Annotated in this window: 54 protein-coding genes (1 of these 54 cut by a window edge); 30 read left to right on the top strand and 24 right to left on the bottom strand. The window is 71.7% G+C overall.

Features of this window, described 5'->3' with window-relative positions; all coding sequences use genetic code 11:
* Nucleotides 1–583 precede the first annotated feature (583 nt).
* Both moaB and ppk2 read left to right on the top strand, forming a co-directional pair.
* Entirely contained in the window at nucleotides 584–1102 is a 519-nt protein-coding gene (gene moaB / locus ABKA19_RS13800) for a molybdenum cofactor biosynthesis protein B (protein WP_162376504.1), read from the top strand.
* 25 nt (nucleotides 1103–1127) lie between these two features.
* Entirely contained in the window at nucleotides 1128–1967 is an 840-nt protein-coding gene (ppk2, locus tag ABKA19_RS13805; protein ID WP_353689395.1) for a polyphosphate kinase 2, read from the top strand.
* A gap of 27 nt (nucleotides 1968–1994) precedes the next feature.
* Here ppk2 and ABKA19_RS13810 read toward each other — a convergent pair whose 3' ends face one another.
* The 3 genes from ABKA19_RS13810 to ABKA19_RS13820 are packed head-to-tail and all read right to left on the bottom strand — an operon-like array spanning nucleotide 1995 to nucleotide 4132.
* Entirely contained in the window at nucleotides 1995–2273 is a 279-nt protein-coding gene (locus ABKA19_RS13810; RefSeq protein WP_353689396.1) for an acylphosphatase, read from the bottom strand.
* Complete coding sequence (locus tag ABKA19_RS13815) at nucleotides 2270–2848, bottom strand: TlpA family protein disulfide reductase (RefSeq protein ID WP_502945802.1); 579 nt, start codon at nucleotides 2846–2848, stop codon at nucleotides 2270–2272. Before ABKA19_RS13815 ends, ABKA19_RS13810 begins: the two co-directional genes overlap by 4 nt.
* 3 nt (nucleotides 2849–2851) lie before the next feature.
* Nucleotides 2852–4132 carry a YihY family inner membrane protein gene (locus tag ABKA19_RS13820; protein ID WP_353689397.1) on the bottom strand — a complete coding sequence of 427 codons (1281 nt, stop codon included), beginning with the start codon at nucleotides 4130–4132 and terminating at the stop codon, nucleotides 2852–2854.
* 76 nt (nucleotides 4133–4208) lie between these two features.
* Between ABKA19_RS13820 and wrbA the strand changes: the two genes are divergently transcribed.
* The 4 genes from wrbA (at nucleotide 4209) to ybaK (ending at nucleotide 6247) form a co-directional block, all read left to right on the top strand.
* Nucleotides 4209–4802, top strand: a complete 594-nt coding sequence (gene wrbA / locus ABKA19_RS13825) for an NAD(P)H:quinone oxidoreductase (RefSeq protein WP_353689398.1) — start codon at nucleotides 4209–4211, stop codon at nucleotides 4800–4802.
* Entirely contained in the window at nucleotides 4802–5140 is a 339-nt protein-coding gene (locus ABKA19_RS13830) for a DUF2069 domain-containing protein (protein ID WP_162376498.1), read from the top strand. The genes wrbA and ABKA19_RS13830 overlap by 1 nt, the downstream gene beginning before the upstream one ends.
* Nucleotides 5141–5273: 133 nt before the next feature.
* The gene (locus ABKA19_RS13835) at nucleotides 5274–5759 is read left to right on the top strand and encodes an asparaginase domain-containing protein (protein ID WP_353689399.1); all 486 of its coding nucleotides are present in this window, start codon (nucleotides 5274–5276) and stop codon (nucleotides 5757–5759) included.
* 11 nt (nucleotides 5760–5770) lie between these two features.
* Complete coding sequence (ybaK, locus tag ABKA19_RS13840) at nucleotides 5771–6247, top strand: Cys-tRNA(Pro) deacylase (protein ID WP_353689400.1); 477 nt, start codon at nucleotides 5771–5773, stop codon at nucleotides 6245–6247.
* 236 nt (nucleotides 6248–6483) lie between these two features.
* Here the strand turns inward: ybaK and sufT are convergent, their stop codons facing one another.
* Nucleotides 6484–7035, bottom strand: coding sequence for a putative Fe-S cluster assembly protein SufT (sufT, locus tag ABKA19_RS13845; RefSeq protein WP_162376495.1), 552 nt, complete (start codon nucleotides 7033–7035; stop codon nucleotides 6484–6486).
* A gap of 131 nt (nucleotides 7036–7166) precedes the next feature.
* Between sufT and ABKA19_RS13850 the strand changes: the two genes are divergently transcribed.
* Nucleotides 7167–7601 carry a hypothetical protein gene (locus ABKA19_RS13850; protein WP_353689401.1) on the top strand — a complete coding sequence of 145 codons (435 nt, stop codon included), beginning with the start codon at nucleotides 7167–7169 and terminating at the stop codon, nucleotides 7599–7601.
* A 198-nt stretch (nucleotides 7602–7799) separates the two neighbouring features.
* Here the strand turns inward: ABKA19_RS13850 and ABKA19_RS13855 are convergent, their stop codons facing one another.
* The 3 genes from ABKA19_RS13855 to ABKA19_RS13865 are packed head-to-tail and all read right to left on the bottom strand — an operon-like array spanning nucleotide 7800 to nucleotide 10068.
* Nucleotides 7800–9239: an NAD(P)(+) transhydrogenase (Re/Si-specific) subunit beta gene (locus ABKA19_RS13855; protein ID WP_162376493.1), complete on the bottom strand. Its 1440-nt coding sequence runs from the start codon at nucleotides 9237–9239 to the stop codon at nucleotides 7800–7802.
* Nucleotides 9236–9763 carry a hypothetical protein gene (locus ABKA19_RS13860; protein ID WP_353689402.1) on the bottom strand — a complete coding sequence of 176 codons (528 nt, stop codon included), beginning with the start codon at nucleotides 9761–9763 and terminating at the stop codon, nucleotides 9236–9238. Before ABKA19_RS13860 ends, ABKA19_RS13855 begins: the two co-directional genes overlap by 4 nt.
* On the bottom strand, nucleotides 9760–10068 hold the full coding sequence (locus tag ABKA19_RS13865) for an NAD(P) transhydrogenase subunit alpha part 2 (protein ID WP_162376492.1): 309 nt from the start codon (nucleotides 10066–10068) through the stop codon (nucleotides 9760–9762). The genes ABKA19_RS13860 and ABKA19_RS13865 overlap by 4 nt, the downstream gene beginning before the upstream one ends.
* A gap of 132 nt (nucleotides 10069–10200) precedes the next feature.
* On the opposite strand from ABKA19_RS13865, the gene ABKA19_RS13870 reads away from it, so the two are divergent.
* From ABKA19_RS13870 to ABKA19_RS13885, 4 genes are read left to right on the top strand one after another with little or no spacing between them, the layout of a single operon-like run.
* Nucleotides 10201–10539 (top strand): hypothetical protein, encoded by a 339-nt coding sequence (locus ABKA19_RS13870; RefSeq protein WP_353689403.1) that lies wholly within the window; start codon nucleotides 10201–10203, stop codon nucleotides 10537–10539.
* A gap of 6 nt (nucleotides 10540–10545) precedes the next feature.
* A complete protein-coding gene (locus tag ABKA19_RS13875; RefSeq protein ID WP_353689672.1) occupies nucleotides 10546–11112 on the top strand; it encodes an RNA polymerase sigma factor in 567 nt (188 codons plus the stop codon).
* Complete coding sequence (locus ABKA19_RS13880; protein ID WP_353689404.1) at nucleotides 11109–11498, top strand: hypothetical protein; 390 nt, start codon at nucleotides 11109–11111, stop codon at nucleotides 11496–11498. Before ABKA19_RS13875 ends, ABKA19_RS13880 begins: the two co-directional genes overlap by 4 nt.
* 3 nt (nucleotides 11499–11501) lie before the next feature.
* Complete coding sequence (locus ABKA19_RS13885) at nucleotides 11502–11990, top strand: DUF3106 domain-containing protein (RefSeq protein WP_353689405.1); 489 nt, start codon at nucleotides 11502–11504, stop codon at nucleotides 11988–11990.
* 51 nt (nucleotides 11991–12041) lie between these two features.
* On the opposite strand, the gene ABKA19_RS13890 is transcribed toward ABKA19_RS13885, so the two are convergent.
* From ABKA19_RS13890 to ABKA19_RS13900, 3 genes are all read right to left on the bottom strand, one after another.
* Nucleotides 12042–13151: an NAD(P) transhydrogenase subunit alpha gene (locus ABKA19_RS13890; protein ID WP_353689406.1), complete on the bottom strand. Its 1110-nt coding sequence runs from the start codon at nucleotides 13149–13151 to the stop codon at nucleotides 12042–12044.
* A gap of 341 nt (nucleotides 13152–13492) precedes the next feature.
* Complete coding sequence (gene pacR / locus ABKA19_RS13895; RefSeq protein WP_353689407.1) at nucleotides 13493–15814, bottom strand: PacR family protein; 2322 nt, start codon at nucleotides 15812–15814, stop codon at nucleotides 13493–13495.
* Nucleotides 15815–15959: 145 nt separating this feature from the next.
* On the bottom strand, nucleotides 15960–18158 hold the full coding sequence (locus tag ABKA19_RS13900) for a DUF1631 family protein (protein ID WP_353689408.1): 2199 nt from the start codon (nucleotides 18156–18158) through the stop codon (nucleotides 15960–15962).
* Nucleotides 18159–18292: 134 nt separating this feature from the next.
* On the opposite strand from ABKA19_RS13900, the gene ABKA19_RS13905 reads away from it, so the two are divergent.
* From ABKA19_RS13905 to ABKA19_RS13925, 5 genes are all read left to right on the top strand, one after another.
* Nucleotides 18293–18868, top strand: a complete 576-nt coding sequence (locus tag ABKA19_RS13905; protein WP_353689409.1) for a nitroreductase family protein — start codon at nucleotides 18293–18295, stop codon at nucleotides 18866–18868.
* On the top strand, nucleotides 18865–19842 hold the full coding sequence (locus ABKA19_RS13910; protein ID WP_353689410.1) for a 5'-3' exonuclease: 978 nt from the start codon (nucleotides 18865–18867) through the stop codon (nucleotides 19840–19842). Before ABKA19_RS13905 ends, ABKA19_RS13910 begins: the two co-directional genes overlap by 4 nt.
* 9 nt (nucleotides 19843–19851) lie before the next feature.
* Nucleotides 19852–20442 (top strand): NUDIX hydrolase, encoded by a 591-nt coding sequence (locus ABKA19_RS13915; RefSeq protein WP_162376484.1) that lies wholly within the window; start codon nucleotides 19852–19854, stop codon nucleotides 20440–20442.
* Nucleotides 20432–21223 (top strand): N-formylglutamate amidohydrolase, encoded by a 792-nt coding sequence (locus ABKA19_RS13920; protein ID WP_353689411.1) that lies wholly within the window; start codon nucleotides 20432–20434, stop codon nucleotides 21221–21223. The genes ABKA19_RS13915 and ABKA19_RS13920 overlap by 11 nt, the downstream gene beginning before the upstream one ends.
* Nucleotides 21224–21333: 110 nt before the next feature.
* A complete protein-coding gene (locus ABKA19_RS13925) occupies nucleotides 21334–22017 on the top strand; it encodes a DUF2242 domain-containing protein (protein ID WP_353689412.1) in 684 nt (227 codons plus the stop codon).
* 84 nt (nucleotides 22018–22101) lie between these two features.
* On the opposite strand, the gene pip is transcribed toward ABKA19_RS13925, so the two are convergent.
* Nucleotides 22102–23046: a prolyl aminopeptidase gene (gene pip / locus ABKA19_RS13930; RefSeq protein WP_353689413.1), complete on the bottom strand. Its 945-nt coding sequence runs from the start codon at nucleotides 23044–23046 to the stop codon at nucleotides 22102–22104.
* 241 nt (nucleotides 23047–23287) lie between these two features.
* On the bottom strand, nucleotides 23288–24163 hold the full coding sequence (gene prmC / locus ABKA19_RS13935) for a peptide chain release factor N(5)-glutamine methyltransferase (protein WP_353689414.1): 876 nt from the start codon (nucleotides 24161–24163) through the stop codon (nucleotides 23288–23290).
* A 181-nt stretch (nucleotides 24164–24344) separates the two neighbouring features.
* On the opposite strand from prmC, the gene ahpC reads away from it, so the two are divergent.
* The 4 genes from ahpC to rnk all read left to right on the top strand — a co-directional run bounded on the left by ahpC (nucleotide 24345) and on the right by rnk (nucleotide 28421).
* Nucleotides 24345–24908 carry an alkyl hydroperoxide reductase subunit C gene (gene ahpC / locus ABKA19_RS13940; RefSeq protein WP_162376479.1) on the top strand — a complete coding sequence of 188 codons (564 nt, stop codon included), beginning with the start codon at nucleotides 24345–24347 and terminating at the stop codon, nucleotides 24906–24908.
* A gap of 252 nt (nucleotides 24909–25160) precedes the next feature.
* Nucleotides 25161–26750 (top strand): alkyl hydroperoxide reductase subunit F, encoded by a 1590-nt coding sequence (ahpF, locus tag ABKA19_RS13945; protein ID WP_353689415.1) that lies wholly within the window; start codon nucleotides 25161–25163, stop codon nucleotides 26748–26750.
* 121 nt (nucleotides 26751–26871) lie between these two features.
* Nucleotides 26872–27843 (top strand): DNA-binding transcriptional regulator OxyR, encoded by a 972-nt coding sequence (oxyR, locus tag ABKA19_RS13950; RefSeq protein ID WP_353689416.1) that lies wholly within the window; start codon nucleotides 26872–26874, stop codon nucleotides 27841–27843.
* Nucleotides 27844–27989: 146 nt separating this feature from the next.
* Nucleotides 27990–28421 carry a nucleoside diphosphate kinase regulator gene (gene rnk, locus ABKA19_RS13955; protein ID WP_162376476.1) on the top strand — a complete coding sequence of 144 codons (432 nt, stop codon included), beginning with the start codon at nucleotides 27990–27992 and terminating at the stop codon, nucleotides 28419–28421.
* A gap of 102 nt (nucleotides 28422–28523) precedes the next feature.
* Here the strand turns inward: rnk and ABKA19_RS13960 are convergent, their stop codons facing one another.
* The 4 genes from ABKA19_RS13960 to gap all read right to left on the bottom strand — a co-directional run bounded on the left by ABKA19_RS13960 (nucleotide 28524) and on the right by gap (nucleotide 35286).
* Nucleotides 28524–29699, bottom strand: a complete 1176-nt coding sequence (locus ABKA19_RS13960) for a phosphoglycerate kinase (protein WP_353689417.1) — start codon at nucleotides 29697–29699, stop codon at nucleotides 28524–28526.
* A 145-nt stretch (nucleotides 29700–29844) separates the two neighbouring features.
* Nucleotides 29845–31254: a DUF3999 domain-containing protein gene (locus tag ABKA19_RS13965; RefSeq protein WP_502945803.1), complete on the bottom strand. Its 1410-nt coding sequence runs from the start codon at nucleotides 31252–31254 to the stop codon at nucleotides 29845–29847.
* On the bottom strand, nucleotides 31251–34079 hold the full coding sequence (locus tag ABKA19_RS13970; protein WP_353689418.1) for a DUF2339 domain-containing protein: 2829 nt from the start codon (nucleotides 34077–34079) through the stop codon (nucleotides 31251–31253). The genes ABKA19_RS13965 and ABKA19_RS13970 overlap by 4 nt, the downstream gene beginning before the upstream one ends.
* A 202-nt stretch (nucleotides 34080–34281) precedes the next feature.
* Complete coding sequence (gene gap / locus ABKA19_RS13975; RefSeq protein WP_353689419.1) at nucleotides 34282–35286, bottom strand: type I glyceraldehyde-3-phosphate dehydrogenase; 1005 nt, start codon at nucleotides 35284–35286, stop codon at nucleotides 34282–34284.
* Between the two features lie 189 nt (nucleotides 35287–35475).
* Between gap and ABKA19_RS13980 the strand changes: the two genes are divergently transcribed.
* From ABKA19_RS13980 to ABKA19_RS14005, 6 genes are all read left to right on the top strand, one after another.
* Nucleotides 35476–36099 (top strand): OmpW/AlkL family protein, encoded by a 624-nt coding sequence (locus ABKA19_RS13980; protein ID WP_162376471.1) that lies wholly within the window; start codon nucleotides 35476–35478, stop codon nucleotides 36097–36099.
* Nucleotides 36100–36176: 77 nt separating this feature from the next.
* Nucleotides 36177–37016, top strand: coding sequence for a S1/P1 nuclease (locus tag ABKA19_RS13985; protein WP_353689420.1), 840 nt, complete (start codon nucleotides 36177–36179; stop codon nucleotides 37014–37016).
* Between the two features lie 65 nt (nucleotides 37017–37081).
* Nucleotides 37082–37873 carry a molybdate ABC transporter substrate-binding protein gene (modA, locus tag ABKA19_RS13990; RefSeq protein WP_502945804.1) on the top strand — a complete coding sequence of 264 codons (792 nt, stop codon included), beginning with the start codon at nucleotides 37082–37084 and terminating at the stop codon, nucleotides 37871–37873.
* 9 nt (nucleotides 37874–37882) lie between these two features.
* Entirely contained in the window at nucleotides 37883–38578 is a 696-nt protein-coding gene (gene modB, locus ABKA19_RS13995) for a molybdate ABC transporter permease subunit (RefSeq protein ID WP_353689421.1), read from the top strand.
* Between the two features lie 61 nt (nucleotides 38579–38639).
* On the top strand, nucleotides 38640–39260 hold the full coding sequence (locus ABKA19_RS14000) for a molybdenum ABC transporter ATP-binding protein (protein WP_353689422.1): 621 nt from the start codon (nucleotides 38640–38642) through the stop codon (nucleotides 39258–39260).
* A 111-nt stretch (nucleotides 39261–39371) separates the two neighbouring features.
* Nucleotides 39372–39929 (top strand): flavin reductase family protein, encoded by a 558-nt coding sequence (locus ABKA19_RS14005; RefSeq protein ID WP_353689423.1) that lies wholly within the window; start codon nucleotides 39372–39374, stop codon nucleotides 39927–39929.
* Nucleotides 39930–39938: 9 nt separating this feature from the next.
* Here ABKA19_RS14005 and ABKA19_RS14010 read toward each other — a convergent pair whose 3' ends face one another.
* Genes ABKA19_RS14010 through ABKA19_RS14020 form a run of 3 tightly spaced genes read right to left on the bottom strand, consistent with a single transcriptional unit; the run spans nucleotide 39939 to nucleotide 42122 of the window.
* A complete protein-coding gene (locus ABKA19_RS14010) occupies nucleotides 39939–40466 on the bottom strand; it encodes an energy transducer TonB (protein ID WP_353689424.1) in 528 nt (175 codons plus the stop codon).
* Nucleotides 40467–40522: 56 nt separating this feature from the next.
* The gene (locus ABKA19_RS14015) at nucleotides 40523–41737 is read right to left on the bottom strand and encodes a TonB family protein (protein WP_353689425.1); all 1215 of its coding nucleotides are present in this window, start codon (nucleotides 41735–41737) and stop codon (nucleotides 40523–40525) included.
* Complete coding sequence (locus ABKA19_RS14020) at nucleotides 41727–42122, bottom strand: BlaI/MecI/CopY family transcriptional regulator (protein ID WP_353689426.1); 396 nt, start codon at nucleotides 42120–42122, stop codon at nucleotides 41727–41729. Before ABKA19_RS14020 ends, ABKA19_RS14015 begins: the two co-directional genes overlap by 11 nt.
* Nucleotides 42123–42293: 171 nt before the next feature.
* Between ABKA19_RS14020 and ABKA19_RS14025 the strand changes: the two genes are divergently transcribed.
* The 4 genes from ABKA19_RS14025 to ABKA19_RS14040 all read left to right on the top strand — a co-directional run bounded on the left by ABKA19_RS14025 (nucleotide 42294) and on the right by ABKA19_RS14040 (nucleotide 46472).
* Nucleotides 42294–44246: an acetyl-CoA hydrolase/transferase C-terminal domain-containing protein gene (locus ABKA19_RS14025; RefSeq protein WP_353689427.1), complete on the top strand. Its 1953-nt coding sequence runs from the start codon at nucleotides 42294–42296 to the stop codon at nucleotides 44244–44246.
* Nucleotides 44247–44299: 53 nt separating this feature from the next.
* A complete protein-coding gene (locus tag ABKA19_RS14030) occupies nucleotides 44300–44611 on the top strand; it encodes a BolA family protein (protein ID WP_162376462.1) in 312 nt (103 codons plus the stop codon).
* Nucleotides 44612–44746: 135 nt separating this feature from the next.
* Nucleotides 44747–45715: a L,D-transpeptidase family protein gene (locus ABKA19_RS14035; RefSeq protein WP_353689428.1), complete on the top strand. Its 969-nt coding sequence runs from the start codon at nucleotides 44747–44749 to the stop codon at nucleotides 45713–45715.
* 37 nt (nucleotides 45716–45752) lie between these two features.
* Nucleotides 45753–46472: a M23 family metallopeptidase gene (locus tag ABKA19_RS14040; RefSeq protein ID WP_353689429.1), complete on the top strand. Its 720-nt coding sequence runs from the start codon at nucleotides 45753–45755 to the stop codon at nucleotides 46470–46472.
* Nucleotides 46473–46545: 73 nt separating this feature from the next.
* Here the strand turns inward: ABKA19_RS14040 and tkt are convergent, their stop codons facing one another.
* From tkt to ABKA19_RS14065, 5 genes are all read right to left on the bottom strand, one after another.
* The gene (gene tkt, locus ABKA19_RS14045) at nucleotides 46546–48543 is read right to left on the bottom strand and encodes a transketolase (RefSeq protein WP_353689430.1); all 1998 of its coding nucleotides are present in this window, start codon (nucleotides 48541–48543) and stop codon (nucleotides 46546–46548) included.
* Between the two features lie 199 nt (nucleotides 48544–48742).
* On the bottom strand, nucleotides 48743–50062 hold the full coding sequence (locus ABKA19_RS14050) for a dicarboxylate/amino acid:cation symporter (protein WP_353689431.1): 1320 nt from the start codon (nucleotides 50060–50062) through the stop codon (nucleotides 48743–48745).
* Between the two features lie 58 nt (nucleotides 50063–50120).
* Complete coding sequence (locus ABKA19_RS14055) at nucleotides 50121–51707, bottom strand: BatD family protein (protein ID WP_502945810.1); 1587 nt, start codon at nucleotides 51705–51707, stop codon at nucleotides 50121–50123.
* Between the two features lie 107 nt (nucleotides 51708–51814).
* Entirely contained in the window at nucleotides 51815–53608 is a 1794-nt protein-coding gene (locus ABKA19_RS14060; RefSeq protein WP_353689433.1) for a VWA domain-containing protein, read from the bottom strand.
* A protein-coding gene (locus tag ABKA19_RS14065; protein WP_353689434.1) for a vWA domain-containing protein crosses the window boundary here: on the bottom strand, nucleotides 53605–54565 show its 3' portion. Its footprint extends 68 nt past the window's final position; only the last 961 of its 1029 coding nucleotides appear in the window; its start codon lies off the right edge, out of view; its stop codon occupies nucleotides 53605–53607. Before ABKA19_RS14065 ends, ABKA19_RS14060 begins: the two co-directional genes overlap by 4 nt.

A 54565-nucleotide genomic window follows, 5' to 3' on the forward strand; every position in this document is an offset into this window, starting at 1 on the left:
TCCGGTCCACCACGGCTCCCGCCGAGCCGACCACGACCGGCGCTTCCCCACTTGCTGCCGCTGTCGTCTCTGTCGTTTCGGCCCTGGCGGAGCAACAACCCCAACGCACCCCGAAGACGTGGTGGGCCGGAGGCGTCGCAGCAGCGGCCATGGATGGCCGCGGTAGCGAGTGCGTACAGGGATGTACGCCCGAGCGGCTGCGATGCCTCCGGTCCACCACGGCTCCCGCCGAGCCGACCACGACCGGCGCTTCCCCACTTGCTGCCGCTGTCGTCTCTGTCGTTTCGGCCCTGGCGGAGCAACAACCCCAACGCACCCCGAAGACGTGGTCGGCCGGAGGCGTCGCAGCAGCGGCCATGGATGGCCGCGGTAGCGAGTGCGTACAGGGATGTACGCCCGAGCGGCTGCGATGCCTCCGGTCCACCACGGCTCCCGCCGGAGCCGACCACGACCGGCGCTTCCGCACTTGCTTCGTTATCGCTCCAGTCGCACCGGGTTGCTGTGGTCGCCGAGTTCGCCGCCCGCGCTGCCGCCTTTCCCACCGCCGCCACGCCGCCACGCCCGCAGGGTATAGGCTATGCCCATGACCGCCGAACGCGACTTCATCCCCCTGCAGGTGTGCGTGCTGACCGTGTCCGACACGCGCACCGCGGCCAACGACACCTCGGGCGACTACCTCGTCCAGTCCCTTGAAGCAGCTGGCCACCGGGTGCCGATGCGCGCGCTGATGCCCGACGACCGCTACCGCCTGCGCGCGATCGTCGCGCAGTGGATCGCCGATCCCGAGGTGGACGGCATCCTGGTCACCGGCGGCACCGGCTTCACCGGGCGCGACTCCACGCCCGAAGCGCTGTTGCCCCTGCTGGACAAGGAAATGCCCGGCTTCGGCGAACTGTTCCGCGCGGTCAGCGTCGAGGAGATCGGCACGTCCTCGCTGCAGTCGCGCGCATTCGCCGGCCTGGCGAACGCGACCTTCCTGTTCGCGCTGCCCGGCTCGACCTCGGCCTGCCGCACCGCGTGGGAAAAGATCATCCGCCACCAGCTCGATGCGCGGACCAAGCCGTGCAACCTGGCCACCCTGCGGCCACGGTTGCGCGAGTAGACCTGCTCCACGCGGAGGCACCGGCATGGCTGGCAAGAAGGGCAAGCATCCGAAGGGAGCGAAGGCGCTCGGCAAGGGCGACTACAAGGACCTACTCGAACCGCTGCAGCTGGAACTGGTGCGCATGGCCGAGTGGCTGCAGGCGACCGGCCTGCGCCTGGTGGTGCTGTTCGAGGGCCGCGACACCGCCGGCAAGGGCGGCGCGATCAAGGCCCTGTCCGAACACCTCAACCCGCGCCAGTGCCGTACCGTCGCGCTGCCCCGGCCGACCGAGCGCGAATCCACCCAGTGGTACTTCCAGCGCTATGTCGCGCACCTGCCCGCGGCCGGCGAGATGGCCCTGTTCGATCGCAGCTGGTACAACCGCGCCGGCGTGGAACGGGTGATGGGCTACTGCACCCAGGCCGACTACACCGCCTTCCTGCAACAGGCGCCGCAGTTCGAGCGCATGCTCGTGGACGACGGCATCCTGCTGTTCAAGTACTGGCTGTGCGTGGACCAGGCCGAGCAGGAGCAACGCTTCGCCGAGCGCCACCAGAACCGGCTCAAGGGCTGGAAGCTATCGCCGGTGGACCTGGAGGCGCGGCAACGCTACGACGCCTACACCCGTGCGCGCGAGGACATGCTCGCCGCCACCCACACGCCCCACGCGCCCTGGACGCTGGTCGACTTCAACGACCAGCGCTGCGGCCGGCTGACCCTGATCGCCGACCTGCTCGACCGGCTGCCCGACGTGGACGTGCCCAACGACATCCCGCCGCTGGTGCCGCTCAAGGGCAGGCTGCACCGCGAACGCTACCGCGTGCTCGAACCGATCGCGCCCTATGCACCGGACAAGCGCGGCGACGGCGACGAGGACCGCTGACCCGGCGGGCCCGGGTCCAGCCTGGCCTCACCCGATCGCGAAACCCCCGGCCACCGACGCCGGCGGCGCCAGCCGTTCCAGCGCGTCCACGCGCGCCCGTGGCGGCCCCTGCCGCAACGCGGCTTCCAGTTGCGCCAACGCCTGCGGCGCGCCGCGGGCAACCACTTCGACGGAACCGTCGTCCAGGTTGGTCGCACTGCCATCCAGCGCCAGCTGCAAGGCCTGCTCGCGGGTCCAGGCGCGGAAGAACACGCCCTGCACGCGACCGGACACGCGCCAGCGCATCGTGGCCGCGGCCCCGCTCATTCCAGCGTGCCGCCGCCGGCCTTGATCGCGTTCTCGATGTCGTAGGCGGTGACCGGGCCGAGGAAATGCCGCGCCACCTTGCCGTCGGGCGCCAGCAGGTAGGTGGTGGGCAGGCCGCGCGGCGTGGCGAAATCGGCCGGCGGGCTCATCGGGTCCAGGATCACGATCGGATAGGAGACCGGCCGTTTTTCCAGGAACGCGCGCATGTCCTCGATGGTGATGTCCTCGTAGGCCAACCCGACCACCTCCACCTGCTCGCGCATGGTGTGCAGCGCCGACAACTCCGGCATCTCCTTCAGGCAGGGGCCGCACCAGGTCGCCCAGAAGTTGACCACCACCCACTTGCCGCGATGGGCGGCCAGGTCGTACAGGGCGCCGTCCACCGCCGGGGCGGAGAAGCGCGGCACCTCGGCGGTTTCATCGACCACGGTGGCTTGCGCCGGGGCCGGCTCGGCCGGCGGCGCGGCCGGCGTGGCGGCGGGCGCGGGCGTGGCGGTAGTGGCCGGCGCCTGCTCCTGGCCGCAGGCCGCCAGGGCCAGGATCAGGACGGGCAGGCACAGGGTGGGAAGGCGCATGGGTCAGGCTCCGGTTCGTTCGTCGGTCTGCGGGAAGATGTCGCCGACGCGGCGCTTGAGCGCGTCGCGCAGCGGCAGGCGCAGGTCGTCCAGCACGGCCTGCACCGCCGCGCCGAGCGTGTCGTCATGGCACGGCAGCCACGCTTCCTCGATCGGCACCCGCAGCTGGCAGGCCTCGTACAGCTCGGCTAGGGTCAGGGTGCCGAGGTCGCGCGCGAGCAGCCATTCGCCGCGCTCGTCACGACGCACCAGCCGGATCTCGTCCAGCCGGCAGAGGAATTCCTGCAGCAGCGAATCGGTGAGCATCGGCTCCAGCGCCAGCATCTGCTCGGTGTGCAGGCCCCGGCCCTCGCGACGCGCCTGCTGGAAGCGGCCGATCAGGCGCAGCAACGCATAGCCTTCGTAGCCCTGCGGCAGGCGCATCGCCGCGGGCTGGTAGCGGAAGGCAGCCATCGACGAGGCCAGCGAGGCGCCGAGGAGGATCGCGACCCAGCCCAGGAAGATCCACAACATCAGGACCGGCACGAACGCCAGCGCGCCATAGAGCTTCTGGTAGCCCTCGAAACTGCCCAGATACAGACCAAGCGCCGCCTTCACTCCCTCCAGCAGCACCACGGCCAGGACCGCGCCGGCCAACGCGTGCCGCCACTTCACGGTGTGGTGCGGCACGACCCGGTACGCCAGCACCACCACCGCCAGTTCGATCAGCACCGGGGTCATGCCCAGGCTCAGGTTGGCCAGCCACCGGCCTTGTGGCGTCTCGAACAGCGGGAGTGCGAAGAAGCGTGTCGATACGGAGAGCGACGCGGCCGCCAGCAGCGCGCCCAGTGTCAGTACGGTCCAGTACACCAGGTAGCGCGACAGCCGCGGCCGTGCGCTGGCCACGCGCCAGATCCGGTTGAACGTGGACTCCACGCTGTGTAGCGTCACCAGCAGGGACACCACCAGCGCCACGGTACCGGCGGCGGTGAGCTGCTTGGTGTTCTCCGACAGGCGATCGATCCGCTCCTCGATCGCCTCCGCCGCGCTGGGTACGAAATTGGAAAGCACGTAGTCGACCAGCTGCCCGCTGATGTCCTGGAACACCGGGAAGGCCGACAGCACCCCCAGCACCACCACCGCCAGCGGCACCAGCGCGAAGGCGGTGGTATAGGCCAGCGAGCCGGCGGCCTGGAACAGGTTGTCGTCGAGGAAGCGGCGCCACAGGAAGCGGGCAAACGTCGCCGCGCGGGCGCGGTCGCGCACCCGTTCCCTCAGCCTGTCCGCGACATCCGCCATGCCCATCGGGGAAGCCTACCCGATGCGCGGTCGCGGCCGCATCGTCGATACTGGGCGCCCTCGCCACCGACGTGGAAGCCCGATGCCGGAGATCCTGGTCCTGTACTACAGCCGTGGCGGCTCCGTCGCCCGCCTGGCGCGGCAGATCGCGCGCGGCATCGAGGAGGTGCCCGGCATGCAGGCGCGCCTGCGCACCGTGCCGCCGGTGGCCGCGGTGACCCAGCAGGCCGCCCCGCCGGTGCCCGACGACGGCGCGCCGTACGTGCAGGTCAGCGACCTGGCCGATTGCGTCGGCCTGGCCCTGGGCAGCCCCACCCGCTTCGGCAACATGGCCGCGCCGGTCAAGCACTTCCTCGACGGCCTGGGCGCGGAATGGGCCAGCGGCACCCTGGCCGGCAAGCCGGCGGCGGCGTTCACTTCCACCGCGACCCAGCACGGCGGCCAGGAATCGACCCTGCTGACCATGCACGTGCCGCTGCTGCACCACGGCTGCGTGATCGTCGGCATTCCCTTCACCGAGCCCCTGCTCAGTTCGACGCGCAGCGGCGGCACGCCGTACGGCGCCAGCCACGTGGCCGGGGCGCAGGACGATCCGCAGCCCAGCGACGAGGAAGCGGCGCTGGCACGTGCCCTGGGCCGGCGCCTGGCCGACATCGCCGCGCGGCTGGCACGCTGATGGCGGCGACGACTTCGCATCGCGTGGCCGGTGTCGCGCTGCTGGCGCTGGCGGGCCTGTTCGTGGGCTGGTTCCATGACGACCGTCATGCGGCCGCAGCGCTGCTGGTATTCGCGCTGCCGCCGCTGCTGCTGGCCGTGCCGGCCTGGCGCGGCGGCCGGCGCGCGGGCTTCTGGGCGGGGGTGTTGGCGCTGTTCTGGTTCAGCCACGGGGTCATGGTCGCCTGGACCCGCCCGGGCGAGGCGCTGTTCGCGTGGCTGGAGATCGTGCTGTCGCTGCTGATCGTGGGCGCGGTCAGCTGGGCCGGCCTCCAGGCCCGTTTCGGTCGCCGCGGCTGAACCGCGTGCGGGCGGCCGGGCGGCCGCCATCGCCAATGGTCGATAATGCCGGCACTTCGCGTCGCGACGGCCCCGGCCCGCGCGCTCCCACTCTCCGTACCGGACGCCGCGCGCGCCGGACCAGGGCACCGACATGGAAGAACTGCTGATCGTCACCACCGGTGGCACCATCGACAAGATCTACTTCGACGACAAGTCCGACTACCAGATCGGCGAGCCGCAGATCGGCACGATCCTGCGCGAGCTGGGGGTGAGCTTCCGCTTCAGCGTGATCCCGATCCTGCGCAAGGATTCGCTGCACATCACCGACGAGGACCGCGAGCTGGTCCGCGCCACCATCGCCGCCCAGTCGACCGAACACGTGCTGGTCACCCATGGCACCGACAGCATGGTCCAGACCGGCCAGGTGCTGAAGTCCATCGCCGGCAAGACCATCGTCATGACCGGCGCGCTGAGCCCGGCGCGCTTCCGCGGCTCGGATGCCGAGTTCAACATCGGCTGCGCGATCGGCGCGGTGCAGTCGCTGCCGCACGGCGTCTACATCGCCATGAACGGACTGATCTGGGATCCGGCGAACGTGCGCAAGAACGTGGCCGCCAACCGCTTCGAGGCGACCTGAGGCCAACCGCCGTGTCGATGGCTACCCGCGCCACCCGCGCGCTGGACGCCGCAGGCGTGGCCTATCGCCTGCACCCGTACGACTACGAGGCCGGCGCGGCCGTGGGCAAGGGCCTGCAGGCCGCCGCGGCGCTGGGCCTGGCCCCGGAACGGGTGCTCAAGACGCTGATGGCCTGGGTCGATGCGCGCGCGGTCTGCGCGGTCATTCCCTCCGACCGCCAGCTGCAGCCCAAGGCACTGGCCGCGGCCTGCGGCGGCAAGGCGGCACGGATGATGGAGGCTGCCGAAGCCGAGCGCCGCAGCGGCTACAAGGTCGGCGGGGTCAGTCCGTTCGGCCAGCAGCGGCCGGTGCCGGTGTGGTTCGAACACGATGCGCTGGCAGCGCCCAGCGTGTGGATCAACGCCGGCCAGCGCGGGTTGCTGCTGGAGATCGCCCCGGCCGACGCGCTGCGCCTGCTGCAGGCCTCGAGCGCGGCGATCAGCCGCTGACACCGGCCATCAGGCTGGCCTCGCGCACGACCGCGTAGAGCGGGGCTTGCCCCGCTGCTCCTCGCCGGAAGACAAGGGCAGCGGGGCAGGCCCCGCTCTACGGATGCCCAACGCTGCGCGGGGCCGAGAGATGAAACGTGACGATGCTCGCTGGCGGCGCCACTTCAAACATCTGGCCGTAGAGCGGGGCTTGCCCCGCTGCCGCGCCCATTGCAAGCGGCTGTCGGCAACGCCGCTCAGAACATCCCGGTTTCCAGCCGCGCGGCTTCGGACATCATGTGCCGGCCCCACGGCGGGTCGAACACCAGCTCCACGTCGGCCTCGGCGATGGTCGGGATCTGTTCCAGCTTGCTGCGCACGTCGTCGACCAGGATCTCGCCCATGCCGCAGCCGGGCGCGGTCAGGGTCATCCTGACCTCGACCATGCGCTGGCCGTCGTCGCGCGGCTTCAGGCTGGCCTCGTACACCAGGCCCAGGTCGACGATGTTGAACGGGATCTCGGGGTCGAAGCAGGTGCGCAGCTGGCGCCAGACCATCGCCTCGACCTCCTCGTCGCCGGCGTCGGCGGGCAGGTCCAGCTCGGCCGGCGGCTCCTTGCCGATGGCGTCGGCATCCTTGCCCGCGATGCGGAACAGGTTGCCCTCCACGAACACGGTATAGCTGCCGCCCAGGCCCTGCGTGATGTAGCCGACGCTGCCGGCCGGCAGGGTCACGGCTTCGCCCTGCGGCACCATGACGGCGGCGCAATCGCGCTCGAAACGGACGGGTTCGCTGCTGCGGGAATACATGGAGCCGATATGGGGCGCGCAGGTCCGGCGCACAAGGCGGGACGGATACGCGGCCGCGGAAGGGGGGCGAGAGGCGGCATTCTAGCCGATGCGGGCAACGCGTATCCTTGGCCGCCCTGCCTGGAGCCCGAATGCCACCTGCCCCGCCCCGCCCGCCGCACGCCGCGCATCGCGCCCCGGGCTGGCTGTGGCCCTTCATGCTCCTGCTCGGCAGCACCACCCTGGTGGTGGCGTGGTCGTCGCTGGCCCTGGCCAGCGGATACCAGCACGGCTGGATGGCACTGCTGGCGGCGCTGGAGGCCGCCTGGATGTTGCGCCTGGGCGGCATGCGCCCAGGCTGGCCACGCCGGATGACCGCGTTGGCCGCCACCGTCTTGATGATCGTGGCCGTGCAGTGGCTGGTCGCCGCCGGCCATATCGGCGCGCAGATGGGCCTGGCGCCCTGGGAAGCGGCGCCCAAGATGGGCGCGTTCTACGTGTGGACCCTGGCCCGGCTGGCGAACACATGGCTGGACGTGATCTGCCTGGTCGCAGCGCCGCTGCTGGCATTGCGGATGGCGCGCTGAGCGGAAAGCAGCCCGAGGAGGCGCAGCAGGGCAAGCCCCGCTCTACGAAAAGCCTGCGTCCCGTAGAGCCGGGCTCGCCCGGCTTGGCGGTGCCGCGTAGAGCCGGGCTTGCTCGGCTGACCGCCACCTTGGAAAAAAGCAGCGGGGCGAGCCCCGCTCTACGAAATCCCGGCCGCGCAGGGCGCGACGCGCGCCCGCTCAGTGCCCGCCGCCGTCCAGCGCCTTCAGTTCGCTGACCAGGGCGCTGGCCATCTCCGCGCCATCGCCATAGAGCATGCGGGTGTTGTCGGCATAGAACAGCGCGTTCTCGATGCCGGCGAAACCCGTCCCCTTGCCGCGCTTGATCACGATGGTGTTCTTCGACTCGACCACGTCCAGGATCGGCATGCCGTAGATCGGGCTGGCCGGATCGGTCTTGGCCACCGGGTTGACCACGTCGTTGGCGCCGATCACCAGCGACACGTCGGTGTTCGGGAACTCCGGGTTGATGTCGTCCATGTCGGCGATCAGGTCGTAGGGCACGCCGGCCTCGGCCAGCAGTACGTTCATGTGCCCCGGCATGCGCCCGGCGACCGGGTGGATGGCGAACTTCACTTTCACCCCGCGGTCGATCAGCCGCTGCGCCAGCTCCCAGATCTTGTGCTGGGCCTGGGCCACGGCCAGGCCGTAGCCGGGCACGATCACCACGCGCTCGGCGTAGGCCATCATCGCGGCGACATCGCCGGCCTCGATCGGCTTCTGCGATCCGCTGATTTCCTGCTGCTGGCCGCCGCCACCGAAGCTGCCGAACAGCACGCCGGTGATCGGCCGGTTCATCGCCTTGGCCATCAGCCGGGTCAGCAGGATGCCGGCCGCGCCGACCATCATGCCGGCGATGATCAGCGCCTCGTTGCCGAGCACGTAGCCTTCGAACGCCACTGCCAGGCCGGTGAATGCGTTGTAGAGCGAGATCACCACCGGCATGTCGGCCCCGCCGATAGGCAGGGTCATCAGCACGCCCAGCGCCAGGGCGACCACGAAGAACGCGACGATCGCCCAGACCTCCAGGGTCACGCCGGCCCAGACGCCCAGCACGGCCATCGCCACGGCCACCAGCAGGTTGAACGCCTGCTGCCCGGGGAACACCACGCGCTTGTCGAGCCGGCCGTCGAGCTTGGCCCAGGCGATGATCGAACCGGACAGCGACACCGCGCCGATCGCCGAGCCGAGCACCGCCAGCACCAGCACCACCGTGCCCGGGTGCGGCGGCAGGCCGTCGGGCCCGAGCGCGCCGCCATGCGCGAAGGACGAGAAGCGCAGCAGCTCCACCGCGCCGATGGCCGCGGCCGACCCGCCACCCATGCCGTTGTAGAGGGCGACCATCTGCGGCATGTCGGTGATGGCGACACGCTTGCCGGAGATCCAGGCCGCCACCGTGCCGAGCACCAGCGCGGTCACGATCAGCGGCATGTTGTGCAGGCCCGGCAGCAGGAACGTGGCCCCGGTGGCGATCAGCATGCCCCAGCCGGCCCAGTGGATGCCGCTGCGCGCGGTGGCCGGCGAGGCCATCCGCTGCAGGCCCAGCAGGAACAGCGTGGCCGCCACCAGGTAGCTGGCGCCGACGAACCACGTACGCAAATCGAACTCCCCTCCGATCATGCCTTTTCCCCCGGTTGCGCGGCGCCTGCGGCGCGCGACGGATGCGCGACGCCATCGATGCGCGACGGATTTCTGTCCAGTCGATGGTGCTCGAACATCTCGATCGCGGTCTTCAGCAGTCCGAACATGCCCAACCCCAGGCCGACCAGGCCCATGGCCAGCTGCGACCACACCGAGCCGTCGGCCAGGTACATGCCGGCCAAGCCGCCGCCGAGCGCCAGCACGACGATCGCGGCGATGATCCCGATCCCCCAGCTGCCCTTGCCCGGGTCTTCCCAGACCTTGCGCGATATTTCGTTCTGCGTGGTGGTCGGATCCTGCAGCGAGGAGAACCCGATCGCGATGCCTGCATGCAGCAGCGCCAGGTTGAAGTCGGCGAGGATCGAAGCGAAGCCGGTGAAGTACGGCCGCACCACGTAAAAGCACGCCACCGCCATGAACGGGTACTGCAGGTAGCTGGCGGCATGGAACAGCTTGCGCGGGCTGCGCCAGCCGGTTGCCGCTGCGGCCCGGTCCGCGCTCATTTGCCGCCGCCCTTGGCAGGCGGCTTCTTGCTGCTCTTGAACATCTCCAGCATGCGCTCGGTGACCACGTAGCCGCCAGCCGCATTGCCCGCGCCCAGGACCACGGCGATGAAGCCGATGGCCTTTTCCAGCGTCGTGTCGGCATGGCCGAGCACGACCATGGCGCCGATCAGGACGATGCCGTGGATGAAGTTGGATCCGGACATGAGCGGCGTGTGCAGGATCACCGGCACACGCGAGATGATCACGTGGCCGGCGATGGCCGCCAGCATGAAGATGTACAGCGCAACGAAACCGTCGTTCATTACCGCCTCACTCCCCGGGCACGGCGCCCCGCCGGATGATAACCGCTGCCTGAACATGGCACAGCCCGGTCAACCGGTTGCATCTGCATGCGTTTCCAGTGGCGCCACCACCCACCGCCCTGGAGGATTTCCATGAAGCATCGTGCCCCGACCTTGCTGTCCGCCCTCCTGCTGCTGGGTCTGTCCGGCGCCGCCCTGGCCGCCGACCGCGGCGATCGCGTCGACGCCCGCCTGGACCGGAAGGGCGAGCGCATCGATGCCCGCCTGGACCACCGTGGCGATGTCGCCGGGCGCCGCTACGACCGCGCAGCGGGCGTGGCCGGGCGGCAGGGCCATCCGCACCTGGCGGACCGGCTGGACCTGCGCGGCGACCGCATCGACGCCTCGCTGGACCACAAGGGCGACCGCGCCGACCGGCGCTGGGACCGCCGCGGCGACCGCTTCGAGCGCCGCTGGGATGCGCGCGGCTAAGCTGAGCTGGTGACCGCGCCCCTGGATCCCGGCTGGGAAACGCAAGCGACGCCCGTGTGGGCGTCGCTGGACGCGTTCCTGGCCGACATCGGCCCGCGCGCGTTCCGCTTTGCCGAGGCCGGGCTGCGCCACCACGACGACGCGCTGGACGCGGTGCAGGACGCGATGATGAAGATGCTGGTCTACCGCGACCGCCCGGCGGGCGAATGGACCCCGCTGTTCTGGAGCATCCTGCGCCGGCGCATCATCGACATGCAGCGGCGCGCGGGTTTCCGCCTGCACTGGCTGCGCCCGGCCGGCGACCTGCCGCATGCCGACGACGCCAGCATCGACTGGGCCGACCCGGGCGCCGGGCCGGCCAGCGCGCACGAACAGCGCGAGTCCTATGCGCGGCTGGTGGCGGCGCTGCGCACGCTGCCGCCGCGGCAACGCGAGGCGTTCACCCTGCGCGTGTTCGAGGAGCTGGACGTGGCCACCACCGCCCAGGTGATGGGCTGCTCGGAAGGCTCGGTGAAGACCCACCTGTCGCGGGCGCGGCAGGCACTGCAATCGCAACTGGAGGACGTCCTGTGACGAACATCCCCGACAACGACAACCCCACCTCCCTGGACGCGCGCGCGCGCCGGCTGCACGCCGACGCGCTGGCCACGGTCTCGCCGCGCACGCTCGCCCGCCTGCGCGATGCGCGCCGGAACGCCACCACGCCCGCGCCCTCCCGCACGCGGGCGCCGCTGGGACCGTGGTTGGCCGGCGGTGCCCTGGCGGCCGGCCTGGCGCTGGCCGTGCTCATGCTGCCCGGCGTCATGCCCGCACCGGATCGGGCGGCTCCATCCGCCCCGGCGGTCGCCGCCCTGCCAGCGGCCGATTCGACGGACGACCAGGTCGGTCCGCTGCAGGAGGATCCGGGTTTCTACCTGTGGCTGGACTCGGTCGACGCCACCGCACTTGCCATGGAGTAAGCCATGAAGCTTCCCCTTTCCACCTGCCTGCTGCTGTTGTGGCTGCCCGCGCTCGGCCACGCCCAGGACGCCCCGGCCACCGGCGCCAAGCCCGCGCCGGCGGCATCGGCCCGCGCGCCGGCGGCCGAAGCGCCCCTGCCCGCATGGGACCAGCTCAGCGCCGAGCAGCGCGAGGCGCTGGTGGCGCCGCTGCGCGAACGCTGGAATGCCTCGCCCGCCGAGCGCGCGCGGATGCTCGAGCGTGCCCGGCGCTGGGAGTCGATGCCGCCGGAGGAGCGCGAACGCGCGCGCCGCGGCATGCGCCGGTTCGAGCACATGACGCCGGAACAGCGCGACCAGGCGCGGGCGATCTTCGACCAGACCCGGGCCATGACGCCCGAACAGCGCAAGGCCTTCCGCGAACAGTGGTCGAAGATGAGTCCCGAACAGCGGCGCGCGTGGCTCCAGCGCCACGCGCCCGCGCCCCCTGCGCCGCCGCCCCCGGCGCGCTAGCGCGCCCCGCCAGCCGGCGAAGGCATGCCGGTCCGGATCGGACCGATAGCCTCAGCCGGCCGCGGTTGCCGGTTCGGGCGCCGGTTCCGGCCAGGCCGTCTTCGCCACCAGCTCGTCGTTCCAGTCGAACGACAGCACGCCGTCCTTCAGCAGTAGCGCGACGAAGTTGTAGACGTTGCGCGCGTACATCTCGCTGGCGTGCACCGCGCCCATGCTGGCCAGGTTCAGCGGGCCGTCGATCACCACCCCGCCCTCCTCCACGGTTTCGCCCGGCCGGGTGAGCTCGCAGTTGCCGCCGGTCTCGGCGGCCAGGTCGACGATCACGCTGCCCGGCTTCATGCCCGCCACCATCGAGGCGGTGACGATCTTCGGCGCCGGGCGGCCGGGCACGGCGGCGGTGCAGACCACGACGTCGATCCCCCTGAGATGGTCGGCGAGGCGTCGTTGCTGTTCGGCGCGTTCATCGTCGGTCAGCTGGCGCGCGTAACCGCCTTCGCCCGCCGCGCTCACGCCCAGGTCCAGGAACTTGCCGCCGAGCGATTCGATCTGCTCGCGCGTTTCCGGCCGCACGTCGAAGCCCTCCACCTGCGCGCCCAGCCGGCGCGCGGTGGCGATCGCCTGCAGGCCGGCCACGCCGGCACCGACGATCAGCACCTTCGACGGACGGATCGTGCCGGCCGCGGTGGTCAGCATGGGAAAGAACCGCGGCGCCAGCTGGGCCGCGATCAGCACCGCCTTGTAGCCGGCCATGCCGGCCTGCGAGCTGAGCACGTCCATCGCCTGTGCGCGGGTGGTGCGCGGCAGCCTCTCCAGCGGGAAGGCACGGATCCCGCGCGCCTGCAGGGCTGCCGCGCGCGCCTGGTCGGCCTGCGGATGCAGCACGCCGACCAGGGTCGCACCCGCCTTCAGGCCGCCGATCGCCGCCGGCGCCGGCGGCTGCACGCACAGCACCAGGTCGGCAACGCCACGCGAATCGGGCCCGGCCAGCTGCGCGCCGGCGTCGAGATAGGCCTGGTCGGTGATCCCTGCGCCCAGGCCGGCGCCGGATTCCACCGCGACCTGCGCGCCGGCGGCGGCGAGCTTCTTCACCGTTTCCGGCGTCGCCGCCACGCGCTTCTCGCCCGCGGCCGACTCCTTCAGCACCAGCACTTGCACCGACATGCGTCCCCCCCGCCCAGATGCGGACCGAGCGGCGATGCTAGCAAACCGCATGCGGCCGACGATGCCCGGGCGATGGTTTCAGGCGTACCCGAAGGACATGCCGACGCCGAGGGCCAGGTGCGGGAAGCGGGCCGCGAAAAAAGTCGTGGGTGCCTGGCAGGCGGCCGCGCGGGCAGCTTGCGTGCCCGTCGATCGGCGGCGGCAATCCCCGCGCGCCGGCCCGGTCAACAGCGCCCGCGCGCCGGGACGGCAGCACGTCGTCCATGCGGAATGGTCTGCGCCGGCCTACCGCCGGACGCGACGTATGCGGGATCGCGGCGCCGCGCGGGCGCCGCGCGGTGTCAGTGCAGGGTCACCGCTTCCTGCACGGCCGGCACGTCCAGGCGCTCGATCACGCCCTGCATCGCGCTGTCGAAGGCGCCGTCGTCGGCCACGTGGGTGCGCAGGCGACCGAGCCGCACCATCACCGCCAGCTCTTCCGGCGAGGCCACGCAGAAGCGCACCCCGCGACGGTTGACGAACAGCAGGCGCGAGGAGATCGGGCTGATCCACGACAGCTTGCCCGCCTGCACGCGCCCTTCCTTGTCCACGAAGTCCAGCCAGGTACCGACCGGCAGCGCGCGGATCCGGTCCGCGTCGGCATTGTCGAAGTCCAGGGTATCGGTGCCGGCCACCAGCTCGATCCCGCCGCGTTCCACCGGTGCCGGCTGCGGCAGGGTCACCGCCGGCAGTTCCGGCAGCGGCTTCTCCAGCTCCGGACGGGCATCGGCCACCGCCTGCAGGGTGTCGTGCAGCGCGCCGATCGCGGCGTCGGCCGCATCGCCGTGCAGGCCGATGCTCGAGAACACCTTGCGCAGGCCCGGCTGCCAGTTCTGCAGCCACAGCTTGCCGACGATGTGGCGCTGCGCCTCGGCCACTTCCTCGAGGATGCCGTCCGCGAGCTCCAGCGACTCGACGAACACGTCGCCGACCTCGCCTTCGCGCAGCAACGCCAGGGTCACGTGGTGCTGCCACGGGTTGCGCAGGAACTCGGCCACCGCCTGCGGCAGCTGCCGGCCCTCCAGGCGCGAGGCCAGCTCGAACTCGGCACGGCTCCGGGCCAGCTCCAGGCGCTCCTGGCCACGCTGGATCTCGGCGGCGCGGCGCTCGGTGATCTCGATCCGGCGGCGATGCTGCTCGAGGAAGTCGCGGAACTCCTCCTCCAGGGTCATGAAGATGGCCAGGTTCTCGTTGAACTCGGCCACCAGCCTGTGGATGATCTCCTCGACCTTGGCCAGCAGCGTGCGCTCGGCCGCGCTCTCGCCCTGGTTGCCCTCGCAGGCCTCGGCCAGCGCGTTGAGCAGGCGCCGGGCCGGGTGGGTCTTCTGCACGAACATGCGCCGGTCCAGCAGCGCCACCTTCACGAACGGCACCACCAGCCGGCCGATCAGCTCGCGCGGGCGCCCGGCCAGGTCGCGTTCGTCGAGGAGCACGTCGAACAGCATGCCGACCAGGTCGATCGCGTCCTCGTCCTTCGGATCCAGGCGCGTGCTGGTCGGGTCCATGCCGAGCTGGCTGGCGTTGGAAAGCACTTCGCTCTTGAGCCGCTGCGACAGCGACTCCTGTTCGTCGCCGATCGCCGCGTTCAGTGCCGCGTTGGGCGTGGCCTGCAGCAGCGACAGCACCGACAACATCTCGCGCTGGCTGAGCGGGCGCTGCGCGGCCTGCGCCGCCTGCACGCCACCGGCCGCCTGCTCGGCGCCGCCGCGCAGTTCGCGGCTCTGCTGCAGCAGCTGATGCAGGGCGTCCAGCAGCGAGCCGCCGTGGTTGCCTGCGTGGCCGGCTTCGCCCGGAGCGTCCAGGCCGTGCTGCATCACCCCGCGGGTTTCCTGCCAGCGCTGCATGAAGCGATCCGCCCACGCCGGTGAATATTCGTCGCCGCCGGTGCCCTCGGCCCAGCCACCCGCGCCGGCGGCATGCGCCTGGTCGGCTGGCCGCGCGGGCCGCTGCGGGGCGCGGGCGCCGGCCGGCGCCCCTGGCAGCACGCCCTCGCGTACCAGGCGCAGGTCCAGCGCCTCGTACAGCTTGGACACCGTGCCGACCAGGTCGCGCTCGCACAGCTTGATCAGGACCAGGCGCACTTCCGGCGCCAGGTCGCAGGTGGCGAAGGCTTCATGGACGGCTACGCCGATGTGTTCGGGGCCGATCGGATTGGTGTCCGCGTCCAGCTCGAAGCCGCCGGCGATCCAGCCCAGCCGGCGGTCCAGCCGCGACAGCGCGGGCTTGCAGTCGCGCAGCAGAACGCTGGCCAGGTTGCGCACGGCCAGGCGCGATTCGAGTTCGTGTTCGGCCACCAGGCTCAGCCCGGACGCCTGGCTGGAGAGCGCGGCTTCGGCCGATGGCGGCGACCCGGCGTCGAGCGCCTGCCACGCCAGCGACAGCTGGGCGCGGAAGCGGCTGGCGATCTCCTGGCGCCGGCGGCGCAGCTCGCGCATGCCGTCGAGGAACAGCAGTTGCGATCCCCCGGCGCGCTCGGCGCGATCGAACAGGACGTCGTCATAACGCGCGACGGCGGTGGCGAATGCATCGCCGAGCGGCGGCAGGAACGCGTCGCGCACCATCGCAAGCAGGACGGGATCGCGGGCGCGTTCGAAGTTGGGATTGGGCTGTTGGGTCGGGCTCATGCGCGCAACTCCGGCGCGGACTCGGGGAACTGAGGGGGTTGCGGCTCCCCATTTGCCGCACTCGCATCCTAGGCGGTCGCCGCGCAAGCGACCGTGATCCAGTCTGCAGTTCCCGACGCGTCAGGGCAATTTCCGACGCGCAGCGTCAGGCCGCGGCCGGCGTGTCCAGGGAATCGACCACCGACTGCATGGCACTGTAGAAGGCATCCTCGTCCCGGTGCAGTCGCAGCCGGCCCAGCCGGACCATGGTCGCCAGCTGCTCGGGCGACGCCACGCAGAACCGGGCGCCGCGCCGGTTGACGAACATGCGCCGGCCGGAGATGGGGCTCACCCACGCCAGCTTGCCCGCCTGGACCTGGCCGAAGCGGTCGACGAAGTCCAGCCAGGTCCCCAGCGGCAGCGACTGGAAGTACTCGGCCGTCTCCATGTCGAATCCGACCTGCTCGGGGGGCTCGTCGGGCAGCGGCGAGTCGGCGGCCTCGTCGACCGGGGCCGGTGCCGGCGGGGCCGGGGGCAGCTCGGGTGCGGGCAGGTCGGCCGCCCGCAGCCCGCGCAGCACGTCCAGCAGGGTGGCGGTGGCCGCGTCGGCGCTGTCCGGCGCCAGCCCGGCCTCGGTGTAGATGCGCTGCAGGACCGGGCGCTGCCGTTCGAGCCAGGCATCGTCGCGGGCAGCCGGTTCCGCGCACGCACGCAGCAGGCCGTCGGCCGCCGCCAGCGCCGCGGTCGTGGCCGGGCCATCGGCCGCGCCCTCGCGCAGCGCCACGCGCTCGAGGTGCTGGACCCATGGCCGGCGCAGGAAGCCCTCCAGGACCGGCGGCAGCGCCTGTCCCTGCATCCGCGCCTCCAGCGCGCCAGCGGCCAGGGTGCGCGCGGCGACGCGGCGCTCTTCGGCGCGCTGCAGCTCCGCGGCACGCCGCTCGGCGATCTCGACGCGGCGCCGGTACTGCTCGAAGTACGCGCCGAATTCCGATTCGGCCTGGAGGAACACCCCCAGGTGTTCGTCGAAATCGCGGGCCACGCGCCCGGCCACCGCCTGCACCTGGGCCAGCAGCGCCAGTTCGGCCGCGGTCTCGCCGGGGTTGCCGTCGCAGGCGTCGGCGAGCAAGTTCAACAGGCGACGCGCCGGGTGGCTGTCGCGGACGAACAGGCGTGGATCCTGCAGCGCGACCTTGGCCACCGGCACGAGCAGCTGTCCCAGCACCGGGCGCAGGTCCGCGCGCAACTGCGATTCCTGCAGCATGGCCTGGAACAGCATGGCGACCAGGTCGAGGGTGTCGGCATCGGCCGCGTCCATGCGCACCGAGGCGGGGTCGATCCCCAGCATCGCGCCGTGCGCGAGCAGCTGCCCGCGCAATCCGGCGCGCAGGTCGCCGCCCCGGTCGATTTCCTCGAAGCCGGCATGGGGGGTGGTCTGCAGCAGCGACAGGGCCGACGCCAGTTCGCGCGGAGACAGCACCCGCCTACCGTCGCCCGCGGCGTCCGGATCGCCGCCGGCACGCGCATCCTGCAGCAGCCGGTGCAGCTCGGCCGGCAGGAGCTCATGGCCGGCGCGCGCATGGACGTCGATCGCATGGCCGGCCTCCGGCGCCCGCTGCCCACCCTGCCAGTGGCTGAAGAAGCGGCTGATCCAGTCCGCTTCGGCGCGCGCAGACCTAGCCTGGCCGGGGATGCCGCGGCGCCGCGCGCGACCCGTCGGCAGCTCGCTGGCGCGGGCGATGGCCAGCAGCTGCGTCTCCAGGCTGGCGTACAGCCGGCCGACGCGTTCGACCATGCCCGGCTCGCAGACGCGCACGGTCGCCAGCTGCGCGCGCGGCGCCAGCTGGGTGCCGGAGAGGGCGGCGTAGAACGCCACGCCCAGGTGTTCGGGACCGATCGGGTTGCTGTCGCTGTCCAGGCGCATGCCACCGGCGATGAAACCCAGGTAGCGGTCCAGCCGCATCAGCTCCGGGCGCCAGGCCTGCTGGATCGCGCCGGCGAGGTTGCGCACGGCCAGGCGCACCTCCAGCTCGGCCTCGGCGACCAGGGTCAGGTCGTTGCCGCGCGCCAGCGTGCGCTCGACCGAAAGCGGCCGCCCCGCTTCGAGCGCCTGCCAGGCCCTGGCCAGGTGCGCGCGGAAACGGGCGACCAGCGACTCGCGGTCGCGCTTGAGCTCCTGGACTGCGTCCAGGTATTCCTTCTGCAGCGCCGGCGCGGCCGTGTCGGCCAACTGGAACAGCCCGGCACCGGCCGCATCGAGCTCGGCGGCGAAGGCATCGGACAGCGGCAGCAACATGCCCTCCCGGACCTGGTTCAACAGGTCGGGGTTGCGGCTGGGGAGCTCGTCTACGAACGGCGGTGTCTGCATCGGCCTGCGAATTTAAGGCGCGCACATGAACCGCTTGTGCAGGCCAGGTCCGCCCCCGATCCGGGGCGTGCGAGGGGGACGCCTATACTTCCCACTTTCGGCACGCCGCGGCCGGACTTGAGTGATTTGAGATTATGCGCACACTTTCAGCCCTGCAAGCGCTGGACCAGCGCCGCTCGGTTCCCTCCATGCAGCTGGGCGAACCCGGTCCCGACGAGCCGACCCTGCTGCGCATGCTCGAGTCGGCCGTGCGCGTGCCCGACCACGGCAAGCTGGTCCCGTTCCGCTTCCTGCGCATCGCCGGCCCCGCGCGGCAGGTCCTGGGCGAGTTCCTGGCCCGGCGCGCGCTGCAGCGCGATCCGGACGCCCCGCCGCATGCCGTGGAGAAGGATCGCCAGCGCTTCTCGCACGCGCCGCTGGTAGTGGCGGTGGTGGCCCGCCTCCAGTCCGGGCACAAGGTGCCGGAGCAGGAGCAGCTGCTGACCGCCGGCTGCGTCTGCTTCGCCCTGCTTCAGGCGGCGCAGGCGATGGGCTTCGGCGCGCAGTGGCTGACGGCCTGGATGGCTTACGACACCGAGGTCGCGCGCATCCTGGGCCTCGCCGACGGCGAGCGCATCGTCGGCTTCGTCCATGTCGGCACGCCGTTGCAGGCAGTGCCGGAACGCGACCGCCCCGATCCGCGCGCCCTGCTGTCGGACTGGAACCCGTGAGCGCGGCAGCGGCGGGCCTGGCGGACGCGGGCGCTGCAGGGCGGGCCCCGCTCTACCTGGTCGACGCCAGCCTGTACGTGTTCCGGGCCTGGCATTCGATGCCCGACGAATTCCGCGACGCGCATGGGTGGCCGACCAACGCCGTGCACGGCTTCGCCCGGTTCCTGCTCGACCTGCTCGAGCGCGAGCGGCCACCGCAGATCGCCATCGCCTTCGACGAGGCGCTGGACAGCTGTTTCCGCAACCGCCTCTATCCGGCCTACAAGGCCAACCGCGAGCCGGCACCGGAAGAGCTGCGCCGCCAGTTCGCGCACTGCAAGGCGCTGTGCGCCGCGCTCGGCCTGGCGGTGCTGGCCGACCGCGACTACGAAGCCGACGACCTGATCGGCAGCGCCCTGCACCGGGCGCGGCCGGCCGGCTACCGCGGCGTGATCGTCTCGGCCGACAAGGACCTGTCGCAGCTGCTGGGCGAGCACGACGAGCAGTGGGACTATGCGCGCGCGCAGCGCTGGGGCGCCGATGGCGTCAAGGCACGCCATGGCGTGCACGCGCACCAGATCGCCGACTACCTGGCCCTGACCGGCGATGCGGTCGACAACATCCCCGGCGTCAGCGGCGTCGGCGCCAAGACCGCCGCCGTGCTGCTGGCCCATTTCGGCAGCCTCGACGCGCTGCTCGAGCGCGTGGACGAAGTCGGCTTCCTGCGCCTGCGCGGTGCCGCGCAGGTGGCGGCGCGGCTGCGCGAGCAACGCGAACACGCGCTGCTGTGGCGCCAGTTGACCACCATCGCCTGCGATGCGCCGCTGGGTTACGACGGCCCGGTGGCTGCGCGCGCCGAGGCCGACCCGGAGATGCTCGACGCGCTGGCGGCCACCCTGCGCTTCGGCCCGATGACCCGGCGCCGCCTGCGCGGCGCCGCCGGGCTGGACGCCGGCACCACCGGCGACGCACAACCGTCACCGCTTCCGGCTTAGCATGGACGCATGAGCCACGATCGAAACACCGCGCCCGAAGCCACAGGCGTGCAGCCCGGCGACGTCCCCCGCATCGTCTATGAAGGCCGCTACCAGCGCATGGTGGTCCGCGGCACCTGGGAATACTCCGAGCGCACCCATGCCGGCGGCCTGGCGGCGATCATCATCGCGGTCACGCCCGAGGACCGGGTTCTGTTCGTCGAGCAGTTCCGGGTGCCGCTGCAGGCCCGCACGATCGAGATGCCGGCCGGCCTGGTCGGCGATGTCGACGCCGGCGAGACGATCGAGCGGTCCTCGATCCGTGAACTGGAGGAAGAGACCGGCTGGACTGCCGACCACGCCGAAGTGCTGATGGTCGGCCCGACCTCCTCGGGCGCCAGCAGCGAGAAGATCGCCTTCGTCCGCGCCACCGGCCTGCGCAAGGTCGGCGCCGGTGGCGGCGATGCGAGCGAGGACATCACCGTGCACGAGGTTCCGCGCGCCAGCGCGGCGGCGTGGCTGGCCGGCAAGCTCGGCCAGGGCTACGAGCTGGACGCCAAGCTCTGGGCCGGCCTGTGGATGATCGACCACAACCTCGACGGCAGTCCGCGTGGACGCTGATTCCCTGGCCATCGAGGCCCTGCTGCAGCCGGGCGACCCGGCCCCGTTCGAGTTGCTGAACCGCCACGGCGCATCGCCCTGGCTGCTCACCGCCGACCACGCCGGCCAGGCGATCCCGCGCGCGCTTGGCGACCTGGGCCTGCCGCCGGGCGAGATCGATCGCCACATCGGCTGGGACATCGGCATCGCCGGCGTGGCCCGGGAACTGGCGACCCTGCTCGATGCATGGACGATCCTGCAGGCCTATTCGCGGCTGGTGATCGACTGCAACCGGCCGCTGGAGTCGCCAACCCTGATCGTGGCCAGCAGCGACGGAACCGCCGTGCCGGCCAACGCGACACTGACCGCGCAGGCGCGTGCCGCACGCGTCCGCGAGATATTCCGGCCCTATCACGACGCGATCGTCGAAGCGCTCGAGCAGCGCCGCCTGGCGCCGCGCCCCACCCTGCTGATGACCCTGCACAGCTTCACTCCTGCTATGGCCGGGGTGGCGCGCCCCTGGCACTGCGGCGTCCTCTACCACCGCGACGCGCGCCTGGCGCATGCGCTGCGCGACGCGCTCATGGCCGAAGGCGACCTGCTCGTCGGCGACAACCAGCCCTACGCGGTGAGCGACACCAGCGACTACGCGATCCCGGTGCACGGCGAAGCGCGTGGCCTTCCACACGTGGAACTGGAGATCCGCCAGGACCTGATCGCCGATGCGGACGGCCAGCGCCAATGGGCGTTGCGGCTGGCCCGTCTGCTGCCGCCGCTGGCGACCCGGTTCGCCACAGCCTGACCCGCGAATGAATCCGTGACCGGCGGCACTGAAAACGGTACCACCGGTGTCTCGTGCTGGGCCCCGGCCATCCGGCATACTCGGGCGGCTCCTCCTTCACGAAGCTGATGATGCCTGCGCCACGCCCGCTCCTCCTGCCGCTGCTGCTGGTCGCCACGCTCGGTGGCTGTTCGATGGGTGGCGGCACCAAGTCGACGCCTACGGCCTATGAGGCCTTCGATTCGTCCAACACCTATTCGCGCAGCTTCGACCATTCGCCGGCGCAGGCCTGCGAGGCCGCCCGCCGCGCGCTGCTGAGCCAGGGTTTCGTCGTCGGCCGCGCCGAGGCGGACGTGGTCGAGGCCCGCAAGTACTTCCAGCAGGAAGAGAGCCACGAGCAGGTGGAGTTCCGCGCGGTGTGCATGCCGCAGACCCGCGGCGACCAGCAGACACTGGTGTTCGTCAACGCGGTCCAGGACCGCTACGCGCTGCGCAAGAGCAACACCAGCGCCAGCGTCGGCGTGAGCGCGCTGGGTTCGCTGTCGCTGCCGATCGGCTCCAGCGACGACTCGCTGGTCAAGGTCGCCAGCGCGACCCTGCAGGATCCCAACTTCTACAAGCGTTTCTTCTCGGTGCTCGAGCGCTTCCTGCCCGAGGACATCGAACGGCCGGCCAAGCCATCGGCCGCCACCCAGGCCCAGCCGACGCTGTTCCCGGTGCTGCCGTATCCGCAGCCGGTGCCGGCCGAGCTGCCGGCCGAGCAGGCCGCGTTGCCGGACCCGCCGGCCGCCGAGCCTTCGCCGCCGCCCTTGTAGGAGCCGATTCATCGGCGACCCGACGCCGTCCGCCCAGGCGGCTCCCTCGTTCTCCCGACGCCCGTGTCGCCGATGAATCGGCGCCTACGAAGCGAACGCGTCGGTCGCCCGCACCAGTGCGTCGATGTTCTCCGGCTCGAACGCCGAATGCCCGGAGGCCGCGGTGATCTCCAGCTTCGACGCCGGCCAGGCCTTGTGCAGTTCCCATGCGTTCTGCAGCGGGCAGACCACGTCGTAGCGGCCATGCACGATCACGCCGGGGATGCCGGCGATGCGGTGCGCGTCGCGCAGCAGCTGGTCCTCGACCTCGAAGAAGCCGCCATTGACGAAGTAATGGTTTTCGATCCGGGCGAACGCCAGCGCGAAGCGCGCGTCCTGGTGGCTGCTGACGAAATCCGCGTCCACGTGCAGGAAGCTGGTAGCGCCTTCCCAGACGCTCCACGCGCGCGCAGCCGCCAGGCGCGTGGCCTCGTCGTCGCTGGTCAGGCGGCGATGGAACGCCGAGATCAGGTCGTGGCGCTCCACCGGCGGGATCGCGGCGACGTAGTGCTCCCAGGCGTCCGGGAACAGCCGGTTGGCGCCCTCCTGGTAGAACCATTCCAGCTCCCAGCGGCGGAGCATGAAGATGCCGCGCAGGACCAGCTCGGCCACGCGCTGCGGGTGGGCCTGCGCGTAGGCCAGGGCCAGGGTCGAGCCCCAGCTGCCGCCGAACACCTGCCAGCGGTCGATGCCCAGCTTCGTGCGCAGCTTCTCGATGTCGGCGACGAGGTCCCAGGTGGTGTTGTCGACCAGGTCCGCGTGCGGGGTGGATCGGCCGGCGCCGCGCTGGTCGAACAGTACGATCCGGTAGCGCGCCGGGTCGTGGAAGCAGCGCATCTTCGCGCTGCAGCCGCCGCCGGGACCGCCGTGCAGCATCACCACCGGCTTGCCCGCCGGGTTGCCGCACTGCTCGTAGTACAGCTCGTGCCGGGCGTCGACCTTCAGGGTGCCGGTGTCGAACGGTTCGATCTCGGGATAGAGCTTGCGCATGCGCGGGTCCTGCAACGGGTAGCAACCCGCATTGTATCGGCCCGGCCGGCACGACCGCTTCCAGGCGCCGCAAGCGACGCGGTGGAGCGGGGCCTGCCGCGCGTCGCCGACTTTCGTGGAGCGGGGCCTGCCCCGCTTCGCCGGCGTTCGTGGATCGCGGCTTGCCCCCTCTTCGCCGGCGTTCGTCGAGGGGGGCTTGCCCCGCTGTTCGTGCGACACAAGCAGCGGGGCAAGCCCCGCTCTACGGCGGCATGCGGCCGAGGGTGACGCGGTCGCGTTGTTCGAGGTCGCGCTCGGTGGCCACTTCGACCATCCCGGCCTGCTGCATCAGCGCACGGATCGCCGCCCCCTGCTCCAGCCCGTGCTCCAGCAACAGCCAGCCACCGGGCACCAGATGGCTCGGCGCCGCCTGCACGATCGCGCGGATCGCATCGAGCCCGTCGCTGCCGGAGGCCAGCGCGCGCCCGGGCTCGTGGCGCAGGTCGCCCCGGGCCAGGTGCGGATCGCCATCGGCGATGTAGGGAGGATTGCTCGCGATCAGGTCGAAGCGGTCGTGGCCCAGCGCCTGGCACCAGTCGCCGCGCCTGAACCAGACATTGTCCAGTGCGTGGGCCTGGGCGTTGCGCACGGCCACGGCCAGCGTGTCCTTGCTGACGTCGGTGGCGACCACCACCGCGGCCGGCCGTTCGCTGGCCAGGGCCAGCGCGACCGCACCGCTGCCGGTGCCCAGGTCGGCGATCCGCGCCGGCGCGTCGCGGCCGATGCGGGCCAGGGCCAGTTCCACCAGCAGTTCGGTTTCCGGACGCGGGATCAGCGTGTCGGGGGTGACTTCCAGGTCCAGGGTCCAGAAGCCACGGCGCCCGGTCAGGTACGCCACCGGTTCACCCGCGGCACGGCGCTCGACCAGGACGCGGACGCGCGCCGCGGCCGCGGCCGCGACCGGATCCGTGGCATGGGCGAACAGCCAGGCCCGGTCCACCCCCAGCGCATGGATCAGCAGGGGTTCGGCGTCCTCGCGCCCGATCCGGGCAGAGGACTCGCGCAGCAGCGCGTCGACGTGGATGGCGGACGGGTCTGACGTTGCAGGGCCGGGCGGGCCTGGAATCGGGGAGCTCATGGCCGGAACGATGGACCAGCGCCGGCCGCGCGCCAAGCCTGTGGCGCTGCACCAAAGGCCGGGGCTTGAATATCGATAGCCAATGACTATCTATTCAATCCCTTTAATCGATTTGCTCTGTCTATCGAGGCGGCCTAGCATGGTCGCCGTTCCCTTCCACCCCAACCGAGAGGACCTCCCCATGTCCCTGATCAACACCACGGTCAAACCGTTCAAGGCCACCGCGTTCCAGAACGGCGAGTTCATCGAAGTCACCGACGCCAGCCTCAAGGGCAAGTGGTCGGTCCTGATCTTCATGCCGGCCGCCTTCACCTTCAACTGCCCGACCGAGGTCGAGGACGCCGCCAACAACTACGCCGAGTTCCAGAAGGCCGGTGCCGAGGTCTACATCGTGACCACCGACACCCACTTCTCGCACAAGGTGTGGCACGAGACCTCCCCGGCGGTGGGCAAGGCCCAGTTCCCGCTGGTCGGCGACCCGACCCACCAGCTGACCCGCGCCTTCGGCGTGCACATCGAGGAAGAAGGCCTGGCCCTGCGCGGCACCTTCATCATCAACCCGGAAGGCGTGATCAAGACGCTGGAGATCCACGACAACGCGATCGCCCGCGACGTCAGCGAGACCCTGCGCAAGCTGAAGGCCGCCCAGTTCGTCGCCGCCAACCCCGGCCAGGTCTGCCCGGCCAAGTGGAAGGAAGGCGCCCAGACCATCGCCCCGTCGCTGGACCTGGTCGGCAAGATCTAAGGCCGTCCGTGCCCGTCCGTTCCGCCCGTCGGCGGGACGGACAGGCACCGCCACCCCATCCCCGTCGCCCGACGGGGATGGGAGTGGAAGGAAGCCATCGCGCCCCACGCAGCCGCCGTCTCTCCCGGCACGCCACGCAGGCCGCGTCGGCTTCCTTCCACTCCTACGCCGCACCGTGTCCGGCGCCCCGGACACGCAACGGGCAACCGTGCCCGCCACTGCCGGACCATTCCTCCCCCAAGGAGTCGCGCCATGTTGGACGCCAGCCTCAAGACCCAGCTCCAGGCCTACCTGGAGCGCCTCACCCGCCCGGTGCACCTGGTCGCCTCGCTCGACGACGGCGACAGCTCGGCGCAGATGCTGCAGTTGCTGCAGGACATCGAAGCGCTCTCGCCCAAGGTCAGCCTGGAAGTGCGCCGCGACGACGCGCAGCGCAAGCCCTCCTTCGCCGTGACCAGCCCCGGCCAGGACATCTCACTGGCCTTCGCCGGCCTGCCGATGGGCCACGAGTTCACCTCGCTGGTGCTGGCGCTGCTGCAGGTCGGCGGCCATCCGTCCAAGGCGGCGGCCGAGGTGATCGAGCAGGTGAAGTCGCTCGACGGCGAGTTCGCGTTCGAGACCTACTTCTCGCTGTCCTGCCAGAACTGCCCGGACGTGGTCCAGGCGCTGAACCTGATGGCGGTGCTGAATCCGAAGATCAGGCACGTGGCCATCGACGGCGCGCTGTTCCAGCAGGAAGTCGAGTCGCGACAGGTGATGTCGGTTCCGGCGGTGTTCCTCAACGGCGAGCTGTTCGCTTATGGCCGCATGGGCCTGGAGGAGATCGTCGCCAAGCTCGATACCGGCGCGCAGAAGCGCGAGGCGGAGAAGATCGCGAAGAAGCCCGCGTTCGACGTGCTCGTCGTCGGCGGCGGCCCGGCCGGCGCGGCCGCGGCGATCTACGCCGCGCGCAAGGGCATACGCACCGGCGTGGCGGCCGAGCGCTTCGGCGGCCAGGTGCTGGACACCATGGCGATCGAGAACTTCATTTCGGTGCCGCACACCGAAGGCCCGAAGCTGGCCGCGCAACTCGAGCAGCACGTGCGCGAGTACGACGTCGACGTGATGAACCTGCAGCGCGCCACCGCGCTGGTGCCGGCCGGCGATGACGGCCTGGTCGAGATCAGGCTGGACAACGGCGCCTCGCTGAAGTCCAAGGCCGTGGTCCTGTCCACCGGCGCGCGCTGGCGGCAGATGAACGTGCCCGGCGAGGACGAATACCGCAACAAGGGCGTGGCCTACTGCCCGCACTGCGACGGCCCGCTGTTCAAGGGCAAGCGCGTGGCGGTGATCGGCGGCGGCAACTCCGGCGTGGAAGCGGCGATCGACCTGGCCGGCATCGTCAGCCATGTCACCCTGGTCGAGTTCGACGGCGCGCTGCGCGCCGACGAGGTCCTGCAGCGCAAGTTGCGCAGCCTGCCCAACGTGCGCGTGATCACCAGCGCCCAGACCACCGAGGTGCTCGGCGACGGGCAGAGGGTCACCGGCCTGGTCTACACCGACCGCGTCGGCCACGACTCGCACCGGATCGAGCTGGAAGGCGTGTTCGTCCAGATCGGCCTGCTGCCGAACACCGAATGGCTCAAGGGCACGGTGGCGCTGAGCCCGCGCGGGGAGATCATCATCGACGAACGCGGCCAGACCAGCGTGCCGGGCGTGTTCGCGGCCGGCGACTGCACCACGGTACCGTACAAGCAGATCGTGATCGCGATGGGCGAAGGTTCCAAGGCCGCGCTGGCCGCCTTCGACCACCTGATCCGCACCTCAGCGCCGAAGGCAGAAGCGGTCGCCGAGGCGGCATGAGTGCCTCGCCGTGGGCCGCCGGTCCACGGTACGCCGGCACACAGGGTACAGTGGTCCCCGTGGTCCGCTCCGCGTGCGGGGCGGACCACCACCGACGCGCATTCCGGGAGGGCGACCGGCAATGAACCTGCGTGACCTGAAATACCTCGTGGCGCTGGCCGACCAGAAGCATTTCGGCCGCGCCGCCGCGGCCTGCCATGTCAGCCAGCCCACCCTCTCCACCCAGATCCGCAAGCTCGAGGACGAGCTGGGCGTGCCACTGGTCGAGCGCGCGCCGCGCAAGGTGATGCTCACGCCGGCCGGCCGCGAGGCTGCCGAGCGCGCGCGCCGGATCGTGGCCGAGGTCGAGCAGATGAAGGAGGCCGCGCGCCGCAGCCAGGACCCCGAGGCCGGCACCGTGCGCCTGGGCATCTTCCCGACCCTCGCCCCCTACCTGCTGCCGCACGTGGTGCCGCGGGTGCGTGCGCGCTTCCCGCAGCTGGAACTGCTGCTGGTCGAGGAGAAGAGCGACGAACTGCTCGCGCGCCTGCGCGACGGCAAGCTCGACGCGGCCGTGCTGGCCCTGCCCGTGCACGACGAGCAGCTGCATGCCGAGTTCCTGTTCGAGGAACCGTTCGTGCTGGCGGTTCCGGAGAACCACCCGCTCTCGCGCCGCGATGCGCTCACCCTGGACGAGCTGGCCGAACAGCGCCTGCTGCTGCTCGAGGATGGCCACTGCCTGCGCGAACAGGCGCTGGACGTATGCCGCCTCTCCGGCGCGCACGAGCGCACCGAATTCCGCGCCACCAGCCTGGAAACGCTGCGGCAGATGGTCGCGGCCAACGTCGGCGTGACCCTGTTGCCGACCCTGGCGGTGAAGCCACCGGTGGCGCGCTCGGACAACATCCACCTGCTGCGCTTCGCCGACTCCCATCCCAGCCGCAGCATCGCCATGGTCTGGCGGCGCAGCTCGGCCATGGCCGGCTTCCTGGCCCGCCTGGCGCGGGTGTTCGCCGACCTGCCGCCCGGCCTGCTCGCCCCCGACGACGGCGAGCCGGTGCCGCTGCAGCAGGCCGCCGCGACCGCCCCCACGCCCCGCAGCGACTGGGGCTGAACGCAGGCGATCGGCCACCCCGGACGCGGTTGAAACCCCGCCGGTTACGGGCTACGGTTTAGCCACAACCCAGATACCCGGGGCGGGGCGGAAACGCGCCGCCTTTTCTTCATGCGCGCCCGGCGCGCCACTCGCAGAGGAAGACCATGTCCAACCAGCCCACCAGCGGCCTGCCGCCATCCCTGATCATCTCCAGCCGCGACCTCGCCCGGCTGGAAGCCCTGCTCGATTCGCCCGTGCTCAGCCGCCATCCTGCCGCGATCGCGCTGATGGACGAGCTCAACCGCGCCGAGGTCCTGCCGCCCGAGCGCGTGCCTGCCGACGTGGTGACCATGCACTCGCGGGTGGAGTGCGAAGACATCGCCACCGGCGAGGACCACGTCCTCACCCTGGTCTACCCGAACGAAGCCGACGTCGAGAAGGGCCGCGTCTCGGTGCTGGCGCCGGTGGGCAGCGCCCTGCTGGGCCTGTCGGTGGGCCAGTCGATCGAGTGGGAAGCGCCCGGCGGGCGCACCCTGAAGCTGCGCGTGCGCTCGGTGCGTTACCAGCCCGAAGCGGCCGGCGATTTCCACCGCTGATCCACCTGCCGTCCGGCGCGCCGCGCCGGACCGGTTTTTTTTTAGTCGAAGACATGGCGACCGGTCAGGCGATCGGCCGCCGTGCCGGCGCATGCCCGCGCGTCAGCCGCCGCGGGCGTCCAGCGCCGCCACCGCCGGCAGGGTCTTGCCTTCGAGGAACTCCAGGAAGGCGCCGCCGCCGGTGGAGATGTAGCTGACCTGCTGCTCGATCCCGAACTTGTCCACCGCCGCCAGGGTGTCGCCGCCGCCGGCGATGGAGAACGCCTTGGATGCGGCGATCGCCCGCGCCACCGCCTCGGTGCCGCCGGCGAACGCATCGAACTCGAACACGCCGACCGGCCCGTTCCACACCACCGTGCCCGCGGCGGCGATCAGCGCGGCGTAGCGCGCACCGGTCTGCGGGCCGATGTCCAGGATCAGGTCGTCGTCGGCGACCTCGCCCACCGGCTTGACCGTGGCCGGCGCATCGGCGGCGAAAGCCTTGGCCACGACCACGTCGCTGGGCAGCGGGATGTCGGCGCCGCGCGCCTTCGCGTCGGCGAGGATCCCCTTGGCCGTGTCCAGCAGGTCCGCCTCGTACAGGGACTTGCCGACCGGGTGCCCGGTGGCGGCGAGGAAGGTGTTGGCGATGCCGCCGCCGACGATCAACTGGTCGACCTTGCCGACCAGGCTGGTGAGCAGTTCGAGCTTGGTCGAGACCTTGCTGCCGGCCACGATCGCCAGCAACGGCCGCGCCGGGCTGGCCAGCGCCTTGTCCAGCGCGTCGAGTTCGGCCATCAGCAGCGGGCCACCGGCGGCGACCGGGGCGAAGCGGATCACGCCATGGGTCGAGGCCTGGGCGCGGTGCGCGGTGCCGAACGCATCCATCACGAACACGTCGCACAGCGCGGCGTACTTCTTCGACAGCGCCTCGTCGTCCTTGCCCTCGCCGACGTTCATGCGGCAGTTCTCCAGCAACACGACCTGGCCCGGCTGCACCTGCACGCCGTCGACCCAGTCGCGCACCAGCGGCACGTCCACGCCCAGCAGCTGCGACAGCCGCGCGGCGACCGGGGCCAGCGAATCGGCCTCGCTCCACACGCCTTCCTTCGGCCGGCCCAGGTGCGAGGTCACCATCACCGCCGCGCCCTTCTCCAGCGCGAGCTTGAGCGTGGGCACCGAGGCGGTGATGCGCTGTTCGGAGGTGATCCTGCCCTGCTCGATCGGCACGTTGAGGTCCTGGCGGATCAGCACGCGCTTGCCGGCGAGGTCGAGGTCGGTCATCCGCAGGATCGTCATCGTTGGGCTCTCATCATTCAGTTGGGAAGCGGCGGTTCGCCGCGGGCACGCGTGGCGCAGGCGCCGTTGCGCCGGAAACGAAACGCGTCGCCGCCGGCGCGGGAGCGGCATTGTCCCGCCCGCGCGTCGCCACGGCAAACCAGGCTCAGTCGCGCGGCGGCTGCCGCAGCAGGCTCAGGCCCAGCGCGGCGACAAGCACCGCGCCGCCGACCAGCAGCGCCCACAACAACAGGCTCTTCCAGTCGATCTGCCGCTGCGGGGCCAAGGCGCGCTCGCCGGCCAGCTCCTCCGGCTCCGGTGCCAGGTAGGCCGGTGCGGGTTGCCATCCCGCACCGCGCTGGCGGCGCAAAGCCTCCAGCAGTGCCGGGATCGGCGCATCGGCACGCCGGGCGTTGGCGCTGCCGGCGGCCAGCGCATACGGCGGCTCGCCCTGGGCCAGGAACACCACCACTTCGGGGCGATATCCCAGCCGCAGCACCGGCGCCTGCGCGCCGACCGCGCTGCCTGCGCCCAGCCGCCAGTGGCGGTCGCGTACGACCATCGCCAGCGGCCGCGGATCGGACTGGCTGGCCTGCCCCGCGCCAGCGCCCACCTGGAACGCCATCCACGGACCGGCCCGCCAGATCCACGAGGCATCGCCGCGTTCGCGGCTGTGCAGGGTCCATTCCACCGCGTTGTTGCCCGGCAGGCGCACGTCGGCGCGCTCGACCGGAAAGCGTCCGGGCAGCTCGAACTCGAAGTACTCGCGGCCGCCTTCGTTGCGGCGTTGGCCTTCGAGCTCCACCCACTCCCAGCGTGCCTGCGGCGGCGGCGGCGCCAGTTCTGCCACCACGCCGCTGAGCACCGGCAACGGCCCGGGACCGGGCCGCACCGGCAGCAGGCGCAGGTAGCGCGCCTGCCCGTCCAGTTCGATCCGGCCCTGGCGCAGGCGCTCGCCGCCGCGCTCCAGGTCCAGCAGGGTGGTGCCTTCGTTGAGCGTGCGCCACTGGCGCAGGTCGTTGCTGCCCTCGACCCGGTAGCGGGCCTGCAGCGAGTCGCGTGGCCGCTCCCACTCCAGCCGCAGCGCGCGCACCGGTTCGCGCAGGCGGCTGGCGTCGACCAGCCACTGCCCCGGCACCGCGACCGCGGCGTCGCGTGGCGCCACGCCGGCCTCGATGCGGACGATGCCGCCGGCCTCGTCACGCTCGGCCACCAGGCGAAGGTCGCCGCCACCGGCGGCCGGATCCAGCGCCGGCAACGGAAACCACGGCAGCGCCAGCGTGCGCGGCGCCTGCGCCAGCGGTTGCGCCGGCGACAGCAGCGCGGCCGGCAGCGGCTGCCCTTGCGCGTTGAACACCTCCACGTCGGCCAGCGAGGCCTCGCTGGCGCTGCGGTACACCGCCTCGTCCAGCAACACGCGGTAGGCGCCGCTTTCCTCCTGGCCCAGGGTGAGCGGCCACTGCCGCGCATAGTCGTCGCGCGACGCGGCGTTGGCCACCACGGACATCACCAGCGAAAGCGTAACCGCCAGCCAGGCGGCGATCCTCGTTCCGGCGGCTCCCGTGCGAAGCGTCATGCGTGCGATTCCCCAGCCGATGCGCCCGGCATGCGCGGGGGCGCCGGCGCCAGGTAGCCGACGATGGTGCACAGGACCCCGTAGGCGATGAACGAGACGATACCGAGCATTCCGCCCAGGTGCTGCCGGTCGACCAGCAGCAGCTTGGCCAGGACCACGCCCATCAGCAGCGCGCCGGCCAGCCACAGGCCGCGGCGGCCGCGGCGCGAACCGGTGATCCAGCCGATCACGCCGAGCACGCTCCAGATTACGGTCAGGCTGGTCTGGGCCAGGCTGCTGGACAGCAGGCCCGGCTCCCAGGCGACGCCGCCCCAGTGGTGCACGCCACGCAGCGTGCTCACGCTCAGCAGCACGAACCCGACGGCGGCGACCAGTGCCATGCGCAGAGGCCGCAACGCCTGCGGCGCCCAAGGCGACCACAGCCATGCCGCGGCGAGCAGCAGGGCCAGCGAATGGACGAGCTCGGCCGGATTGAGCAGCGGCAGCCACGGCAGCGGCGCGGACGGCGCGGCCTGGCGCAAGGCCAGCAGCCAGTCCAGCGCGACCACCGCAAACGCCACGCACAGCAGCGGCGTGCGCGCGCCATCCGCCAGTGCGCCGCGCGGGATCGCCAGCCATCGCCAGCGCCACAGCGCCAGCGCGACCAGCACCAGCCACGGGGCGACGCCCAGGGCCAGATGCCAGCCCTGCGCAAGGCCGGCGTGCGACGACCACCAGCCGGCCCACAGCGACACCGCCATCGCCCAGGCCAGCCACCAGGCGAACTGCGCCAGGCTGGCGAGGCGGCTCGCGTCCCCGCGCAGGCAGGCCAGGCTGCGCAGGCCCAGCAGCGCGAACGCCACCCAGGCCGCAAGCCCGTAGTCGCCGCCGAACGGATGGGAGTGCGCGGCGTGCTGTGCCAATGCCAGCGGCAGCGCCATGGCGAAACCGCCCGCCACGGTCCACGCCAGCGCACGCGCCGGGCTCAGGCGGTGGACTTCCGCCGCCAGCCAGGCGGTGGCGATGGCGAACACCAGCAGCCAGTCCGCCCGTGCGACGGGCTCGACGAACCGGTCGATCTCGTGGACGCCGTTTCCGCACCACCAGAGCAGGCCCCACAGGTAGAACGCCAACGCCCGCACCGTCGCACCGTGCAGGCGCGCCGCCCACGCACTGGCCAGGCCGGCCAGGGCGACCAGCAACGCGGCCATGGCGGTGGGATTGAGCAGCAGGCGGGCGTCGCCCGCGGCATCGTCGACCGCACCCAGCAGCAACGCGCACGCGGCCACCAGCTGCAGCGCGCTGCCGGTGAACACCGGCAGGCCACGCCCCTGGCGCAGGCCGAGCCAGACCAGGCCCGCGCCTTCCAGCGCGAACACGCTCGCGGTGGCGCGCGCCGACAGCGCCAGCGGCACGGCCAGGGTGGCGAAGCCGACCGCCAGGATCGCATGCGACTGGCCGAGCACCCGGTAGCCGGCGCGGCGCAGCAGCACCCATGCCAATGCCGCGTACAGCAAGGCCAGGCCCAGCGCGCACAGCGCCAATGGCATGCGGCTGCCATCGGCGAACAGGCCGTCCATCAGGCCGGCCTGCAGCGTGAATGCCACCAGCGGCGTGCCGAACACCAGGCAACCGTCGACCAGGTCGCGTCGCCCCGCCGGCTGCCGCCGCGCGAACAGGATCGGCACGACCAGGTAGAACGCGAAGAACAGCAGCAGGAACGGCTGCGTGCTGGCGAACTTCTCCGGCGTGTAGGCGCTGGCACCCCACAGGCTGCCGATGCCGAAGGTGAAGACGAAACCGAGCAGGTTGAGGATGCGCCACGCACGGAACCAGGCGATGGCCACGATCGCCGCGTTGAGCAGCGCGTAGTACGAGAACAACGCGACATGATTGCCGCTGCCGGTCGACAGCCACAGCGGCGCGAGGAAGCCGGCGAGCAGCGCGAACACCGCCAGCGCCTTGGCGTCCTGCAGCACCGCCAGCAGTCCCATGCCGGCCACCAGCAGCACGCTCAGGGCGAACGCCGGCCCCGGGTCGATCACGCCATAAAGCTTGAACGCGGCGAACACGGTCAGCAGCAGCACGCCGATCGCACCGCCCTGCAGGCTCAGCGCGAACACGCGGTTGCTGTCGCGGCGTCGCCAGGCGAAAACCAGCGCACCCAGCGCCGCGGCCGCCACGGCCGCCAGGCGCAGTTCCAGCGGCAGCACGAACAGGCCCTGGTCGCTGGCGTACTTCAGCAGCGCCGCCACGCCCGCCAGCAGCACCAGCATGCCGATCTTGACCGGCACGTTGCCGACCGTGAACCAGCGCTTGGCCGCGCGCAGCAGCGCGTTCTCCGCCGGCGCGGCGCGTCCATGGGCGATGCGCGCCGACGCCGTGGCCGCGCGCGCGCGCGCGGTACCGCCGGCCGCCTCCCGGGCGGCCTCCTGCCGCGGGCCGGGCGGCGGCAGCGGCGGTGGCGCGGAGGCGGCGGCACCGGTCGCGGACGCCGGCGGGGGCGTGGCGGGCGGCACGACGGACGCCTGCAGCGGTACAGATGCTGCTGGCATGGCCGGCGCGGTGCCGTCGCTGGCCTGCCGCCGCATCAGTTCGGACAGGGTCGGGGCATCGCCGGCCGCCGGTGCAGGCTCCGGACCCGGCGGCACCGCCGGATCGCGCGGAGCCGCAGTCGCGCCGCCTTCGCGCACGGACGGACGCTCGGCCGCGAACCGCAGCTCCGCCAGGTTCCTTTCGAGTTCGGCCACCCGCCCCTTCAGCGAGGAGAGCGACACCAGCGCGACGACCAGCAACACCGGCATGGCCAGCAAGGCCAGGCCCACGATCACGAGTATCCCTGCCACGTCGTCCATCCCTCCCCCGTCCGTATCGGTACGCGTCGCGCAGCGGTGGCCGGCGGATCCCTGCCGGCCATGGCGCCGGCAGCGTCGGCGATGCGCGGCGGGAATGCAAGGCCGCGACGCAGTCCGTAAGCACCGCGTTAAACGGGAAAGGGCGCCCTGCGGCGCCCTTTCCGGTGCAACTTGCGCCGCGGCGTGCCGCCGCTTACTTGCCGGCGACGACGCGGACCATCTCCAGGCACTTGTTGGAGTAGCCCCACTCGTTGTCGTACCACGCCACCAGCTTGACGAAGGTCGGGTCCAGGGCGATGCCGGCGTCGGCGTCGAAGATCGAGGTGCGGGTGTCGCCGACGAAATCGGTCGCCACCACCTTGTCCTCGGTGTAGCCGAGGATGCCCTTCAGCGCGCCTTCGCTCTGCGCCTTGATCTCGGCCTTGATCTCCTCGTAGCTGGCCGGGTTCTCCAGCTCGGCGGTCAGGTCGACCACCGACACGTCCGAGGTCGGCACGCGGAAGCTCATGCCGGTCAGCTTCTTGTTCAGCGCCGGGATCACCACGCCGACCGCCTTGGCCGCGCCGGTGCTCGACGGGATGATGTTTTCGAGGATGCCGCGGCCGCCGCGCCAGTCCTTGTTGCTCGGGCCGTCGACGGTCTTCTGCGTGGCGGTGGCCGCGTGCACGGTGGTCATCAGGCCGCGCTTGATGCCCCACTTGTCGTTGATGACCTTGGCCAGCGGCGCCAGGCAGTTGGTGGTGCACGAAGCGTTGGAGACGATCGCCTGGCCGGCATAGGTGTCATGGTTGACGCCGTAGACGAACATCGGCGTGTCGTCCTTGGACGGGGCCGACAGGATCACCTTCTTGGCGCCGGCGTCCAGGTGCTTCTGCGCGGTGGCCTTGTCCAGGAACAGGCCGGTGGACTCGATGACGACCTCGGCGCCGACCTCGTCCCACTTCAGCGCGGCCGGGTCGCGCTCCTGGGTCAGGCGGATCTTCCTGCCGTTGACGACCAGGGTATTGCCTTCGACCTTCACTTCGCCCTTGAAGCGGCCGTGCACGGAGTCGTACTGCAGCATGTAGGCGAGGTAGTCCGGCTCGAGCAGGTCGTTGATCGCCACGATCTCGATGTCGTCGCCGAAATTCTGCACCGCCGAACGCAGCACGTTGCGGCCGATGCGGCCGAAGCCGTTGATGCCAACCTTGATCGCCATTGCTGAAGACTCCTGACGCCGCGGCGCGCGCGGCCCGTGGTGGAAAAAGAAGGACGGAACGGGTTGAAGCGGGGTGGCCATTCTAGCACCGCCTCCCGCACCGGCCGGCCGCCTTGACTGCGATCAAGGCGCGCGGCGCGCGGCGGCGGGACACTGGCGCCGAACTCCACACGCCACGAGCGCTTACCCATGAAACAGAAGCTCCTCCCCGTCCTGTTCGCCGCCGGCCTGGCCGTCGCGGCCGCCCCCGCCTTCGCCCAGTCCGCCGGAGACTGGACCCTGGGCCTGGGCGTGCACCAGGTCGACCCCAAGTCGGACAACGGCACCCTGGCCGGGGGCACCCTGCCGTTGTCGGTCGGCAGCGACGCCAAGCCGAGCCTGACCTTCGAGTACTTCATCCGCGACAACCTCGGCATCGAAGTGCTGGCGGCCTGGCCGTTCCAGCACGACATCTCGGTCAAGGGCGTGGGCCGGGTCGGCAGCACCAAGCACCTGCCGCCGACGTTCAGCCTGCAGTACCACTTCAACGACAAGGGCGTGGTCTCGCCGCTGGTCGGCGTGGGCCTGAACTACACCACGTTCTTCAGCGAGGACACCCGCGGCGCGCTGGAAGGCACCGAGCTGGAGCTCGGCGATTCCTGGGGCCTGGCCGCGCATGCAGGCCTGGACTTCCGCGTCAGCGAGAACGCCGCCGTCCGCGTGGACGTGCGCTGGATCGACATCGACAGCAGCGTCCGCGTCGACGGCGCGCGCCTGGGCACGGCCAACATCGACCCGCTGGTGTACGGCGCCGCTTATGTCATGAAGTTCTGACTTCATGCGATTCCACAGCGGAGGGATGCGACCGCCTGCGGCGGGGGCCGCAATGGCCGGTCGGTTAAAGTGGGGGCATGACCCACCCGTCGCATCCCTCCGCACCCCCTACGCGCCGCCCGCCGCGCTGGCTGGCGGCGCTGCTCGCCCTGTCCTTCGCCCTGCCCGCCCATGCGTGGGGCCCGCTCGGCCACCGCCTGGTGGCGCGCCTGGCCGACGCCGACCTCACGCCCGAGGCACGCGCCGGCATCGCCCGGCTGCTGCAGGCCGAAGCGGACCCCACCCTGGCCGGCATCGCCAACTGGGCCGACGAACTGCGCGCCAACGATCCCGGCCTGGGCAAGCGTTCGTCGCGCTGGCACTACGTGAACATCGGTGATGCCGGTTGCGTCTTCGATGCCGCTCGCGATTGTCCGCGTGGCGACTGCGTGGTCGGGGCGATCCAGGCCCAGGCCGCGATCCTGGCCGATCCGTCCCGCAGCGATGCAGAGCGCCGCCAGGCGCTGAAGTTCGTGGTCCACTTCGTCGGCGACGTGCACCAGCCGCTGCATGCCGGCCATGCCGACGATCGCGGCGGCAACGACTACCAGGTCAACTGGCGCGGCAAGGGCAGCAACCTGCACTCGCTATGGGACAGCGGCATGCTCAACACCCAGCGCCTGGACGAGGACGCCTGGTTGGCACGGTTGCGTGCCCTGCCGGCGCCAGCGCCGGTGTCGCCACTGCCGCCGCGCGCACCGCAGTTGTGGGCCGAACAGTCCTGCCGCCTGGTCGCCACGCCGGGCTTCTATCCGTCCGGCCACGTGATCGGCGACGCCTACGTCGCCGCGCATCTGCCCACGGCCGAAACGCAGCTGCGGCTGGGCGGCGCGCGGCTGGCGGCCACGCTCAACGAGGCATTCGCAACCCGTCGCTAGCGTCGGCCGACGCCGGCACCGCCATGACCTTCCGCCGCAACGCCGCCCCACCGGAGCACGACCGCATGCCTGCCACGACCATTCCGCTGTTGCGCGCACTGGCCATGCTGGCGCTGGGAATGGGCATGCTCGCATCGCCCGCCCCGGCGCGGTCGGCGGAACGCGCGCCGCTGACCGTGTTCGCCGCCGCGAGCCTCAAGGAATCGCTGGACGAGGCCGCTGCGGCCTACCAGCAGGCCACCGGCACGCCGGTGCGCGTGTCCTACGCGGCAAGTTCGGCGCTGGCGCGGCAGATCGAACAGGGCGCGCCGGCGCAGGTGTTCGCCTCGGCCGACCTGGAATGGATGGACTACCTGCAGCAACGCAACCGGATCGATGCCCGCAGCCGCCGCAACCTGCTGGGCAACCGGCTGGTGCTGGTCGCGCCGCAGGCCGGCGCCGGCAAGGTCGACCTGTCCAAGCCCGGCGCCATTGCCGCCGCGCTCGGTGAGGGCCGCCTGGCCATCGCCCAGACGGCGTCGGTCCCGGCCGGCAAATACGGCCGCGCCGCGCTGGAATCGCTCGGGCAGTGGAATGGCCTGTCCGCGCGCCTGGCGGAGACGGAAAGCGTGCGCGCGGCCCTGATGCTGGTGGCGCGCGGCGAGGCGCCGCTGGGTATCGTCTACGCCTCCGACGCGGAGGCCGAGCCGCGCGTGCGCGTGGTCGCAACCTTCCCCGCCGGCAGCCATCCGCCAATCGTGTATCCGGTCGCGGCGCTGGCGGCCGCCCCCGCTCCTGCGCGCGACTTCGTGCGCTGGCTCTCTTCGCCGGCGGCGCGCGCGATCTTCGAGCGCCGCGGCTTCGACGTACTCGACTGAGGCGACGCCTTGGCCTGGTTCTCGCCCGCGGAGCTGACCGCCATCGGCCTGAGCCTGAAGGTCGCGATGGTCGCCGCGCTCGCCAGCCTGCCGCTGGGGGTGGCCGTGGCCTGGCTGCTGGCGCGGCGCCGCTTTCCCGGCAAGGCCCTGCTCGACGCGCTGGTGCACCTGCCGCTGGTGCTGCCCCCGGTGGTGATGGGCTACGCGCTGCTGGTGATGTTCGGCAACCAGGGGCCGATCGGCGGCTGGTTGCACGACACGCTTGGCATCACCTTGGCCTTCCGCTGGACCGGCGCGGCACTGGCCTGCGCGGTGATGGGCTTCCCGCTGATGGTGCGCGCGATCCGCCTGTCGATCGAGAACGTCGACCGCAAGCTGGAACAGGCCGCCGCCACGCTCGGCGCCGCGCCCTGGCGGGTGTTCCTCACCGTGACCCTGCCGCTGGCCTGGCCCGGGCTGGTAGCCGGCGCCGCCCTGGCATTCGCCAAGGCGCTGGGCGAATTCGGCGCGACCATCACCTTCGTCTCGGCCATCCCGGGCGAAACGCAGACGCTGTCCGCGGCCATCTACGGATTGATGCAGGTGCCGGGCGGCGAGGCCGGCATCTGGCGACTGGCGGCGGTTTCGCTGCTGATCTCGCTGGGTGCGCTGCTGCTGTCGGAGTGGCTGGTGCGGCGGCAGCGGGGCGCGGAGGACGAAGGATGAGCCTGTCGCAGGGCCTTCCGCTCCGCCATCCGGACGCACCGGCATGCTTCGGGTTCGGCCCATGCTGAGCCTCGACCTGCACCTGCGCCGCGGCGGCTTCCAGCGCCACGTCGGCATCGAGGAACAGGCACGCGTGGTCGCGCTCGCCGGGCCTTCGGGCGCGGGCAAGACCACCGTTCTCAACGCCATCGCCGGACTGGTCCAGCCGGTCTCCGGCCACATCCGCATCGACGACCTTGTGCTCTACGACAGCGCGCGCGGGATCGACATGCCGACCCACCGCCGCCGCATCGGCTACGTGTTCCAGGATGCGCGCCTGTTCCCTCACCTCGACGTGGCGCGCAACCTGCGCTACGGACGCCATGGCGATGCGCAGTCGCGCTTCGGTTTCGACGCCGTGGTGGAACTGCTCGGCATCGGCCACCTGCTGGCGCGGCGCACCGCGAACCTCTCCGGCGGCGAGACCCAGCGCGTGGCGATCGGCCGCGCCCTGCTGTCGCAACCGGCGATCCTGCTGTTCGACGAGCCGCTGACCGCGCTGGACCAGGCGCGGCGCGAGGAACTCATTCCCTACCTGCAGCGCGTGCGCGACGAAGTGCGCCTGCCGATGCTCTACGTCAGCCACCACCCCGACGAGGTGCGGCGGCTGGCCGATGCGGTGCACGTGCTGGGACAATCCTGACGGGCGCCAGCGGGGCGAGCCCCGCTCTACGAAACCGCGGCCGGGCTGGGCCATAGACGCCGCCTTGGCGCCAGGGACGCCAGGCTCGGGTGCCGAGCCGAGGAGCCGCGCATGGCCGTGCCGAAGAAGAACGCATTTCCGGTGGAACGCGTGCGCCGCTTCCTCGAACCGGGGCCGGTGGTGCTGCTGAGCACGGCCTGGAAGGGCGAGCGCGCGATCATGACCCTGGGCTGGCACATGATGCTCGGCTACGACCTGGTGGGCACGTACATCTGGGAGGCCAACCACAGCCACGGCCTGGCACGGCGTAGCCGCCAGTGCGTGATCAACCTGCCGACCGAAGCCCTGCTCGACACGGTGGTGCGGATCGGCAACTGCAGCAGCCGCGACGGCGACAAGTTCGGGCGTTTCGGCCTGACCGCGGTTCCGGCGCGCGACGTGGACGTGCCGATGATCGGCGAGTGCCATGCCAGCTTCGAATGCCGCCTGCACGAAACCCGCATCACCGCCGAGTACCCGCTGTTCGTCTGGCGCGTGGTCCGCGCCCACGCGGCGGTGCGGCCACGCTGGCCGGCGACACTGCACTACAGGGGCGAAGGCCGCTTCATGGTCGCCGGGCGCGAGCTTTCGAGGCGGCGCCTGTTCCGGCCGGACATGCTGGAGCAGTGACGGCCGGACTCAGCGCGCCTGGACCTGCGTCGCGCCGATGCGCGCGCGACCTTCGCGCACCTCGAAGGTGAACGCGTAAGCCAGCGACACCGCCACCGGCCTGACCGCAGCCACGGCACCGGCGCAGCCGACGCCGGTCCAGTCGCGGTTGCGGGTGGCCACATCGGGGTAGTCGCAGAATGCGGCAGGTTCGAAATGCCAGGCCGATACAGCCTCGAGCACCGCCGCATCCAGCCGCGGCTGCCGCCCGGCAGCGATGCAGCCGGGCTGGTCCAGCAGCTCGAGATTGCCGACCGAACCGTCGCCGGCGACCACGAAGCCGACGCAGAGCGTGGTCGGTGGCAGGGTGCGCGCGCCGAAGTCGGCCGGGAACTGCGGCGGCGAGTTCTTGAGCGGCGCCGGGTACACGAAGGCCTGGTGCGCCTGCATCTCGTAGCGCGCCGCGCCCTCGGGAAGGATCAGCCGTTGCTCCACGCCTGCAGTGCGGGTGGCGCAACCGGCCCCACCCAAGGCCACCACGGCAGCGACCATTGCCATTGCCGCCGCTGCGAGCTCCGGAGCGGACCGCTTGGCAGCGACCACGCGGCCTTCAATCATCCGGCGCCTCCGTCGACCTCGGTGGGCTTGGCCTCGAAGGTGATCGGTACCCGCACCTGGCTGCGTGCCGGCCTGCCGTTCTCGGTCGCCGGCTGGAAGCGCCACTGCCGCGCCGCCTCCACCGCCGGCACATCGAAGACGCCTGCCGGGCTCGACTGCTCCACCTCCACCTCGGCCACGCTGCCGTCGGTATCGACAGTCACCAGCAGCATGACCTTGCCACCGATGTACTGCTGCGCCGCTTCCACCGGGTAGCGAGGCGGCGGCAGCTTGCTGGCCATGACCGCCGGGGTGCTTCCCGGTACGGATCGCAGCGACGATCCGGCCGGCTGCGCGGCCCAGGCGGCGTAGCCGGTCGATGCGCTGAGCGCCACCGCGAGGAGGGCGGCCAGGGTCCGGGACAGGCCGGTCGGGACGGGATGCTTGAGCATGTCGATGCGCTCCTTGATGGGATGCCGCGCCTGCCAATGGCAGCCCAGCGGCAAGGGAAGCTCGTCAAACTGGGTCTTGAGCATGGCTTGGCCATAGGCGTGCCGCGCCTGCGGATTGCGCGCGATCACCCGTGCGTCACAGGCCAGCTCCTGGTCCAGCCGGAAGCGCCGCAGCGCCATCGGCAGCAGCGGATGGAACCAGAACAGGCAGCGCAGCGCGGCCGCCAGCGCGTTGGCCAGCGGGTCGCCGCGGCGCACGTGCACGCGTTCATGCTCGATCACCAGCGCCTGCTCCTGCGCGGTGTAACGGCGTGCGAAGTCGGCCGGTAGCAGGATCCGCGGACGCAGCGTACCGGCGACCGCCGGCAGGCCGGCGCCAGCGGTCGTGCACTGGTAGAGGCCGTCGTCGCGACGCACCGGCTTGCCCAGCCCACGGACGAAGCGGTACTGCTGCCAGGCCAGGATCGCGGCGCAGGCCACCGCGCCGCCCAGCCACAACAGCAGGGCCAGGTCGCGCCATGCCTGCAGGTCGCGCTGCGGGTTCGGCAACAACGCGCTCGCCGGCCCGACCCGCCAGGACGCCGGCCAGGCCGGCGAAGGATCGATGCCTCTCGGCAGCAGCACCGCCATCAAGGCCGCCGGCACGCAAAGCCATAGCGCATAGGCGGCGCCGGCCCCCAGCACCACCCGCACCGGCCTGCGCAGGATCAACACCAGCAGCATCGCGCCGGTGCCGGCCAGCGTCGCTTCGAGCAGTGCGGCGATCAGCTCAGCGGCCATCGTCGGCCTCCTTGCCACCGCCCAGTTCGGCGACCAGCCGCTTCAGTTCGGCGATGTCGGTCGGCGACAGCCGGCCACGCTCGCTGAAATGCGCCACGAGCGGCGCCACCCGGCCGCCGAACAGCCGCGCCAGCAGGCCCTCGCTCTGCTGCTGTACCCAGGCCTCGCGCCGCAGGACCGGCGAGTAGAGGTAACGACGCCCGTCTTTTTCCGCGCTGATCGCGCCCTTGTTGAGCAGGCGATTGAGCAGGGTCTTGATCGTCGGTTCGGCCCAGCCGGTGCTGTCGGCCAGCGCCGCGATCACTTCCTCGGCGCTGCGCGGGCTGGCACCCCACAGGACTTCCATCACCATCGCCTCGGCATCGCTGATCGGGGTCGTGTCCATGCCGCCTCCGTTTACACCTGTAAACTTTATCCGATTACATGCGTAAACTTTCGCGGTGTCAACACCCCCCCGACAGCTCCGTCATGGATAAGGCCAGCGGCACGGCCACCGTCGAGGCCTTTGGCCCTGGCCTCCACGAGCCCCGCGCCCACGATGCCCTAAGCTGCCCGCATGGCCTTGCACTTCACCGACATCGAAGCGGCGCTGGACCACCTGCTGCCGCGGCTGCCGGCTGGCCTGCGCGTCGCCGCGCCGCTGGGCCTGGGCAAGCCGCACCGGTTGCTCAACGCACTGTATGCCCGCGTGGAAGCCGATCCGTCGCGCCCGCTGCACCTGTACACCGCGCTGTCGCTGGATCCGCCTTCCCCGGGCAAGGGATTGCAGGCGCGCTTCCTCAGCCCGTTCCTGGCGCGCCATTTCGGCGAGGATTTCCCGCGCCTGGCCTACGTGCAGGCGATGAAGCGCGATGCGCTGCCGGCCCATATCGAAGTCGAGGAGTTCTACCTGCAGTCCGGTGCGCTGCTGGACTCGGCGCAGACCCAGCGCCGGTATGCCAGCCTCAACTACACCCATGTGGCCGCGGCGCTGGCCGACCGGCAGCTGCACCTGATCGTGCAGAAGGTCGCACGCGAACCCGGTGGCGACCGGCTGTCGTTCTCCTGCAACACCGACCTGACCGCCGATACCGTCGACGCGCACCTGGCCCGCGGCCTGCCACGGCCGCTGCTGGTGGCCGAGATCGACCCGCAACTGCCCTGGCTGGGCGGCAGCGCGGTCGCGCCCGACGGCTTCTTCGACGTGGTGATCGACCCGCCCGGTCCGCATCCGCCGCTGTTCGGCCTGCCGCGGCAGCCGGTCGCCGACGCCGACTACGCCATCGGCCTGTATGCCAGCACGCTGGTGCGCGACGGCGGCACGCTGCAGATCGGGATCGGCGCGCTGGCCGACGCGCTGTGCCACGCGCTGGTGCTGCGCCATACCGACAACGCCCGCTACCGGCAGGTGCTGGCCGCGCTGGATCCGGAGCTGGAATCGCATCCGGCCGTGCGCGACAGCGGCGGTCTCGGGCCGTTCGAGGTCGGCCTGTACGGCTGCAGCGAGATGATCAACGAGGGCTTCAAGCGCCTGGTCGAAACCGGCGTGATCCGGCGCAAGGTGGTGGACGACGCCGCGCTGATGCGCCGGCTGGCCGACGGCACCGCCAACCTGGGCGACCATGCGCGCCTGGAACGCGACGGCGAATACCTGCACGGCGCCTTCTACCTGGGTTCGCCGGACTTCTACGCCTGGCTGCGCGACCTGCCCGAGGCGCAGTGCCGGGCCATCGGCATGCGCCGCATCGGCGAGGTCAACCAGCTCTACGGCGGCGACGAGGGACTGGAACGCCTACAGCGCCGTGATGCGCGCTTCTTCAACAGCTGCATGATGGCCACCGCGCTGGGCGCGGCGGTCTCCGACGCGCTGGAGGACGGCCGCGTGGTTTCCGGCGTCGGCGGGCAGTACAACTTCGTGGCCATGGCCCATGCCCTGCCCGATGCGCGCTCGGTGCTGATGCTCCGTTCCACGCGCGAAGCGCACGGTCGCAGCGAGTCCAACGTGCGCTGGAACTACGGCCACGCCACCATCCCGCGCCACCTGCGCGACCTGTACGTCGACGAGTACGGCATTGCCGACCTGCGCCATGCCAGCGACGAGGACTGCGTGGTGGCCATGGCCGGGATCGCCGATGCGCGCTGGCAGGCCGGGCTGCTGGACGCGGCGAAGGCGGCACGCAAGCTGCGCGGCGACTTCGCCGCGCCGCCACGCTGGCAGCACAACACGCCGCAACGGCTGGGCCAGTCGCTGGCGCCGTTCCGCCGGGATGGCACCCTGCCCGACTATCCGCTGGGCAGCGATTTCACCGCGGTCGAGCAGCGGCTGGTGCGCGCCCTGGCTTGGCTGCAGGCCAGCACGGCAACCACATCCGGCAAGCTGCGCATCGCGTGGCAGGCGCTGGCCGCGACGCCAGGGCGCGACGACGAAGCGCTCCGGCGCATGGACCTGCATGCCGGCACGGGCGCGGGCGCCTGGTTCCAGGCCCGGCTCCTGGGACTGGCGCTGGCGCGCACCGCCCGCGACCATTGAAACGCGCGCCTGCGCCACCACCTTCTCCCTGTACCGCCCGTTCCGGACCTCGAATGACCACCCGCGCCGACCAGATCCGAGAGGCCCTCTCCGCCCTGCAGCCGGTGCACCTGGAGGTGATCGACGAGAGCCACATGCACAGCCGTGGCCTGGAAACGCATTACAAGGCGGTGATCGTCAGCGCGCAGTTCGAGGGCCGGCGCGCGATCCAGCGGCACCAGGCCGCCTACGCCGCAATGGGCCCGCTGATGCAGCAGGTGCATGCCCTGGGCCTGCACACCTACACGCCCGCCGAATGGCAGGCCGACGCGAACGTCCCCGACTCCCCGCGCTGCCGCGGCGGCAGCAAGCACGACCTCGCCTGAGACGCGCTTCGCGCGCTCGCCACCGACGCCTGCTTGGCGAATCTTCCACATCGCTGAACCACGCCCGCGCGCCTTCACGCCGGCACCGCGTCGGACTGCCCAGCGTAACGGCGTCCCGAACGAGTGCCGTCGCCCATGCGTACCGCCCCCCTCTTCCTCGCCGTGCTGGTGGCCGCCGCGTCGCCGCACGCCCTTGGCCACGACGCCGCGTCCGCCGATGACGCGCCACTTGCGCAATCCGCCGAGGACCGCGCCACCCACGAAGGCGACGGTGCCCGGCTGCGGCTGCAGGTCCTGCTCGATCGCGCGCGCTTCTCGCCCGGCGAGATCGATGCGGTCACCGGCTCCAACCAGGCCCGCGCCCTGCGTGGCTACCAGGCCGCGCACGACCTGCCCGTCACCGGCGAACCCGACGCAGCCACCTGGGCGGCGCTGGAACGCGACGCCGCGCCGGTGCTGGCCGAGTACCGTCTGACCGACGCCGACCTGGCGGGACCGTACCGGGCGCTGCCCGACGATGCGATGGACAAGGCCAGGCTCGATGCACTGGGCTATGCGTCGCTGGCCGAGGCCCTCGGCGAACGCTTCCATGCCAGCCCGGCCCTGTTGCGACGACTGAACCCGCAACTGGACCGCGCCAGCGCCGGCACCGTGCTGACCGTGCCTGCGGTGGCGGCGCCCGCCACGGCCAAGGCCGCGCGCGTGGTCGTGGATCGCAGCGACTCCGTGCTGCGCCTGCTCGACGACGGCGGCCGCGTGATGGCGCAGTACCCGGCGTCCACGGGCAGCGAACATGACCCCCTGCCGATCGGCGACTGGCGCATCGTGACGGTGGTGAGGGACCCGACCTTCCACTACAACCCGGACCTGTTCTGGGATGCCGACCCCGGGCACGAGAAAGCGACCCTGGCCGCCGGCCCGAACAATCCGGTCGGCACGGTCTGGATCGACCTGTCCAAGCCGCATTACGGCATCCATGGCACCCCGGAGCCGGCCAGCGTCGGCAAGGCCCAGTCGCATGGCTGCATCCGCCTGACCAACTGGGACGCCCAGGCGGTGGCCGCCGCGGTCGACGCGAGCGTCACGGTGGTCCTGCAGGAATGAGCGTGCACGAACGTACCCGCGTGCCGCGGAGAGCCGCATGAGGTCGCCGCTCGCGATGGCGCTGGCGGTCGCCGTGGTCGCGCTGCTCCTGCTGGCGCTGTCGTGGCAGGACGGCGCGCTGCGGTTGCTGCGCGTGTCGCCGTCGCCGGGCGGCACGCAGGCGCCGGTCATTACGCCAAGCGCCGCCCGCCCCGACCCGCGCCCGACCGCGCGTATGGCAGCCGGCGACGTCGCGCCGCCGGTCGCGGCTCCTTCACCGGCGGCGCCACCGCGCGGCGATGCGCCTTCCCCCGCACCTGCCGGCACCCTGCTGTTGCCGGTCGCCGGCGTGGAGCCCGCGCAGCTGCAGGACACCTTCACCGATGCGCGCAGCGCCGGCCGCAGCCACGACGCGATCGACATCATGGCGCCGGCCGGAACGCCGGTGCTGGCGGTCGCCGATGGCCACGTCGAGAAGCTCTTCGACAGCGCGCGCGGAGGCTTGACCATCTACCAGTTCGAGCCGGGTGGAGAGCTGGCCTACTACTACGCGCACCTGCAGCGCTACGCCGATGGATTGGCCGAAGGCCAGGCGGTGAAGCGCGGCCAGGTGATCGGCTACGTGGGTTCGACCGGGAACGCCAGTCCGGACGCGCCCCACCTGCACTTCGCCATCTTCGTGCTTGGCCCGGAAAGGCGCTGGTGGGAGGGCACCGCGATCAATCCCTATCCCCTGCTGGGCGGAACCGCCCGCCGCGAGGCCGCATCGCGGCCGTGAGCGTCCAACGAAAAGGCCGGGCATTGCCCGGCCTTTTCCCAGCGTTGCATCAGCGCTCGCTCAGACCGCTCGCTCAAAGCGCCTTGGCCGCCTCGACCACCGCCTCGGTGGTGATGTTGAAGTACTTGTACAGGTCGCCGGCCGGTGCCGACGCGCCGAAGCGGTCCAGGCCGACCACCGCGCCGTCCAGGCCGACGTACTTGCGCCAGAAGTCGGTCACGCCCGCCTCCACCGCCACGCGCTTGCGCACCGCCTTCGGCAGCACCGATTCGCGATAGGCGGCGTCCTGGCGGTCGAACACGTCGGTGGACGGCATCGACACCACGCGCGTCTTCATGCCGGCGGCGTCGAGCGCCTTCTTGGCTTCCACCGCCAGCGAGACTTCCGAGCCGGTGCCGATCAGGATCACGTCGGGGGTGCCGCCTTCGGCGTCGGCCAGCACGTAGCCGCCGCGCGCGGCCTGCGCCAGCTGCGCGTCGCTGCGCGGCTGGTGCGGCAGGTTCTGGCGACTGAACACCAGGCAGCTGGGGCCGTCCTGGCGCATGATCGCCGCCTTCCATGCCACCGCCGATTCGGCCGCGTCGCACGGACGCCAGACGTCGTTGTTGGGGATGTAGCGCAGCGTGGCCAGGTGCTCGACCGGCTGGTGGGTCGGGCCGTCCTCGCCCAGGCCGATCGAGTCGTGGGTGTAGACGTGGATCACGTGCGCCGGGATCAGCGCGCTCATGCGCAGCGCATTGCGCGCGTAGTCGCTGAACACCAGGAAGGTCGCGTCGAACGGCAGGAACCCGCCATGCAGGGCGATGCCGTTGGCGATCGCGCTCATGCCGAACTCGCGCACGCCGTAGTGCACGTAGTTGGCGCCGGCATCGGCCGCGGTGACCGACTTGCTGGCCTTCCACTGGGTCAGGTTGGACGGCGCCAGGTCGGCCGACCCGCCGATGATTTCCGGCAGCAGCGGGGCGAAGGCGCCGATCGCGTTCTGCGAGGCCTTGCGCGAGGCGATGGTCGGCGCCTCGGCCTGGACCTGGGCGATGTAGGCGTCGGCCTGCGCGGCGAAGTCGGCCGGCAGCTCGCCGCGCGAACGGCGCGCCAGTTCGGCCGCCGCGTCCGGGTGCGCCTGGGCATAGCGGTCGAACAGCTGCTGCCACTGGCCCTGGCGCTGCTTGCCATCGTTGGCGCGCCAGCCGGCGTAGATCTCCTCCGGCACCTCGAAGGGGGCGTACGGCCATTCCAGCGCCTTGCGCGCGCCTTCCAGCTCGTCCTTGCCCAGTGGCGCGCCGTGCGATTCCTCCTTGCCGGCCTTGTGCGGGGCGCCGAAGCCGATGACGGTCTTGCAGCAGATCAGGCTGGGCTTGTCCGACACCGCCAGCGCCGCGTCGATCGCGGTCTTGATCGCGCCGGGATCGTGGCCGTCGACGCCGCGCACCACGTGCCAGCCGTAGGCCTCGAAGCGCGCCGGGGTGTCGTCGGTGAACCAGTCGTGCACCTCGCCGTCGATCGAGATGCCGTTGTCGTCCCAGAACGCGGTCAGCTTGCCCAGGCCCCAGGTGCCGGCCAGCGAGGCGGCCTCGTGCGAAACGCCTTCCATCATGCAGCCGTCGCCCATCAGCACCCAGGTGCGGTGGTCGACGACGTCGAAGCCTTCGCGGTTGTAGCGCTGCGCGAGCAGCTTCTCGGCCAGGGCGAAACCGACCGCGTTGGCGAAGCCCTGCCCCAGCGGACCGGTGGTGGTCTCCACGCCCGGCGTTTCGTGGCGCTCGGGGTGGCCGGCGGTCTTGCTGTGCAGCTGGCGGAAATTCTTCAGTTCCTCGATCGGCAACTCGTAGCCGCTCAGGTGCAGCAGCGCGTAGTGCAGCATCGAGCCGTGGCCGTTGGACAGCACGAAGCGGTCGCGGTTGGCCCAGTGCGGATCGGACGGGTTGTGCTGCAGGTAGTCGTTCCAGAGCACTTCGGCGATGTCGGCCATGCCCATCGGCATGCCCGGATGCCCGGACTTGGCGGCTTCGACCGCGTCGGCGGCGAGGAAACGGATGGCGTTGGCCAGCTGGCGGCGGGTAGGCGTCGTCATGGGGGATCGGCGTGGTCTTCAGGCACCCGCGGCGCTGCGGGCCGCCCATTGTCCCATCCCTTGTCCACTCCTGTCCTGCCGGGTGGCGAAAAAAAGCGGATCCGGACCGGTACGGGGGCCGCGCGCGCCCGGTTTGCGATGAAACCACCCGCTCCACGGCGCTGCGCATGGCCGCCACCGAGGCGTTCGGGCGGCGCGGTCAGCCCGGCGCGGTGCCCGGCTGCGGCGATGGCGCCGGCAGCGCGGCATCGGTCTCGCGGTGCGCCACCAGCGTGGCCAGGGTCAGGTCGCCGCTGACGTTGAGCGTGGTCCGGCACATGTCGAGGAAGTGGTTCACGCCCAGGATCAGGCCGATGCCGATCGGGTCCACCCCGACCATCGCGCAGATCAGCGCCACCACCGGCAGCGAGCCGGAGGGCACGCCGGCGGTACCGATGCCGCCGAGGATGCACACCAGCATCACCATGAACTGCTGGCCCAGGGTCAGGTCCACGCCGAAGAACTGGGCCAGGAACAGCACCGTCACGCCCTCGAACAGCGCTGTGCCGTTCTGGTTGGCGGTGGCGCCCACGGTGAGCACGAAGCGCGACACCTTCGGCGGCAGGCCCATCTCGTCGGCCACGCGCAGCGCGGTGGGCAGGGTCGCGTTGCTCGAGGCGGTGGAGAACGCCATCACCGCCGCTTCCTGGATGTCGCGGAAGAACTTCACCGGCGAACGCCCGACCATGCGCACCGCCAGCGAATAGGTGCCGAACATGTGCAGCGCCAGCGCCAGCACCACCACGCCTACGTACGCGCCCAGCCGCACCAGCAGGTCAAAGCCGAAGATCGCCGCCAGGTTGAACATGAAGCAGAACACCGCGTACGGCGCCAGCCGGATCACCAGCCCGATCAGGGTCATCGATATCTCGAAGATGCCCTCGATGCCGCGCTTGAGCGTGGCCACCTTGCTGTCGGGGGTGAGCACCATGCCCACGCCGAACATCACCGCGAAGAACATCAGCGCCAGGATCGAGCCGTTTTCCGAAGCGGCCTGGACCACGTTGCTGGGTACGATCGACAGGACCATGTCCATGCCGCGCGGCTGGGTGTCGACGCTGGCCACGATCTCGCGGCTGCGCTCGGCGTTCTGCACCAGCAGCTGCTGCGCCAGCGCCGGGTCGACGCCGGCACCGGGCTTGAACGCGTTGACCAGCAGAAGCCCCAGCAGCACCGCCACGCCGGACAGGACCACGGTGTAGGCCAGGGTCTTCCAGCCGATCCGGCCCAGCGCGCGGATATCGCCCATCTCGGCGATGCCCATGACCAGCGCCGAGAACAGCAGCGGCACGATCAGCATGAAGATCAGGTTGAGGAACAGGCGCGAGGCCGGCGTCGTCACCCAGGTGGTGAAGGCCTGCACCCAGTCGGCCTCGGCTCCCGCGGTCACGTGGACCAGCAGGCCCAGCACCAGCCCCAGCCCGAAGCCCAGGCCCATCTTCCACGGCATCGGCCAGGGGCGGCGAGTGGTCTGGGTCATGCGCGCAGGTCCGGAGAAAAAAGCAGCCGGCAGCTTAGCAAACCGCTCCGGATCGACCTCAGGGCGGATACAGCGGCGGCAGCGGCGCGGGATCGACGACCGCCGGCGCGCGCCAGCGCGGGCCGTCGCGGAACGCGGCACGCAGCGCGGCGCGGGCCGCGGAAGGCTCGCCCTGCCCGGCCCACAGCGCACGGCGCATGGCATCGAGCGCATCGCGCTGCGACGGATCGTCCAGGCGGGCGATCACTCCATCCAGGTCGGCCGCTGCAGGTACCGCCATGCGCTGCAGCAGGCCGACCACCTCGTCGAAGCTGCCGGCGTCGAGCAGCCGGCGCAGGTCCGCCATCGACGGCACCGCCGGCCGGTCGCGCTCACCCGCCGCGACGACCGGACGACCGCTGTCCCGTTTCCGCCACAGCAGCCAGGCCAGCGTCGCCAGCCACAGCAGCGCGAACGCCACCGCCACCCGGAACCAGGGCGAACGGGGCAGCGTCCCGTCGGCTGGCAGCGCCATCGTGGCCGGCGACGCGGTCGGCGACGCGGGCGTAGGCGCTGGCGCAGCCTGCGACGCACCGGCCACGCCGGGCGCGACCTCCAGCGACAGGTCCGGCAGGCTCGCCACCTGCGCCGAACCCGCTGCCACGTCCCACCACGCCAGCCGCGTCCCCGGCACGCGCAGCGGACCCGGCCTCAGCGGGACCACCGAGAACCGCCGCACCACGGTCAGCTGCGGACCGCCATCGACGAAGCGCTCGGTGGTTTCTGCGCGATCGGCGAAGACCTGCGCGCCCTCGACCTGCGGCGCGGGGATCTCGGGGAACTGCGCGGCCGTGGCGCCCTGCGCCACCGCTTCGACCACGATCTCCACGGCCTCGCCTGCGCGCGCCCGATCCGGCCTGGCTCCGTACTCGAGTTCGAGATCGCGCAGTGGCAGCCAGGGCTGCGGCGCGCCATCGGGCTGGGGCCGCACCTGCAGCGTCTGCGCCGCGCCCTGCGCGGACAGGCTGCGATCGGTGCCGAAGAAGTCGTCGAAGAACCCGCCCGCACCCTGGCCGCGGAAGCGGGCCGGCGGCAGTTCCAGCGGCCCGCTGCGCTCGGGTACGAGCAGGTAGCGGCGCTCGACCACGTGGTAGCGGCGCCCGCCGATTTCGCGGCTGCTCTGCACGTCGTCGCCGATCCGCTGCAGCGACGCGCCGTCCGGCGCGTCCTGGGCCAGTTCGCCCGACAGCAGCGGCGTGGCGTAGTACAGGCGCACGGTCAGGCCCAGGCTCTGCTGCACGTAAGGCGCGGGATCGTCGACCCGCGATTCGAGGAAGACGTCGCCGCGCGGCACCGGCGCGGAGGCGTGCGCGGCGGAAACGCTCAGCTTCTGCGGTGCCGTCCGTTCGGCCCCCACCTGCAGCGAGGGGATGTCCACCGCGCCCTCGCGACGCGGCGTGAGCGCGATGCCGAACAGGGTGCGGTTGCCGGTGGCCGGGCTGCGATAGGGCGGCCCCAGGGTGAAGGCGTCGCGCAGCGGCGTGTAATCGGGTGCGCTGCCAGGCTGGTCGGTCTCGATGTTGAGGGTCACCGCCTCGCCCGGCGCGATGGCGTTGCGGTCGAGCCAGGCGCGCGTTTCCGCGTGCGCGGTCGACAGGCCGGCCATGCTCGCCAGGGCGGCCAGCAGCAGGAACGCGGCCCTGCCCACGCGACCGGCGGCCGCGCCCGGCGCAGCTGTGTGGAAACGGGCGGATGCCGCCGGGGATCGCATGCTCACTGTCCTTCCCGCTGGCGGCGCTCGTATTCGAGCCGGAACTTGGCACGCAGCAGGCCACCCGGGTCGTCCGGCACGCGCCTCAGCCACGCTTCGCGCGCCTGGCGCTGCTCGCGCGCCTGCGCGTCCTCGTGTTCGGGCTGCTTCTGCACCGGCTCCTCGCCCTGTCCCTGCTGCAGCGCCTGCTGCATGCGCTCGCGCTGCTCGCGATCGGCCTGCGCCTGGCGCTCATGCGCCTGCGCGTCATCCGCCTTGGGGGGCGGCTGTCCTTCCGCGCCTTCCGGCTGTCCGGGCCGCTCATCCTGCCCACGCGCCTGATCCGGGTTCTCGCCCGCAGGGGACTCGCCGCCGGACTGCGGCTGCGCCGGATCCTGCGCCTGGTCCTTGCCGGACTGCTTCGGCCCCTGCTGTCCGCGCTGGCCCTGCCCGCCGCCGGGCGGCTGCTGCCTGCGCGCGGCCTCGACTACCTGGCGATTGGCGATGGCGTCCTCCATGCCCGGCGCCTGTGCCAGCGCGCGATCGTAGGCGGCGATGGCGTCGTCGTACCTGCCCTGTCGCGCCAGTGCGTTGCCCAGGTTGTACTGCGCGTCGGCGCCCCGCGCACCCGCGGCGGCGAAGGCTTGTTCGGCGGCGGCGAAGTCGCCCTGGCGGTAGGCATCCACGCCCTGCTCGATCCGCTGTTGTGCCTGCTGGTCGGCGCGCCGCCACCAGCCACCCCCATCGGCGTCGCTCGCCTGCGCCTGCTCCTGCGCCTGCGCAGGTACCGGCAGCGCGAGCGCCAGGCTCGTGGCAAGCACGGCCAGCGGGACTGCGGCCAGCACGCCGGCACCGCGCCGGAACGCCAGCGCCGCCAGCGCCAGCAGCGGCAGCACGAGCCAGTAGCCCTGGTCCAGCCATGCCCGCTGCCCGCTGCCCCGTACGTTGGTGCCGGCCGCCGCGGGATCCAGGACCGCGAGCGTGCGCAGGTCCGCATCGTCGATGGCGAGCGCGGCGTAACGGCCGTCACCGGCATCGGCCAGCGCGCGCAGCGAAGCGTCGTCGCGCCGGGCCTGGCGGGTGACGCCTCCACGGTCGACATACTCGCCACCGCGCGCACCGCCGAGACCCAGCACCGAGATCCGGTAACCCTGCGCCGCAACCGCCGCGGCGATCCGGGTGGCGGACGGCTCCGCCTCGCCGGTCACCAGCAGGATGTCGCCGTGGTCGAAACCGGCCTGGTTGAGCAGCGTGGCGGCGTGGGTGATCGCCCGGTCGGTACGATGCCCGTCGACCGGCATCACCTCCGGCGCAAGCGCGTCCAGGAACAGGGCGATGTTGGCGCCGTCGGCGGTGAGGGGCGCGACCGTGTAGGCGTCCTCGGCCCAGGCGACCAGGCCGACTTCGCCGCCCTGGCGTTCGCGCAGCAGCGCCTCGACCTTGGCCCGCGCCTGGGCCAGGCGCGTGGGTGCCATGTCGGTCGCCAGGATCGCCGACGACAGGTCGAGCGCGATCACCAGCGGGGCGCGTGATTCCCAGTGCGGCTGTTCCTCCTGGCGCCAACCGGGACCGGCCAGGGCGACGATCGCCAATGCCCAGGCCATGGAAACGCCGGCCAGCCGCAGCCACGCGCTGCCGCGACCCGGTTCGAGCAGGTGCGGCAGCAGATGCGGGTCGACCGCATCGCGCCAGCCCTGTTGCCGGCGCCGACGCCACAGCCACCACAGCAGCGGCAGCGCCAGCAACGCCAGCAGCCAGAGCGGCCGGTGGAAATGAAGCTCCGGCGTCTGCAACCAGGAAGGCGATGCGATGTTCATGCGACCTGCCTTCCGGCCGTGAGCCGCGAAGCGGCGAACGCCAGCACGGCGAGCACGAGTGCGCCGGCCAGGGGCCACGGATAGCGTTCGATCCGCGGCCGCACCGGTGCAGCCGCCACCGCCACCGCCTCGAGCCGGTCGAGCTCGGAATAGATGCCCGCCAGCTGCGCGGTATCGCGGGCCCGGAAGAAGCGGCCGCCGGTCATCGCGGCGACGCGGCGCAAGGTCTCCTCGTCGACCTCCTCGCCGCCCTGGATCGGCAGCGGCACCCCGAACAGCGAGAGCGCCGCGCCCCCGCCGCCGAACGCGATCGTATGCACGCGCACGCCCTCGGCTTGCGCCAGCTCGGCCGCCTTGACCGGGTCGAGCACGCCTGCGGTATTGACCCCGTCGGTCAGCAGGATCAGCACGCGCTGGCCTTCGGGCTGCTCGCGCAGCCGCTTGACCGCCAGGCCGATGGCATCGCCCAGGGCGGTCTCGCGTCCGGCCAGTCCGGCCACGCTGTCGCGCAGCTGCAGCCGCACCGAATCGCGATCCAGGGTCAACGGCGTCAGCATGTAGGCCCGCTGGCCGAATACCAGCAGGCCGACGCGGTCGCCGGCCCGGCGGTCGAGGAAATCCGCGATCACCGCCTTGGCCGCGGTGAGCCGGTCCACCACCTGGCCGCCGAGCTCCATGTCGGTCTCGCTCATGCTGCCGGACAGGTCCACCGCCAGCATCATCTGGCGCGCTTCGCGCGGTGGCGACTGCGCCTGCCCGAGCTGCTGCGGGCGGGCAGCGGCGGCACAAAGCAGCACCCAGGCCAGCAGCGGCAGCACCCAGCCGATGCGGGCGTGCCGCGCGGAAACGCCCGCGACGACGCCGTCCAGCCGTCCGGACCAGGGCACGCGCAACGCAGGCGCGGTGCTGAGGCGCGCGGGCAGGAGCAGGCGCACCAGCAGCGGCAGGGGCAGCAGC

The sequence above is a fragment of the Pseudoxanthomonas sp. Soil82 genome (assembly GCF_040446535.1).
In the GTDB taxonomy this organism is placed as follows: Bacteria; Pseudomonadota; Gammaproteobacteria; order Xanthomonadales; family Xanthomonadaceae; genus Pseudoxanthomonas; species Pseudoxanthomonas kaohsiungensis.

What these genes read in the sequence shown, in the direction of transcription:
- ABKA19_RS13890 (WP_353689406.1), bottom strand. Translation starts at nt 13,151, where the DNA reads ATGTCGGTGCAAGTGCTGGTGCTGAAGGAGTCGGCCGCGGGCGAGAAG.
- ABKA19_RS14050 (WP_353689431.1), bottom strand. Translation starts at nt 50,062, where the DNA reads ATGACCCAGACCACTCGCCGCCCCTGGCCGATGCCGTGGAAGATGGGC.
- ABKA19_RS13820 (WP_353689397.1), bottom strand. Translation starts at nt 4,132, where the DNA reads ATGGGCATGGCGGATGTCGCGGACAGGCTGAGGGAACGGGTGCGCGAC.
- ABKA19_RS13915 (WP_162376484.1), top strand. Translation starts at nt 19,852, where the DNA reads ATGAGCCACGATCGAAACACCGCGCCCGAAGCCACAGGCGTGCAGCCC.
- ABKA19_RS13855 (WP_162376493.1), bottom strand. Translation starts at nt 9,239, where the DNA reads ATGATCGGAGGGGAGTTCGATTTGCGTACGTGGTTCGTCGGCGCCAGC.
- ABKA19_RS13985 (WP_353689420.1), top strand. Translation starts at nt 36,177, where the DNA reads ATGACCCACCCGTCGCATCCCTCCGCACCCCCTACGCGCCGCCCGCCG.
- pacR (WP_353689407.1), bottom strand. Translation starts at nt 15,814, where the DNA reads ATGAGCCCGACCCAACAGCCCAATCCCAACTTCGAACGCGCCCGCGAT.
- ABKA19_RS14030 (WP_162376462.1), top strand. Translation starts at nt 44,300, where the DNA reads ATGACCACCCGCGCCGACCAGATCCGAGAGGCCCTCTCCGCCCTGCAG.
- ABKA19_RS14060 (WP_353689433.1), bottom strand. Translation starts at nt 53,608, where the DNA reads ATGAACATCGCATCGCCTTCCTGGTTGCAGACGCCGGAGCTTCATTTC.
- moaB (WP_162376504.1), top strand. Translation starts at nt 584, where the DNA reads ATGACCGCCGAACGCGACTTCATCCCCCTGCAGGTGTGCGTGCTGACC.
- ppk2 (WP_353689395.1), top strand. Translation starts at nt 1,128, where the DNA reads ATGGCTGGCAAGAAGGGCAAGCATCCGAAGGGAGCGAAGGCGCTCGGC.
- ABKA19_RS13900 (WP_353689408.1), bottom strand. Translation starts at nt 18,158, where the DNA reads ATGCAGACACCGCCGTTCGTAGACGAGCTCCCCAGCCGCAACCCCGAC.
- ABKA19_RS13860 (WP_353689402.1), bottom strand. Translation starts at nt 9,763, where the DNA reads ATGAGCGCGGACCGGGCCGCAGCGGCAACCGGCTGGCGCAGCCCGCGC.
- oxyR (WP_353689416.1), top strand. Translation starts at nt 26,872, where the DNA reads ATGAACCTGCGTGACCTGAAATACCTCGTGGCGCTGGCCGACCAGAAG.
- ahpC (WP_162376479.1), top strand. Translation starts at nt 24,345, where the DNA reads ATGTCCCTGATCAACACCACGGTCAAACCGTTCAAGGCCACCGCGTTC.
- ABKA19_RS14025 (WP_353689427.1), top strand. Translation starts at nt 42,294, where the DNA reads ATGGCCTTGCACTTCACCGACATCGAAGCGGCGCTGGACCACCTGCTG.
- gap (WP_353689419.1), bottom strand. Translation starts at nt 35,286, where the DNA reads ATGGCGATCAAGGTTGGCATCAACGGCTTCGGCCGCATCGGCCGCAAC.
- ABKA19_RS14015 (WP_353689425.1), bottom strand. Translation starts at nt 41,737, where the DNA reads ATGGCCGCTGAGCTGATCGCCGCACTGCTCGAAGCGACGCTGGCCGGC.
- ABKA19_RS14040 (WP_353689429.1), top strand. Translation starts at nt 45,753, where the DNA reads ATGAGGTCGCCGCTCGCGATGGCGCTGGCGGTCGCCGTGGTCGCGCTG.
- ABKA19_RS13960 (WP_353689417.1), bottom strand. Translation starts at nt 29,699, where the DNA reads ATGACGATCCTGCGGATGACCGACCTCGACCTCGCCGGCAAGCGCGTG.
- ABKA19_RS13885 (WP_353689405.1), top strand. Translation starts at nt 11,502, where the DNA reads ATGAAGCTTCCCCTTTCCACCTGCCTGCTGCTGTTGTGGCTGCCCGCG.
- wrbA (WP_353689398.1), top strand. Translation starts at nt 4,209, where the DNA reads ATGCCGGAGATCCTGGTCCTGTACTACAGCCGTGGCGGCTCCGTCGCC.
- ABKA19_RS13835 (WP_353689399.1), top strand. Translation starts at nt 5,274, where the DNA reads ATGGAAGAACTGCTGATCGTCACCACCGGTGGCACCATCGACAAGATC.
- ABKA19_RS13870 (WP_353689403.1), top strand. Translation starts at nt 10,201, where the DNA reads ATGAAGCATCGTGCCCCGACCTTGCTGTCCGCCCTCCTGCTGCTGGGT.
- ABKA19_RS13865 (WP_162376492.1), bottom strand. Translation starts at nt 10,068, where the DNA reads ATGAACGACGGTTTCGTTGCGCTGTACATCTTCATGCTGGCGGCCATC.
- ABKA19_RS14005 (WP_353689423.1), top strand. Translation starts at nt 39,372, where the DNA reads ATGGCCGTGCCGAAGAAGAACGCATTTCCGGTGGAACGCGTGCGCCGC.
- ABKA19_RS13925 (WP_353689412.1), top strand. Translation starts at nt 21,334, where the DNA reads ATGCCTGCGCCACGCCCGCTCCTCCTGCCGCTGCTGCTGGTCGCCACG.
- ABKA19_RS13905 (WP_353689409.1), top strand. Translation starts at nt 18,293, where the DNA reads ATGCGCACACTTTCAGCCCTGCAAGCGCTGGACCAGCGCCGCTCGGTT.
- ABKA19_RS13810 (WP_353689396.1), bottom strand. Translation starts at nt 2,273, where the DNA reads ATGAGCGGGGCCGCGGCCACGATGCGCTGGCGCGTGTCCGGTCGCGTG.
- prmC (WP_353689414.1), bottom strand. Translation starts at nt 24,163, where the DNA reads ATGAGCTCCCCGATTCCAGGCCCGCCCGGCCCTGCAACGTCAGACCCG.
- ABKA19_RS14020 (WP_353689426.1), bottom strand. Translation starts at nt 42,122, where the DNA reads ATGGACACGACCCCGATCAGCGATGCCGAGGCGATGGTGATGGAAGTC.
- ABKA19_RS13965 (WP_502945803.1), bottom strand. Translation starts at nt 31,254, where the DNA reads ATGACGCTTCGCACGGGAGCCGCCGGAACGAGGATCGCCGCCTGGCTG.
- modA (WP_502945804.1), top strand. Translation starts at nt 37,082, where the DNA reads ATGCCTGCCACGACCATTCCGCTGTTGCGCGCACTGGCCATGCTGGCG.
- ABKA19_RS14010 (WP_353689424.1), bottom strand. Translation starts at nt 40,466, where the DNA reads ATGGCAATGGTCGCTGCCGTGGTGGCCTTGGGTGGGGCCGGTTGCGCC.
- ahpF (WP_353689415.1), top strand. Translation starts at nt 25,161, where the DNA reads ATGTTGGACGCCAGCCTCAAGACCCAGCTCCAGGCCTACCTGGAGCGC.
- ABKA19_RS13850 (WP_353689401.1), top strand. Translation starts at nt 7,167, where the DNA reads ATGCCACCTGCCCCGCCCCGCCCGCCGCACGCCGCGCATCGCGCCCCG.
- ABKA19_RS14035 (WP_353689428.1), top strand. Translation starts at nt 44,747, where the DNA reads ATGCGTACCGCCCCCCTCTTCCTCGCCGTGCTGGTGGCCGCCGCGTCG.
- pip (WP_353689413.1), bottom strand. Translation starts at nt 23,046, where the DNA reads ATGCGCAAGCTCTATCCCGAGATCGAACCGTTCGACACCGGCACCCTG.
- ABKA19_RS13980 (WP_162376471.1), top strand. Translation starts at nt 35,476, where the DNA reads ATGAAACAGAAGCTCCTCCCCGTCCTGTTCGCCGCCGGCCTGGCCGTC.
- ABKA19_RS14000 (WP_353689422.1), top strand. Translation starts at nt 38,640, where the DNA reads ATGCTGAGCCTCGACCTGCACCTGCGCCGCGGCGGCTTCCAGCGCCAC.
- sufT (WP_162376495.1), bottom strand. Translation starts at nt 7,035, where the DNA reads ATGTATTCCCGCAGCAGCGAACCCGTCCGTTTCGAGCGCGATTGCGCC.
- ABKA19_RS13830 (WP_162376498.1), top strand. Translation starts at nt 4,802, where the DNA reads ATGGCGGCGACGACTTCGCATCGCGTGGCCGGTGTCGCGCTGCTGGCG.
- rnk (WP_162376476.1), top strand. Translation starts at nt 27,990, where the DNA reads ATGTCCAACCAGCCCACCAGCGGCCTGCCGCCATCCCTGATCATCTCC.
- ABKA19_RS14055 (WP_502945810.1), bottom strand. Translation starts at nt 51,707, where the DNA reads ATGGCCGGCCTGTCGACCGCGCACGCGGAAACGCGCGCCTGGCTCGAC.
- ABKA19_RS13815 (WP_502945802.1), bottom strand. Translation starts at nt 2,848, where the DNA reads ATGCGCCTTCCCACCCTGTGCCTGCCCGTCCTGATCCTGGCCCTGGCG.
- tkt (WP_353689430.1), bottom strand. Translation starts at nt 48,543, where the DNA reads ATGACGACGCCTACCCGCCGCCAGCTGGCCAACGCCATCCGTTTCCTC.